Origin of the sequence: Enterococcus sp. AZ062, from assembly GCF_051715065.1 — a bacterium.
In the GTDB taxonomy this organism is placed as follows: Bacteria; Bacillota; Bacilli; order Lactobacillales; family Enterococcaceae; genus Enterococcus_B; species Enterococcus_B mundtii.
Window position 1 is genome coordinate 115,344 of the sequence record NZ_JBIOTB010000001.1, and the last position, 57,671, is coordinate 173,014.

Consider the following 57,671-nt stretch of genomic DNA (forward strand, 5'->3'; position numbering starts at 1 on the left):
TAGAAAACGGACACCAAGTTCTTGCTACTGTTTCAGGTAAAATTCGTATGCACTACATTCGTATTCTACCTGGTGACAAAGTGACGGTTGAATTGTCTCCATATGATTTAAACCGTGGCCGTATTACTTATCGCTTTAAATAATTGTACTCCGTAAAACTACAGGAGGTATTATCATGAAAGTAAGACCATCAGTAAAACCAATGTGTGAACATTGTAAAGTAATTCGTCGTAAAGGACGCGTTATGGTGATTTGCCCAGCAAATCCAAAACATAAACAACGTCAAGGATAAATGGAGGTGCACTAAATATGGCTCGTATTGCAGGAGTAGATATTCCTCGTGATAAACGTGTAGTAGTTTCACTTACTTATATCTATGGTATTGGTAACACTACTGCGAAACAAATCTTAGCTAATGCTGGCGTATCTGAAGATGTTCGCGTTCGTGAATTAACGAATGAACAAACAGATGCTATCCGTGCAGAAGTAGATAAATTAAAAGTTGAAGGGGATCTTCGTCGTGAAGTGAACTTAAACATCAAACGCTTGATGGAAATCGGTTCTTACCGTGGAATCCGTCACCGTCGTGGATTGCCTGTTCGTGGACAAAACACGAAAAACAATGCACGTACTCGTAAAGGCCCAGCTCGCGCTATCGCTGGCAAGAAAAAATAATTCTTAAGTGAAGGAGGTTAAATCTTCATGGTAGCAAAAAAAGTGAATCGTAAACGCCGTGTGAAAAAGAATATAGAAGCTGGGATTGCACATATCCACTCTACATTCAACAACACAATCATCATGATCACTGATACTCACGGAAATGCTTTAGCGTGGTCATCAGCTGGTTCATTAGGTTTCAAAGGAAGCAAAAAATCAACTCCTTTTGCCGCTCAAATGGCAGCAGAAACAGCTACAAAAGCAGCAATGGAACACGGATTAAAAACTGTTGAAGTAACAGTTAAGGGACCTGGTTCTGGACGTGAAGCAGCAATTCGTTCATTACAAGCAACAGGTTTAGAAGTGACTGCAATTCGTGACGTGACTCCAGTTCCTCATAATGGTGCCCGCCCTCCAAAACGCCGTCGTGTTTAATGAGTGCCTCTCATTTTGAGTTCTATTAGTAACGTCATTGAACAAGACACTTTTCGTTTTGAAAGGGGTAAAGATAAGAATGATTGAGTTCGAAAAACCAAGAATCGCAAAAATTGATGAAGAAAAAGATTATGGCAAGTTCATCGTTGAACCTCTTGAAAGAGGGTATGGGACTACTTTAGGGAATTCCCTACGTCGTATTTTATTATCTTCTTTGCCAGGTGCTGCCATCACTAATATTCAAATCGATGGTGTACTGCATGAATTCTCTACCATCAAAGGTGTTAGAGAAGACGTCACTCAAATCATCTTGAACATTAAAGGTTTAGCACTGAAAATGTATGGTCAAGAAGAAAAAACCCTTGAGATCGATATTACCGGACCTGCTACAGTAACTGCTGGCGATATTATCGTTGATAGTGAGGTAGAAATTCTTAACAAAGATATGTACATCTGCAGTGTATCTGAAGGTGCTACGTTCCATGCTCGCCTAACGGTGAAACCAGGACGTGGTTATGTTCAAGCAGATGAAAACAAAAAAGAAGATATGCCAATTGGTGTTCTTCCAGTCGATTCAATCTACACGCCTGTACGTCGTGTCAACTACCAAGTAGAAAACACACGTGTTGGACATCGTGAAGATTTTGATAAATTGACAATGGAGATCTGGACAGATGGTTCAATCGAACCATTGGAAGCAATGAGTTTATCTGCAAAAATCATGACTGAACATTTAGACATCTTTGTCAACCTAACTGATGAAGCGAAAAACGCTGAAATCATGGTCGAAAAAGAAGAAACACAAAAAGAAAAAATGTTAGAAATGACGATTGAAGAATTAGACTTATCTGTTCGCTCTTATAATTGCTTAAAACGTGCAGGAATCAATACTGTACAAGAACTTACGAATAAATCTGAGCCAGAAATGATCAAAGTCCGTAACTTAGGACGTAAATCATTGGAAGAAGTTAAAGCAAAATTGCATGACTTAGGTTTAGGTTTACGTAAAGAAGATTAAACCTTTTACGAAGGAGGGAAACCAACGTGAGTTATCGTAAACTAGGACGCACATCTAGCCAACGTAAAGCGATGTTGCGTGATTTAACAACTGACTTATTAATTAATGAACGTATTGTGACTACAGAAGCTCGTGCGAAAGAAGTTCGCTCAACTGCTGAAAAAATGATCACTTTAGGCAAACGCGGAGACTTACATGCACGTCGTCAAGCTGCGGCTTTCGTACGTAATGAAGTTGCTAGCGTGCGTGAAGAAAATGAGGAAATCGTTATCGAATCAGCTTTACAAAAGTTATTCAACGATATTGCACCTCGTTATGCTGAACGTCAAGGTGGCTACACTCGTATCTTGAAGACAGAACCAAGACGCGGAGACGGAGCACCAATGGTTGTCTTAGAACTTGTCTAAAATCACACTAATAACATCACTTTATGGATGATTCTTTTAGAGTGTTATGATGTTGGAAGTTACTTATTCCGAGTCTAGCTCAGCGCTGCTCCCCAAGCGATTCGTTTGGGGAGTATGCACTCATCATAAAGTGTTTTTTTGTACCTTCAATTAACTGTCAAGACAGCCTTGAAGGTATAAAAAAACATTTTAAAAATCAGAAATGATTGAAAACTAAGCAGTTTTTTGATAGGGTTAATAGGAACTTTAGGATGAAGAGGGAGTACTTATGGAGCCGATTATTGAATTAGGAAAGATTAATTACAAATACCAACCAGAAGATTTACGACCAGCATTGAAAGATGTTTCTTTCACGATCAATAAAGGAGAATGGATCGCGATTATCGGGCACAATGGTTCTGGTAAATCAACGCTTGCAAAAACGATCAATGGCTTACTCCTTCCTGAGTCTGGGACGGTCAAAGTTGGGAATCAACTACTAAATGAAGAGAATATATGGACGATCCGCCAAAAAGTCGGCATGGTCTTTCAAAATCCGGACAATCAATTTGTTGGATCAACAGTAGAGGATGATGTGGCCTTTGGTTTAGAGAATCAAGGCATTCCTCGAGAAGAAATGATCGTTCGAGTGAAAGATGCTCTTGAAAAAGTGCGAATGTCTGATTTTACGACAAGAGAACCAGTTCGTCTTTCCGGTGGACAGAAACAACGTGTGGCGATTGCCGGTGTTGTAGCCCTCCGACCAGAAATCATCATCTTGGATGAAGCAACAAGTATGTTAGATCCTGAAGGTCGTGAAGAAGTCATCACAACGATCAAAGAAATCAAAGAGGAAAGTCAACTGACCGTTATTTCAATCACGCATGATATTGATGAAGCAGCTAATGCAAATCGTATTTTCGTGATGAAAGAAGGCGAACTAGTGAATGAAGGAACACCGAAGGAGATTTTCTCTGCCGGACCTGAACTAATCAATCTAGGGTTAGATTTGCCTTTTCCTGAAAAACTAAAAAGTGCCTTGAAAGAACGTGGCATTGAAGTGCCTAAAGAATACATGACAGAAGAAAGGATGGTGGATTGGTTATGGACATCCGTTTTGAAAAAGTAAACTTTACGTACCAACCGAACACACCATTCGAGCAACGAGCTTTATTTGATATTGACTTGTTGATCAAAGAAAACAGCTACACTGCATTAGTTGGTCATACTGGAAGCGGGAAATCCACCTTGCTTCAGCATTTGAATGCGTTGATCAAACCGACGGAAGGAACCGTCCAAATCGGCGATCGTCAGATCAAACCAGATACAGATAATAAAAATTTGAAACCGATTCGAAAAAAAGTCGGTATTGTTTTTCAATTTCCAGAGGCACAGTTGTTTGAAGAAACGGTCGCAAGAGATATTGCGTTTGGCCCAAAAAACTTTGGTGTAAGTGAGGAAGAGGCGACTCTACTAGCAAAGGAGACCTTAGAACAAGTCGGATTAGATGAGACGTATTTAGAACGCTCACCTTTCGAGCTGTCAGGAGGTCAAATGCGACGTGTAGCGATCGCCGGTGTTCTAGCTATGAAACCCGAAGTTCTCGTCTTAGATGAGCCGACAGCTGGGTTAGATCCACAAGGAAGAAAAGAAATGATGGATATGTTCTGGCGTTTGCATAAAGAACAGCAAATCACGATTGTATTAGTCACCCATTTGATGGATGATGTGGCAAACTATGCGGATTTTGTTTACGTCCTGGAAAAAGGCCGTATCGTCAAATGCGGAGAACCAAAAGAAGTCTTCCAACACCTTGAATGGTTAAAAGAACGGCAGTTAGGCGTACCAACAGCCACTGAGTTTGCAGAGGAACTACGAGTAAAAGGCATCCAGTTTGATGAATTGCCGATCACCGCAGACGCATTAGCGGACCAATTGGTCAAATTGGTGGGAGGTACAGCTCATGATGAATAAATTGATTTTTGGTCGTTATATGCCTGGAGACTCCTTTATCCATCGGTTAGATCCACGTGCAAAGCTATTGGCAAGTTTCTATTTTATTGGCATTATCTTCTTAGCCAATAACTGGCAGACATATGCCTTATTAGCGGCGTTTACTTTATTTGCTGTTTTCTTGTCAAAAGTAGATATCAAATTTTTTATTCGAGGCATCCGTCCGTTGATCTGGTTGATCTTATTCACTGTAGGCTTACAAGTACTGTTTACGAGTGGTGGAGAAACGTATTGGAGTTGGGGGATTTTCAATATCACTCAATTTGGTGTCATGAACGGACTATTTATTTTTTGTCGGTTTGTTTTGATTATCTTTATGTCCACCTTATTGACATTGACAACGCCGCCTTTAGAATTATCCGATGCGATCGAATATTTGTTACGACCATTGAAAGTTGTTCGCTTTCCAGTGCATGAAGTATCGTTGATGCTTTCGATCGCTTTACGTTTTGTGCCGACATTGATGGACGAAACCGAAAAAATCATGAATGCACAGCGCGCACGTGGTGTTGACTTTGGTGAAGGAAGTCTAGTACAAAAAATGAAAGCGGTGATTCCTTTACTGATTCCGCTATTTGTCAGCAGTTTCAATCGTGCGGAAGATCTAGCTACAGCCATGGAAGCAAGAGGCTACCAAGGTGGGGAAGGCCGGACAAAATACCGTATCCTTCACTGGCACTTACAAGACACTGTTGTTATGGTTGCTTTTGGGCTGATGACCATCGTACTAGTGTTTATCCGTAGCTAAACTTATCAAAGATGAATGAGAACAGGGGAAGATGAATGGTACGCTATAAAGCAATCATTGCCTATGATGGTACCCAGTTCAATGGTTTTCAGAAACAACCCAATGGACGAACGGTCCAAGAAGAACTGGAAAAAACCTTAAAGAAGATGGCAAATGGAAAAGAAATCACGATTTTTGGATCTGGACGGACAGATGCGGGGGTTCATGCAATCGGGCAAGTCATCCACTTTGATTATCCAGAAGAGCGACCTTTGGAACGTATGCGTTTTGGGTTAGATACGCAGTCGCCAGAAGATATTGCTGTAAAAAGTGTGGAGATTGTGCCAGAAACTTTTCACGCACGCTATCTAGTGAAAGAAAAAACCTATCAATTTAAAGTAGATATCGGAAAACCACGTAGTCCCTTCCGTAGACATTATGCAAGCTATTTTCCTTATCCAATAGATGTAGCAAAGATTGAACGTGCATTGCCTGATTTACTTGGTACGCATGATTTCACTTCATTTTGTGCTTCTGGAAGTTCCATTGAAGATAAAGTACGGACTATCTATGAAGCCAGCTTACAGGTCAATGAAGCAGGCGATGAGTTGACGTTTACGTTTCGTGGTGATGGCTTCCTTTATAAAATGATCCGCATTTTAGTTGGTACGTTGTTAAAAATAGGCAACGATCGTTTACCAGAAGATTGTCTTCCAGAAATCATTGCAAAAAAAGACCGCAATGCTGCGGGTCCGACTGCTCATCCGGAAGGGTTATATCTATATGAAGTAAAATATGAATAGCATACAAGAAAAAAGCGTTTCGGCAATCACCGAAACGCTTTTTTTATCTTGCGCGACGACGTTCACGTCTTGGACGGTGATCATCGTTTTCGTTTATAGGATCAATGACGCCGTGAAACGGCTGACGTTTACGAAGGTACCATAGATACAAGATAAACAAGGCAATACATCCAATAAAGAGAAGTAAGCCAGGAATGAATCCTTTTGGCATGTAACTAAAAGTAATCGTATGTTCACCTTCAGGAACTTCCACCATCAAAAAGGCATCTTGGAATTTCTTCACAGGTACTTTTTCGCCATCGATTTTAGCAGTCCAACCACCATCATAAGGGATAGTCGTGGCTACCATCGTTTTTTCAGTCGCATGAACTGTTCCTGTAGCTGTTCGACCGGTAGTAGTCATCTCTACGCCGTTATTTCTGATTTGGTTGATTGCGGCTTGATACGCCACGACATCAAGTCCGACCACCTGTGGTTCCATAAAGCTGACTTCTTTGGTCCCATAGAAGCTTGCAGTGAAGGTAACCGTTGTATCTTGTGGGTAATAACCTAAATCATAATATTGACCAGTAATGTTAATTTGAGATTTTCTAGATACACCATTGACGGTAATAGTTGCTGTAGAGCTTTCTAACTGTGCGAAATTTGTTGGAAACAGGCTGAGATACGCTTGGGTATTCGCAGGTACTTGGACTTCCCAAGTCAATTCTTTCGGTTGATTATTCGCTGTTTCACTATAAGTGACCCCATTTGTCGTTGTTGTGATCTTCGTGTTCTGTTGACTTTTTAGGGTTGGTGTATAAAACGTAAAGAATGATTGATTCAATCCAGAAAGACCATTCATCAAATTTGTTTGACTGGTTAGATTATCACCTATCGGTTGTTCGATCTTATTGATCGTCAAAGGTGCTTTGAAAGCTAATGGTACAGCATTACTATTTTCGTACAAAGTATAGTTGTCCGTTTGTTCGACGGATTGGAAGCCGTATTTATTAAAACTACTATCGTTTTTAGCAATATTGTATTTGATTCCCGTAAATCCATCCATCAACAAGGTATTGTTATTGTAGCGAATGTTCAAATTTGTTCCTCTAGAACGGAAGCCTAAAGTATCCAAGTAAGAGGAAGAGTTTCGATTTCTGATCGAAGAGAACATGCTGATCCCACTATAACCATAATTGATCGAATCATTCGGTGAAACAGGATCAAGGTTTTCTAATCGATAAAACGTATCGGAATCCTTTTTCGAGGCATCAACTAACGTTTTGATCTCAGGATAAGGTTCGGTATACAAACTTCTTGAGGCATAATTCCAATCATCGAGAATGCCATGGATCATACTGTTGGTATTGACTGCGGCTTCGGCAGTCATCAATAGTAACAGAAGAATACTCAAACGTTTCAGATCAAATGGGTGTTGTTGGAATAAACCAATCGTCAATGCGTAGAGCGCTAAAAAGACTAACGTCAAAACAAAGGATGTGAGCGTGACATACGTGTAACTGCCATCTGGTTTGATACCCCAAGCTGTAGCAAAAGCAGCCGCTAGTACAATGATGACACCTAGCAAACGCTTCTGATCCTTCTCCTGTAGCTGTTCCCAACTATGAGCCGCTAACAAGAGTACGAGAAACGAAAAGAGATAGGCATAACGAAACAAGAACATATTTGGTGCGTGCATCCCATGCCAGAATAGATTCAAAGGGACTAAATAGAAGCTAGCAATCAAGATCGCGAATAGCCCACCGAACAACAACTTGTTTTTCAAGGGGAATTTGCGACTGACAAAATACAAGAGACATAATGCTAAAGGAAATAATCCAGCATAGATAAAAGGAATCGATCCGTATTTCGTCGTGTCATAAACACCCACCATGTTTTTCATCAATAAATCTAAATAAGAAGTTGCTTCTGTCTTCAATGAAGTGATCTGCGTCAATGCTTCGCCATTGGCACGTAGATCGAGAATGGCAGGCAGGATGATCACCATAGAAGCGCCTCCTGCTAATAAAGAGGTGATCCCATAGGGTAAAATCGTTCCTTTGTACCTCCGCCAATTCGTCAGTAGTCGTGTAATAAAGTATAAAAAGGAGAAGACTCCGACCATGAAGCCCATATAAAAACTGGATAAGAACAACAGCAAGTAACTAACAAACAATAAAATAGGTTTCTTTTGGTCCATCACACGATGGATACCTAAAATGATCAGAGGAAGATAGACAAAGGTGTCTAACCACATGATGATCTCTGAATGGGCAGTGATAAATGAAATCGACGCATAGCTGACACTTAATGCGACTTGCCCCCAATGTGGAATGCGATAGGTACGTGCTAGAAACCAGAAGGATAAACCTGCTGAACCAACCTTTAGTAAGGTGATGAGATACAAGGCATCTGGCATCAATTGATTCGGGAACAATAAAACGAGTGGTGTGAAAAGTCCACCTAAATAATAAGAAATCAATGATAGATAATTTAAACCAAGTGAGGCATTCCACGTGTAAAAAATGCTTTGTTTCCCTAACAACATATTACGGAAGCTTGCATGAAAGTTTGAAAATTGTGAGAAAGCATCACTAGCCAAGATGCTCCGATCACTTCCTGGATAAATACCGATACTTAAATAAACCAATAAAAGAATCAGCAAAGGGATAAAGAAGCTAGCAGCTGCATAGCGGCCGTTTTCTTTTAAGAATTTTTTCAATGTTGTTTTCATTACAATTCAGTCACCAAATTTCTATTTGAAGTTATATTTAGTTTATCACATTCATGATTTTACTTGCTGAAAATACAACCAAATTCATAAAAAAATTACATTTGAAATTAAATAACATTTGTGAGTTTAAATTACATTTACATTAAGAAAATAACGTAAAATAAGAAAACACTTTCTACTTTAAAATAAAGTGTTGACAGGCCTTTGCAAATGCGTTATGTTTTATTTGTAACAATTATAAAAAAACATATACCTATCACTATCTGAGGGGTAGTGGCACATAAAAGAAGACTTAAAACAATTATCTGGGTGATTGATTGTTTTAAGCCTTTTTTATTTTTTCTTCTTAAATTTCATGTGGTTGAGGAAATGTCTCTCATTTGATAATGATTCGCAAAAAATAAAAACCGTTCATTTTGTTGAACGGTTCAAATCATTTCATTCAATTATACGCGTTCAACTTTTCCTGATTTCAACGCACGAGTTGACACCCAAACTTTTTTAGGTTTGCCGTCAATCAATACGCGAACTTTTTGTAAGTTAGGTTTAACTGTACGTTTTGTTGAGTTCATCGCATGTGAACGGTTGTTTCCACTTTTTGTCTTGCGACCTGTAAAGTAACAAACTTTTGCCATGTAAATTTCCTCCTTTGCCTTGATTTGGAGCAATAGTAAATTCAGCTCATACCAGAATAACATATCATATGGCGTAGGAATTTGCAAGCATATTTTCATAGAATTGATTGACATTTTCAGTGATTAATTGTAACGTGAACAAAGTCTTTTCCTAATTTTTTTCAATGGTTTTTGAGTACTTTAAGGGAACAACCTTTTATTTCGGTTGACGCTATGATAAAATGTGATAGTAGAAAAATGGGAATATTTTACCCGTTAAGGAGGCTCATTCATGGCTGTAAAAATTCAAACGTCAGCTGGAACCATTGAAATTACCAATGATGTCATCGCAACAGTTGTTGGTGGTGCCGCAACAGATGTATTTGGTGTTGTAGGAATGGCTAGCAAGAATCAAATCAAAGATAATATCACTGAAATTTTGCGTAAAGAAAATTACTCAAGAGGAGTAGTTGTCCGCCAAGAAGCTAATGGGATCGCAGTAGATGTTTATACAATCATTAGTTATGGCACAAAAATTTCGGAAGTTTCTCGTAATGTCCAAGAAAAAGTGAAATATAACTTGGAGACTTTACTAGGTGTTACAGCCAATTCAGTAAATGTCTTCGTGCAAGGTGTTCGTGTACTGCCAGACTAGGCAGGAGACTTGCTGACTGTTCAGCAGTCGATCTGAAGGAGGATTATCTAGGTGAGTGTAACAGAAATTAGTGCAAGCCAATTCCAGGAAATGGTTCAGTCCGGTGCGAATCGGCTACAAAAAAATGCAGAATACGTCAATTCCCTAAATGTATTCCCGGTTCCCGATGGAGATACCGGTACCAATATGAATTTATCAATGACAAGTGGTGCAAAAGCCGTTGTTGATTCTACCTCTGAAAAGGTAGGAGAATTAGCAGCGCTGTTATCTAAAGGTTTATTGATGGGGGCAAGAGGAAACTCTGGGGTTATTTTATCTCAGTTGTTCCGTGGTTTTTCAAAACAAATCCCTGATGTGACTGTTTTGACAGCAACAGATTTAGCTGCAGCTTTTACTCATGGGGTCGAAACAGCTTATAAAGCAGTAATGAAACCTGTCGAAGGAACGATCCTGACAGTTGCAAGAGAAGCTGCCAAAGCTGGTGAGAAGAAAGCAAAATCAACAGATGATGTGATCGAAGTCATGACTGCGGTCGTTAAAGGTGGGAAACGTGCGTTAGCAAAAACACCTGATTTGTTGCCTGTATTAAAAGAAGTAGGCGTTGTTGATAGTGGCGGTCAAGGACTATTATTCGTATATGAAGGTTTTTTAACTGCGTTGAATGGTGAATACCAAGCAGACGAGGTCTATGAACCATCTCCTGCTCAAATGGACGATATGGTGAATGCAGAGCATCATCGTAGTGTGCAAGGTCAGTTAGCGACTGAGGATATCCACTATGGTTACTGTACAGAAATCATGGTGAAGATCGGTGAAGGTCCAACTGTAGATAGTACATTTGATTATGAAGAGTTTCGTAACTATCTAGATGGCCTTGGGGATTCCCTGTTAGTGGTTAATGACGATGAAATCATCAAAGTACACGTTCATACAGAAAACCCTGGGGAAGTCATGAATTACGGACAGAAATTTGGTTCCCTAGTGAAAGTCAAAGTGGACAACATGCGTTTGCAACACGAAACGATCTTAGAACATGACCAAGCCCCTTCAGCGCCGATTGCACAAACGAAGCCTCGTGTACCTTACGGGATCGTTGCCATCGCAGCCGGAAAAGGTGTGCAAGAGTTATTTGAAAGTCTAGGAGCAAACTACGTGATCAGTGGTGGACAGACGATGAATCCAAGTACGGAAGATATCGTGAAAGCGATCAATGAAGTGAATGCAGATAAAGTCATCATCTTACCGAATAACAAAAATATCTTTATGGCAGCTGATCAAGCTGCTGAAGTGGCTGAACTTCCAGTTGCTGTTGTTCCATCAAAAACAGTTTCTCAAGGATTGACAGCGATGTTGTCCTTCAATGAACAAGCAACGTTAGAAGAAAATAAAGAAACGATGACAGATGTGCTTTCAAGTGTTGTCAGTGGTCAAGTGACACATGCGATCCGCGACACGATGATCGATGGAGTGAAAATCACAGAAGGCGATTTCTTAGGGATGATCGATGGGAAAATCGTGATCTCTAATCCAGATATCTTAGCGACATCACTTGCTACATTAGAGCAAATGATCAACGAGGATACTGAGATCGTCACGATATTAACCGGAGAAGACGGGTCTGCAGAACAAGCACAAGCATTTGCGGATCAACTGAGCGACAAATATCCTGAGTTAGAAATCGAGATCCATCAAGGAGATCAACCTGTCTATCCTTATTTATTTTCTGCTGAATAATACAGCCTGAAGCCGATAGATAAAGCAGAAAATCATTTGAAAGGATCTTCGGTCAACGATTCGCGAATCGTTGACCAAGTTCCTTTTTTTGTTAAAGGAGGGAAATCTTATGCGTTCGTTAGCTGATCCAGTCACAGTGCTGGCAGGTGTTGGTCAAAAAAGAGCGGATAGCTTGGCTAGTCTAGGCATCCATACAATTGAAGACTTGTTAACTTACTATCCTTTTCGCTATGAAGATATCCAAGAAAGAAATCTAAATGAAATCCAAGATCAAGAAAAAGTTACATTAAAAGGGTTGGTTGTCTCTCCGCCAGTAATGAGTCGTTTTGGCTACAAAAAAAGCCGTCTGCAGTTTCGAATGATGCAAGAACATGAAGTATTCAATGTTTCTTTCTTCAATCAGCCCTATTTGAAAGATAAAGTCATTTTATCTGAAGAAATCGCAGTTTATGGGAAATGGGATGCGAAACGTAAAGCACTAAATGGGATGAAGATCCTTGGTTCGCAAAGTCCAGATGATTTCTCTCCGATCTATCATGTCAACAAATCCATTCGCCAAACGACACTGGTCGATCTGATCCGTCGAGGGTTTAGTGAGTATAGTGATTTGATTGAAGAAAACTTACCACTATCTTTAATTGAAAAATACCGTTTGCTTGATCGTCCGACTGCTGTAAGAAGTATGCATTTTCCGCAAAATCATGAGGAAAATCATCAAGCTAAACGACGGATTGTTTTTGAAGAATTCTTTTTTTTCCAGATGCAGTTACAAGGACTGAAAAAAGCCGAAAAGTCTGAAAAGAATGGCTTAGAGATCCTTTATGATGTGGAGCGATTAAAACAATTTACGAAAAAATTGCCGTTTGAATTAACGATGGCACAAAAACGTGTCACTAATGAAATTTGCCGTGATCTCCGTAATCCACACCATATGCAGCGTTTGTTGCAAGGTGATGTGGGAAGTGGGAAGACCGTTGTTGCTGCGATTGCTTTATATGCGACAGTGACTGCTGGCTTTCAAGGAGCGTTGATGGTCCCAACAGAAATATTGGCGCAACAACATATGGAAAGTTTATCCCAATTATTTGATCCAAATGAAGTGACCGTTGCGTTATTGACCGGATCAACGAAAGCAAAAGAACGTCGCGAGCTATTAGAACGGTTAGAAAATGGGGAAATCGATATCGTCGTGGGAACACATGCACTGATTCAAGAAGGTGTAGCATTCCAAAATCTAGGATTAGTGATCACCGATGAGCAACATCGTTTTGGCGTGAATCAACGAAAAGTATTGCGTGAGAAGGGTTGGCGTCCGGATGTGTTATTTATGACTGCCACCCCGATCCCTCGAACCTTAGCAATTACAGCATACGGCGAAATGGATGTATCTGTGATCGACGAGCTTCCCGCTGGACGGATTCCGATCGAAACAAGATGGGTCCGAACACCTCAATTAGATAGCGTGCTAGAATGGACCTATAAAGAATTGCGTAGAGGACATCAAATGTACGTGATTTGTCCATTGATCGAGGAGTCCGAAGCTTTAGATGTGAAAAATGCAGTGGAAATTTACGAAAAACTTCGTGAGTTATTTGCACCAGAATATGAAGTTGGCTTGTTGCATGGTAAAATGAAGAATCAAGAAAAAGATCAGATCATGGAAACATTCAAAGAAAACCAACTCCAGATCTTAGTGTCAACCACAGTGATCGAGGTCGGTGTCAATGTGCCGAATGCAACGGTCATGCTGATCATGGATGCGGATCGTTTTGGATTAGCCCAGCTGCATCAGTTGCGTGGGCGTGTCGGTCGAGGAAGTGAGGCTTCTTATTGTATCCTCGTGGCAAATCCGAAAAATGAACTGGGTGTCGAACGAATGAAAATCATGACAGAAACCACAAATGGCTTTATCTTGAGTGAAAAGGATTTAGAATTACGAGGGCCAGGAGAAGTATTTGGCTTCCGTCAATCCGGCTTGCCAGAATTTGCGATCGCAGATCTAGTAACAGATGGGAATGTCTTAGAGGTTGCCCGTGAAGAAGCTGCGGCAATCTGGCAAATCAAAGACTGGCAGTTATTACCTGAATATCAACCATTAACAGCCAAGTTGCAATTAGGCGAACAAGATAATCGTTATTTTGATTAACAGATTATCAATACTTTCAAAATGATGACAAGGAGTGGAAATAATAATGAGAATTGCAGTAGATGCAATGGGCGGAGATCACGCACCACAAGCCATTGTGGAAGGAATCGCTCTAGCACAAAAAGATTTCCCTGAGTTGGAATTTGTTCTTTACGGTAAAGAATCAGAAATCAAGAAATATTTGACAGACGAAACAAATATCACAATCGTCCATACTGACGAAAAAATCAATAGTGATGACGAGCCAGTTAAGGCGATCCGTCGCAAGAAAACTGCTTCAATGGTTTTAGCTGCCCAAGCAGTTAAAAATGGGGAAGCAGATGCTATTTTTTCAGCAGGAAATACAGGAGCCTTACTAGCAGCTGGCTTGTTTATTGTTGGACGCATCAAAAACATCGAACGCCCTGGACTAATGTCCACATTGCCAGTTATTGGCAAAGAAGGTGAAGGGTTTGATATGCTAGATTTAGGTGCAAATGCAGAAAACAAACCAGAGCATCTTTTACAATATGGTATTTTGGGGTCATTTTATGCGAGAAAAGTTCGTGGGATCGGCAGACCTCGTGTCGCATTGCTCAACAATGGGACGGAAGAAACTAAGGGAAGCGAATTGACAAAACAAGCATTTGAACTCTTGCAAAATGAAACAAGCTTGAACTTCATTGGCAATGTAGAAGCGCGTGACTTACTAAATGGTGTGGCAGACGTCGTAGTAACCGACGGCTTTACTGGAAATGCAGTGTTGAAATCCATTGAAGGCACAGCGATGAATATGATGACCTTATTGAAATCTGCCATCTTGAATGAAGGCATCAAAGGTAAAATGGGTGCATTACTACTAAAAGACGGTTTACGCTCTTTGAAATCTGAAATGGACTATTCAAAACACGGAGGAGCTGTTTTATTTGGATTGAAAGCACCAGTTATCAAAACGCATGGTGCAACTGGACCGGATGCAGTTCGCTACACGATCCGTCAAATCCATACGATGCTTGAAACCAATGTTGTAGGACAACTGGTGGAGCAATTTGAGCAAAAAGAGGACTAAATTTTCTGCGAATTGACAAGCTGATGGAGAAAAAAGGGTGGACATTCCAAAAAATTGTCAGTAAAATTAGCTATGGTGAAGAAAACGTAGTAGTTCTAAGAATTGTGGGGGTGAAAAAATTGACGCGCGAAGAAGTATTTAATAAGGTAGCTAAAATCATTTCAAATCACTTTGAAATGGATACAGACAAAGTGACAGATGAATTGAACATTAAAGATGATCTGAAAGCTGATTCAATTAGTATCATGGAATTTGTTCTTGAACTAGAAGATGAATTCGGTACAGAGATCTCTGATGAAGATGCTGAACAAATCGAAACAGTCGGCGGTGCCGTGGATTATATCAGCAACCACTTGAAATAAATTGAATAAATACACATCAACTGATGAATGAATTGGCGAAAGCCAATTTCAACTCAAAGCCAAGAAGTCAGAAATAGTTTAGCTATTTCAGGATTTCTTGGCTTTTTCAGGCATTATTTTTAAATAAAAGGGTTTTTTTAAAGAGGAGAATTATGTCATAAATACGATTGAAATAGGTGGTTTTATAACATTTACATTTCGTATATACTGTATAATTATGCTTTTGTAAAATGGAATATCTATTCGGTTAAAACTGTTTTTTATATAAAGAGTGATTTTTGCAGATTTTTATAATGATTCTTAGTTTATAAAAATAGTAGGATAAAGAGAAGGCTAGCCACATACCTCATTTTTTTTTAATCTTCTTTAAGAGCTGACATAGCTACGTAAGATTTTTCAGACAATTCTGGCAACAGTGTGAAATAATCTTGCAATATAAAACGGTTTTCTATATAATTATTAATAATTAATTACACACTCCTTAGAATGCTACTTATTTAATTTTTTTTTTGCTAAGTTGTTATTCAGTGTAGGATTATTTTTTTTATTAAAAACTTCCATCGAGGGAGCAGAGAGGGGTATTCGATTGTCAGATAACCAATTATTAGATGTTCAGAACCTACACACAGGCTTCCGTCTAAAAGATGAATACTACGATGCAGTAGACGACGTTTCTTTTACTTTAGATAAAAACGAGATCTTAGCCATCGTTGGTGAGTCTGGTTGCGGGAAAAGTACGTTAGCTACAACGATTATGGGATTATTAGATCCTAACAATACAAAGATCACAGGGGAGATCATGTACAATGATTTAAATTTGATTGAATTAAATGAAACATTGTATAACAAGATCCGCGGAAATGATATTGGGATGATTTTTCAAGATCCATTATCTGCACTAAACCCTTTGATGAGAATTGAAGACCAAATCAAAGAAGGTTTGTCTTACCATACAAAAATGACGGCTGACCAAAGACAAGCACGTGCACTAGAATTACTAGAACAAGTAGGGATTCCGAATCCTGCACGAGTTGGACGTCAGTATCCTCATGAGTTGTCAGGTGGGATGAGACAGCGGGTGATCATCGCGATTGCGATTGCATGTAAGCCACCGATCATTATCGCGGATGAACCAACGACTGCCTTGGACGTAACGATTCAAGCACAGATTCTTGACTTACTGAAAGATTTACAAGAAGAAACTAAAACTGGGATCATCTTGATCACACATGATTTAGGTGTCGTAGCTGAAATGGCGGATCGTGTTGCTGTGATGTATGGTGGACAATTTGTTGAAGTTGCAGGAGTCAAAGAGTTATTTGAAAATCCAAAACACCCATATACACAATCATTGCTAAATTCGATTCCACAAGAAGGAAATCACGAGGCAGAGTTACACGTGATTGAAGGCGTAGTCCCTTCCTTAAAAAATATGCCACGAACAGGTTGCCGATTTGCGCCACGGATTCCTTGGATCCCAGCAAGCGCTCACGAAGAAAATCCAGTCTTGCATGAAATCGCACCGAATCATATGGTACGTTGCTCATGTTATAAACATTTCCACTTTAGAGACGAAAAAGGAGAGGTGTAGATGTCAGAATTAATTACAATCAAAGATTTGAAAGTTCACTATCCTATTCGCAGTGGGTTTTTCAACCGAGTAACAGACCATGTCTATGCAGTAGACGGTGTCGATTTTATTATTGAAAAAGGAAAAACATACGGACTAGTTGGAGAATCAGGTTCTGGGAAGTCCACAACCGGAAAAGCGGTTGTCGGCCTAGAAAAAGTGACTTCTGGCCAAATCATGTATGAAGGAAAAGACGTCACGAAAAGAAGTAACCGCAAAAAAATCGGCTACAACAAAGACGTCCAAATGATCTTTCAAGATTCAATGTCTAGTTTAAATCCTAAAAAACGAGTACTGGACATTATCGCTGAGCCGATCCGTAACTTTGAACGCTTAAGTGATCAGGAAGAAAAGAAAAAAGTCAAAGGCTTATTGGACATCGTTGGGATGCCAGAAGATGCGTTATACAAATATCCTCATGAATTTTCTGGTGGACAAAGACAGCGTTTAGGAGTTGCCCGAGCAGTAGCAACGAATCCTAAATTGATTGTTGCTGATGAACCTGTATCTGCCCTAGACTTATCTGTTCAGGCACAAGTATTGAACTTTATGAAACGCATCCAACAAGAATTTGGCTTGAGCTATTTATTCATCTCTCATGACTTGGGTGTCGTAAAACACATGTGTGACAACATCGCGATCATGTACAAAGGTCGCTTTGTTGAAATCGGTACACGAGAAGATATCTATAATGATCCGCGCCACATCTACACAAAACGCTTACTATCTGCGATTCCACGAATTGATGTAGACAATCGGGAAATACAAAAACAAAACCGACGAAATGTTGAACGTGAGTATATCGAACATCAAAAAGATTACTACGATACAGCAGGGCGAGTGTATGATTTACGTACACTAACCACTACACACAAAGTAGCGTTGAAAGATGGAGGTGCTAGCTAATGTGGAAAACGATTCTACGAAGAGTTCTTTTGATGATCCCACAAGTGATCATTCTTAGTGTGTTGATCTTTATGCTAGCGCAAGCCATGCCTGGAGATCCGTTTACAGGATTGATCAACCCAAACCAAGATCCAGCTGTAATCGAGCAGATGCGTCAAGCAGCGGGCTTGAATGATCCTTGGTATGAACAATATTTCCGTTGGGTCGGAAATGCCTTACAAGGTGATTTTGGACAAAGTTTCTTGTATAAGCGTTCGGTTTCCTCTTTGATTGGAGAACGAATCGTCAATACTTTATATTTATCTATTTTAACTGTTATTATTACGTACTTGATTGCTGTACCACTAGGTATGTTAGCTGGTCGATACCAAAATTCGATTTTGGACAAAGCTGTTGTTATTTATAACTTCTTCAGTTTTGCTGTTCCATTATTCATTTTCGGATTGATCATGTTGTTTGTTTTTGGCTATCGTTTAGGTTGGTTCCCAACAAGTGGTTCTCAGACTTTAGGTTTCCAGGGAGGATTTTTCGCTCAATGGATGGATCGATTGCAATACATTCTATTACCATCGATCACACAGGCCTTTTTAGCCACAGCAGTAACGATCCAGTATTTACGAAGTGAAGTCATTGATTCGAAATCCTTAGACTTTGTACGTACAGCTCGTTCCAAAGGGGTGCCGACAAACAAAGTATTCAGTCGTCACATTTTCCGTAATGCAGCATTGCCGATGGCATCTCAAATGGGGTATGAAATTACTTCATTGATTGCTGGTTCTGTCGTTATCGAAAAAATCTTTGGGTATCCTGGTGTCGGAAAATTGTTTATTGACTCAATCGGTCAACGTGATTATACCGTAATCACAGCCTTAGTCTTGATTTTAGGAATCGCAACGCTCGTCGGAACACTGCTGTCAGATATTATCATGAGCATTGTTGATCCGCGTATACGAATCCAATAAAAAAATCAAACAGAAGGGAGAATCGATCATGAGTGATAAAAACAAAGAAGTTGCGCAAGAAAGTATCCCACCAATGGGTATACGAATGATTGCACGAGAATTCAAAAAAGATAAAGTAGCCATTTTTTCACTGGCTTTGTTAGTTGTTTTACTATTAGTTATTTTTATCGGGGCGATCTTTATTGACCAAGATAAAGTAATGTTTGTTAGTATTTTTGATAAGTATGCTGAACCTGGCGCCATCTCTTCTCAAGGATCAAAATTCCTTTTAGGAGCAGATGAAGGTGGACGTGATGTCTTCGGTCAATTGATCATCGGAGCAAGAAACTCTGTGATGATCGGTTTTGCTATCACGATCATTACGTCGATCATCGGAGTAGGGCTTGGAATCCTTTCAGGTTTTTATGGTGGGATCATTGACAACGTATTGATGCGTATTGTTGATTTTATTATGATTTTACCGATCATGTTGATCATTATCGTGTTTGTTTCGATCATTTCGCGTTATAACGTTTGGTCATTTATTTTTATCATGAGTGCATTTTATTGGGTAGCTAAAGCCCGATTATTCAGAAGTAAGACGTTATCAGAAGCTAGACGTGATTATGTCAGTGCTTCAAAAACGATGGGAACAAGTGATTTCAAAATCATGTTCCGTGAAATCATGCCAAACCTTAGTTCATTGATCATCACCAACTTAACAATGAACTTTGCGGCAAATATTGGGATCGAGACCACTTTGACTTTCTTAGGCTTTGGATTGCCAGCTAATGTACCTAGTTTAGGAACATTGATCGGTTATGCAAGTAACGGTGAAGTTTTAGTGAATCGACAATGGATTTGGTTACCCGCGTCAATTCTAATTTTAGTGTTGATGTTGAGTATAAACTACGTTGGACAAGCATTTAAGCGTTCTGCAGATGCGCGTCAACGTTTAGGATAAGAGAAGTGAAGGGGGAAAATAGGATATGAAGAAAACGATTTTTGGATTTGTCACACTGCTATCTGTGGGAGCATTAGCAGCGTGTGGAAATGGCGGCGGAACTAGCTCGTCAGGTAATAATTCAGCAGATAATGGGGATAACAGTGAATTGACTTTCCCATTAGCAACAACGAATAATGATGAAGCAATCGAAGACGGTGAGTTAAATGTTGCAGTCGCAACAGACAGTCAATTCAAAGGATTATTCCAATGGGAATTTTATCAAGATGCCTTTGATGCAGCGTTTATGGCGCCTTCACATGAACCATTATTTACAAATGATGACAACTTCACGATCACAAACGATGGTGCAGCCTCATTAGAATTAGACGAAGATGCGAAAACAGCGACAATCACTCTTAAAGACAACGTAAAATGGTCTGATGGTGTCGATGTCACAGCAGATGATGTTATTTTCCCTTATGAAATCATCGGTAACTCTGAATACACTGGTATCCGTTACGATGATACATTCCGTAATATCGTTGGTATGGAAGAATATAACAGCGGTAGTGCAGATACGATTTCTGGAATTACAAAAGTAGATGACAAAACTGTTAAAATCGAATATAAAGAAATGAACCCAAGCATGCTTCAAGCAGGTGGTGGTATTTGGACATATGCAGCGCCAAAACACACACTTGAAGGAATTGCTATCAAAGACATGGAATCAAGTGATCAAGTCCGTAAGAACCCTGTGACATTTGGTCCTTACTATATGAGTAACATCGTTGCTGGTGAATCAGTAGAGTTCTTACCAAATGAATACTACTGGAATGGTACACCACAATTGAAGAAAATCACAATGAAATCATTACCAACAGCAAGTGCAACAGAAGCATTGAATTCAAAATTGTATGATATGATTTTCCAAATGCCAACAGATACTTACGAAACATACCAAGATATCGCTGGCTATACGAATCTAGGACGTCAGCAAACTTCATACACTTACTTAGGTTTCAAACTAGGTAAATGGGATGCTGAAAGTGGAAGTGTTGAATATGATCCAAACTCAAAAATGGCTGACAAATCATTACGTCAAGCAATGGGTTACGCTTTAGACAACACTGCAGTAGGTGAACGTTTCTATGCTGGTTTAAGAAGCAATGCGACTTCATTGATTCCACCAGTATTTGAAAGTTTCCACGATGCAGATCTAAAAGGCTTCACACAAGATATTGATAAAGCCAACAAATTATTGGATGATGCAGGATATAAAGATGTTGATGGCGATGGTATCCGTGAAGACAAAGATGGTAACAAGTTGACAATCAACTTTGCGTCAATGTCAGGTGGCGAAACAGCGCAACCATTAGCAGATTACTACGTACAACAATGGAAAGAAATCGGTTTAGATGTTCAATATACAACAGGCCGTCTGATCGAATTCAACTCATTCTATGATCGTTTAGAAAATGATGATCCAGAAATCGACATCTACCAAGCAGCTTGGAACACAGGAACAGATCCAAACCCAAGTGGACTATGGGGGGCAAATGCAGCGTTCAACTACACTCGTTATGAGTCAGAAGAAAACACAAAATTGATCAATGATATCAATTCAAGTGCAGCATTTGATGCAGATTACCAAAAAGAAGCTTACAAAAAATGGCAAGAATACGCATTTGAAGAAGCTTTTGCTATTCCAACATTGTTCCGTAACGAAGTATTACCAGTAAACGACCGCGTTAAAGATTGGAATTGGGCATATGATGCTGTCAATCCATGGGCTGTTGTATCTGTAACTTCAGATTCACGTTCATAATCATTAAATGATAAAACCGAATCAGTTCGAGATAGGATTCTCCTATTCTCGGCTGGCTCGGTTTTTTTGATTAGGAAAAAAAGGAATTATCTGTTTTTAGAACATGTGAAAGTATATAATATATATGAAAGGAGGTGAATAATTAGGAAATTTTATTTTTGTTGTTACTTTATATAGTTCAGAAGACACTATCAATCTTCAGAGGAGAATATATGTGGAGGCTCCTCGCTTTGTACTAAAAATAGATCTGGAGGGTGGTGGATATAGAAATCATAAGTAGCTAAGATATAAATGTAGTTACAATATTTCATAACTTCTCAAATATTGTTCAAAGTGTTTTCAAATTCCTTATATTTTAGGTGCTTTTTTCTTTCATTATGAAAAAAATCTATCGAGGGTTATTTATAGTTACAGTGTTAAGTTTCCTTTATGCCATTTCTTTTATCGGAAATGAAGGAATCAAGAGTGCTATCCCAAATGCTCATTCGGGCATTGTAATTGAAGAAGCGAGTGGAACGATTGAGGAAATCAATCAAAAAATTTCTGCTTATGCAAAAAAACATCAAATTGCTATACATAAACTGGTTTTTAGAATTGGCGCTTCTGGTGAGACGACAAAGGAAATTTATACCTTTGACAAGTTGGAACGTTCGGAATACTCTTTTCCACCTATAAAATCGGATGTTGCCACCTATTTTTATGATTACACAGAGATGCAGCATCAAGATGTGTTGGGGACTTATATTGTAACAGAAGCCCCTCCATCTGGAATGATCGCTGATTTTCATGATCAAGGAATCAAATTGGAGATTGAAGAGATAAAATGGTTTCAGTTATTGACGGCGGGTTTATTAATGAGTATTGGACAACTCTTCTTTATTCTATTTTTCTTTGTGATTTTAGCTTTACTGTTTTATAAAGCTTCCCTTCGCAAGAAAATTGGTGTGATTGAGATGTTAGGACATCGTTGGCTGATAGTGTCCGTCAAGGATAGTTTCATTGATAGTGTGATTTTTACTCTCTTGATGGTTGCTTTTTCTTGGTGGTTTCCACAATTACAGTTTCTTTATCGACCGATTTTTTTCTGGGGTCATTTAATGATTTGGGTTCTTCAATTATTTACGAGTGGGATTATTTTTTCGTTCGGTACGATTTCAGATAAGATAAAAGGAAGGAAACCTTACCGATTATTATTTAGTTTGAACCTTTTATTAAAGATCATCATCTTCACGTTTGTTACGGTGCAAGCCAGTACATTATCAAATAAAGTAATGGAGACGCGTGAACTTGAACAACAGCTCTCCCAATGGACAAGAGTCCCTGACTATTATCAGTTAGCATTTAGTAGAGATACAAGTCTACTTGTAGACCCGACAAAAAGTAAAGACGTGCGAAGGAAAGCACAAGCGCGAATCAATGCACGGTTACTTCCCTTGTTGGAAATATCAGAACAGTCAGGTGGGATTTTTCTAAGGGACAATGAACTTGGTCATAGTAGTCCGACACTAAATTATATTGAAAATGACGCTTTTTGGTTAAGTAATCATCAGGCCGTACAAGAATTGGCTATCAAGGATGCTAAAGGTCAATCAATACACTCATTAGATGATTCTTTTTTCTATCTTCTTATTCCTGAAAATAAGCGAATGTATACAGAAATGATCATTCAAGAAGCAGAGGATGAACTTGATTTTTATCAAAATTCTTTCGAGTATGAGACGAAAGCATACGAAGGCGAGTTAAAAATTCTTTATACTCAAGCAAACCAAGTCCTTTTTAACTATAACTTCCAACCCTATGAAAAAACTTTTTCTTCCAATCCAATTATCGTTTCCATGTCATTGCCATTGATCCAACCAAATATCGAAATATGGATACAGGATATTTCAAATGGGACTTACTTGTTTCGAGACCCTCAACTTGTCCAAGAATTTATTAAAGAAAATCATATGGAACATGATTTTTATGGCTTGATTGCTGTAAAAGATAGCATCAATCAATCTCTTATGGAGGTGAAACGTGAATATTATACAACCCTTAGTATTTTGTTCTTGATCCTTATTGGCTTTGTTTTTATTCAAGTCTATTTGAGTTTACTGTATGTGGAAATGAATAAGAAAAAACTGTTTCTCAAATATATTGCTGGTTGGACTCTGCTACAGAGGCATCACAGATATTATGAAATAATATTGGGCGTTTCTACCTTTGTTGCGTTGATCTTGCTACTCATCAACCATGCTTGGTGGCAGATTTTGATTCTATTACTATTATTTGAATTATGTATCCTTTTATTCACTACGTATTTATCAGAAAAAAGAAAACGTCTGGAGGTGATCAAATATGATTGAAGCCAAAGAAATCACTAAAAAGTATAAAGGAAAAGTGATTTTCGAGAACGTATCTTTACATGTAGAGACTGGTTCAATAACTGTGATCACGGGAAGTAGTGGTGTAGGGAAAACGACGTTACTGAACTGCTTAGGACAACTGGAGCCAATTGATTCTGGTGAAATATGGATAGACAATCAAATTCTTCACCGTAAAAGTAAAAAACGTTTCTTTCGTGAGTATGCAGGATTTTTATTTCAGAACTTTGCATTGATCGATAATGAAACGGTCAAGCAAAATTTACAGTTAGTAGTAAAAAAAGAGGAAAAAATGATTGCTGCGCTCCGCAAGTTCCAAATGGAAGACTCATTGCACCAAAAAGTATTTCGTTTAAGCGGTGGTGAGCAACAACGAGTAGCTTTAGCTCACTTGTTTTTGCAAACCCCTAAAATTGTTTTTGCAGATGAGCCCACTGCCTCTTTGGATAAAGGGAATCGACAACTTGTGATCGAAGCATTGAAAGAATTGAATGAGCAAGGAGTGACGATTGTCTTAGTCACCCATGATTTAGATTTGGCAGAACAACTAGGTGGGCAAGTTGATATGAATGAACTGATAAATAGAAGTAAGTTAGTGTAGGTATAAGCATATAATGAATTGCGATACATCCAATACAAATCAAGGGGAAATATTAATGAACGTCTTTTTTACACTTTTTTTAGTGAGGAAGGATTTTCTGAGTTTTACTCGATTTCCATCACTCATTGCAAAGTTAACTTAGAAAACTCCTTCTCAGAGATTAACCAGCGAATGATTTAATGGCATAAGCTGAATTGTAAAAAAATAGGATTAAAAATTTGGGGAAGAGAGTCCAATTAAGTATCGATTACCGGATAAATTTTACAAGTATTCATAATAAAATACGACGATCTCACTCTGATAGAAAAGAGATGAGATCGTCGCTCAAGCGTTGATTGATCTGTTGAGAGGGAGTGGTTTAGTATTGTACTATATTAAACATTTTGTTTCATACTTTATCTGTTCTCTAAGGTTGTGCTACTTTAGCTAAGATAAATAGTAGCTAAAAATGATTCTTTTCTTTTATTGTTTTTATTGCTTCAACCAACTCAGTCTCGATTTTACCTTTTGAGCGTAGCAAGCCAATTATTTCATTTAACTGTGCAACGATTTTTATTATACCGACAAAAACAACAACAAAAATAAAACTAGTTACTGAAAAAATTTTAATCACCAACTTACATTATATTTTGACGATATCCTTTGTCAGTTAACGTCACTCAAATGGTTTCTGTATTTTCGTGACTAGACAAAAAATCGTGGATGTTGATTATTCTAACTAATAAATCATAATCATCGATGCGTCAATGCTTATGATCTCGTATGTAACAGCAAAAGCAACTAATCTGATATTTTATAGTGTATTACCTCCAGCTCCCACGGCAAGTGTATCATAGAAGTTATGGATAGACTACTTCGCCCCTATTTATTATTAAGTGTTGGCGAACAACTAAAGGAAGAGACTTCTCAATAGGAAAAATATACTACGATCAGAAAACAAAGAGAGCATCCAACGGATTTTGTATCTGCTAGTCTTAGTTTATTTTTTTTATAGGAGGTTTATTCATATCATTCATAAAGCTTTTCATACCTTTTGTCTCAACCATTTCATATTTTATAAAAAACCAGTATAATAAGGAAGTATTGAAAAAATAGCCATAAAGGAATGTGGGAAATGGACAATCAGCTAACAAAAGAATTGAAAGAAAAGTATAGCATCGTTTTTCACGATTTAAACTTACTTGAACAAGCTTTTACCCATTCATCCTATGTGAATGAGCATCGCAATTTGCAACTATCCGACAACGAACGTCTTGAGTTTTTAGGAGATGCTGTATTAGAGTTAATGGTTTCTGAATATCTGTATCGTTTGTATCCAGATATCCCAGAAGGAAAATTGACCAAAACTCGTGCAGCTATCGTGCGTGAAGATAGTTTGTCCAAATTTGCCAAGGAATGTCGTTTTGACCAGTACATCCTGTTAGGAAAAGGTGAGGAGAACTCAGGCGGACGAACCCGTCCAGCGCTTCTTTGTGATCTGTTTGAAGCCTTTTTAGGAGCGTTATACCTTGATCAAGGATTTGACGCAGCACATGCGTTTATTGAAACGGTGATTTTTCCGAAGGTACGTGCCGGTGCTTTTTCCCATGAGATGGATCATAAAACAAGATTACAAGAAGTATTGCAAAAAGCAGGAGACGTGTTGATCGAATATCGTTTGATCAATGAAGAAGGTCCAGCACACGAACGTATTTTTTGGATCGAAGTATACGTTGACGATCGGTTGATTGGAACTGGACAAGGAAAATCGAAAAAACTAGCAGAACAAGCTGCTGCTGAGAATGCTTTAGCAGCACTAAGTAAGTGAGGGAAAGACTTCGTGTATTTAAAACGCATTGAAATAGCCGGCTTTAAATCATTTGCAGATAAAACAATCATTGAGTTTGAAAATAGTGTCACAGCGGTCGTTGGACCAAACGGTAGTGGGAAAAGCAATATTACCGAGGCCATCCGTTGGGTACTAGGCGAACAGTCTGCGAAAAGCCTTCGTGGCGGGAAAATGCCGGATATTATTTTTGCCGGTTCTGATTCCCGTAAACAATTGAATGTCGCTGAAGTAACCGTCGTATTAGACAACTCTGATCATTACTTGCCACTAGAGTATAGTGAGATCAGTGTGACACGGCGTTACCGTCGAACAGGTGAAAGCGACTTTTTCATCAATAAACAACCTTGTCGTTTGAAAGACATCCAAGAATTATTTATGGATTCTGGCTTAGGGAAAGAATCATTTTCGATCATCTCTCAAGGAAAAGTCGAAGCGATTTTTAGCAGTAAGCCTGAAGACCGTCGAGGGATTTTTGAAGAAGCAGCTGGAGTCTTGAAATACAAACAGCGCAAGAAAAAGGCGGAGCAAAAGCTTTTTGAAACAGAGGATAATCTAAGCCGTGTCCAAGATATCATCTATGAACTTGAAGAGCAATTAACTCCTTTGGCCGCCCAGAGTGAGGCTGCGAAGGAGTTTTTACGATTAAAAGAAACATTGACCGAAACTGATATTTCTTTGATGATTGCTGAAATCAAAGCGGCAAAAAAAGAGTGGGATGAACGACAACTACAATTAGATCAGTTCAACCAATCACTAACATCCTTAACGACACAGATCCAAACAAAGGAACAGTTATTAGCCGACAAACGTAAACAAAATAACCAGGCCGACCGTATGATCGAAAAAAATCAACAAAGGTTATTAGCGTTGTCAGAAAAATTAAAGCAAACAGAAGGACAAAAAGAAGTATTACTTGAGCGAACGAAGCATACCCAAAAGAGCTCAAAAGAATACCAAGCTTCTTTAACTGAAGTGCAAGAAAAAGTGGCTCATTTTGAAGAATTACAAGCGACTTTGACACAAGAAGTTAGTCAAAAAGAAGCAGAGATCCAACAGGCTGAAAAAGCACTGATGAGTACGCAACAAGAATTGGAGAAATACCAAAAATCAACAAAAGAATTGTTGGCAGAATTGCGCGATCAGTATGTCGATTTAATGCAAGAACAAGCAACTGTCGGCAATGAATTGAAGTACTTGGAGCGTCAATATGTCCAAGAGACATCTAAAAGTCAGCAAACACTAGCCAAACAATCGGAAGTGGAAGCGAATGTTGCGGAAATGTCCGCTAAGCAAATCGAGTTGACAGAGCGACATGAAAAGCTACAACAAGCTTTGAATGAGGTCAAAGCGTCACTTGAACTTGTGCAAACAAAAGGAAAACAAGCACAAGAGCGCTTGGCAAAAGAACAGCCTAAAATGTATCAACTGATGAACCAAGTCCAACAATTGCGGGCACGTCAGAAAAGTTTACAAGAAATCCAAGAAAATTACTTTGGCTTCTATCAAGGTGTACGTTTGATCTTGCAACAAAAACAACGTCTTTCAGGTATCGTTGGAGCGGTTGCTGAATTGATCGATGTTCCAGCTGATTATACATTGGCAATCGAAACAGCTTTGGGTGGTTCAGCGCAACATGTCATTGTTGAAAATGAAGGCGATGCACGTCAAGCGATCACTTATCTGAAACAACAAAAAGGCGGACGAGCAACGTTTCTACCATTAACGACAATCAAACCTCGCCAATTACCTGCACATATTTTTGCACAAGCGCAAACAGTTGACGGGTTTATCGGAATCGCTAGCGAACAAGTGACTTATCCCGAACAGATCCAGACAATCGTTCACAATCTATTAGGGACGATTCTATTAGCAAAAGACTTAGCAAGTGCCAATGCCATTGCCCAGCAGATTCGTTACCAGTATCGTGTGGTCTCACTAGAAGGTGATGTCATGAATGCCGGTGGTTCAATGACTGGTGGGGCGACGAAGCGAGGCAATCAAGGAAGTTTGTTTGCACAAAATCAAGAATTAAAACAATTGACTAGTGAGTTTCAACAAGCCGATCAGGAATTGCAAAGTCAAGAAAAGAAAGTCCAAGCATTGCAACAAGAAGTCACGGTTTTGGCAGAAGAACAAGAACTTCTGCGGACACAAGGAGAACAGTTACGCTTTGAAGAACAAGAAGTAGCAAATCAACGACAAAATGTGGCCAACGAACTCACTCGTTTTGAAAAAGAACAGCAAATCTCAAGTTATGAAACGCGTGAACTGCAACAATTCATGGAGAATTACCAAAAACAACAGGCAGAGCTTTTGGCAAAACAGCAAGAACTAGAAGTACAACGCCAAGAGATCGATGCGGAAATCAGTTCATTGAGTCAAGAAAGTGACAAGATGGAAGAACGTCGCGCGCAGATCCAGGAAAAACAAGCACGGGAGCAAGCCTCATTAGCCGTATTGAAAGAGCAATACAATCACTTACAGATCCAACTACGTGGCGCACGCGTACAAAAAAATGAGGCATTAGCCAAACAAGAAGGACTAGAACAACAACTGCATGCATTGACTGCGGACTTCTCTGATCACGAACTGACAGAAGAAAGCTTAGATCAACGAATCGCTGATTTAGCGACAGAAAGAGATCGCTTAAAAGCTTCTCTAGAAGACGCCAAACAGTCACGTGAAGAAATGCAAACGACCATCGATGCGTTGGATGCCGACCTATTAGCTGAAAACCGTAAACAAAAAGAACTTTTGACAGAGCAGTCACAGTTAGAGGTCCAAAAGAATCGTGCGGAAATGATTTTGGATAATCATTTGAATTATCTTCAAACGGAGTATCAGATGAATTATGAAAAAGCCTGTGAATCTTATGAAGAAACAACGGATGTAGCGAACAGCCGGGTAGAAGTTGCTTCGTTGAAACAACAAATCGATCGTTTAGGCCCAGTAAATCTGAACGCCATTGAGCAGTATGAGCAAGTGAATGAACGTCATACCTTTTTGGCTGCGCAACGGGATGACTTATTATCGGCTAAGGATCAATTATTTGAAACAATGGATGAAATGGACGATGAGGTACGGACTCGTTTCAAAGAAGTTTTTGAAGCAATCCGCCAAGAATTCAAAATCGTTTTCCCAAACATGTTTGGTGGCGGTCGCGCAGAGCTTGTGTTGACTGATCCGACTGATTTGTTGCAGACAGGGATTGAAATCGAAGTTCAGCCTCCAGGTAAAAAACTACAAAGTTTAAGTTTACTTTCAGGAGGAGAACGTGCATTGACTGCGATTGCGTTGCTCTTTTCGATTATTCGTGTCTGCCCTGTACCGTTTTGTATCCTTGATGAGGTCGAAGCTGCGCTAGATGAAGCTAATGTCAAACGCTTTGGTCGCTATCTCAGCGAGTTCCAAGACGATATACAGTTTATTGTAGTGACGCATCGTAAAGGGACGATGGTTGCTGCGAATGTCTTATACGGTGTGACCATGCAAGAGTCTGGGGTTTCAAAAATCGTCTCTGTCCGTATGGAAGACATCAATGAAGAAGGAAGAATGAGTGAAACGAAAGTGTAGGGGACGAAATGATCAAATTAATCGCTATCGATTTAGACGGAACACTATTGAACGAAGAAAAGAAAATCTCATCTGAGAATAAACAAGCTTTGGCTCAAGCAAAAGCACAAGGGGTAAAAATCGTTTTATGCACGGGGCGTCCGTTAGCAGCGATGGCTCACTATTTACAAGAATTAGGTTTAGTCGAAGAAGGCGATTATAGCATTACCTTCAACGGTGGCTTAGTCCAAAAGAACGATACAGGTGAAATCATCGAGAAAAAAGCGATGTCTGTGTCTGATATCCATCGTCTTTATGCGTTGGCACAAGAACTAGACTTGCCGTTAGACGTCTTATCAGATAATGTCGTCTTGCAATTACCTAGTGCGCCTCAAAAGCAATCGTTGTACAATGTATTAAACAACTTATTGCAATTCCAACCAGCAGTACTAGCTGATATTACAGATGAGTTTGTGTTGAACAAAGCAGTCATTGCCTATGAGCAAGAAGAACTAGATGCAAAAATCAAGGAGATTCCAAGCGCTTATTATGAGTCGTATGAGATTATCAAAACGCGCAATGTTTTATTAGAATTTATGCCAAAAGGTGTCACTAAGGCATATGGTATTTCTTTATTAGCAAAAGATTTAGGACTTGAACGTAGTGAGATCATGGCAATCGGAGATGAGGAAAATGATCTACCGATGATCGAATACGCAGGACTTGGTGTAGCCATGGAAAATGCGGTACCTTTTGTCAAAGAAGCCGCTGATCATGTCACGGCAAGTAACATCGAACATGGGGTAGCAAAAGCGATCCAACAATTTGTTTTAGTGTAAAGGAGGTATACTATGGGATTTTTTGATAAGATCAAACGAGCCTTTACTGGTGAAGAAGCACCAGAAGAAGTAGAAGTACAAGAGAAATATGATAAGGGTCTAGAAAAGACCCGTAAAACGTTCGGTGAACGAATGAATGAACTGTTTGCGAATTTCCGTACGGTCGATGAAGATTTCTTCGAAGAATTGGAAGAAACATTGATCGGTGCAGATGTCGGCTTTGAAACAGCCATCAAGATCACTGAAGCGTTACGCCAAGAAGTGAAGCTAAGAAACGCCAAGAAACCAGCTGAGATCCAAAATGCGATTATCGAAAAATTAGTTGAGCTTTATGAGCAAGAAGGCATCGATGAAGTCAATACATTGAACCTCCAAGAAGAAGGATTGACAGTGATCCTCTTTGTTGGTGTCAATGGTGTAGGAAAGACGACGAGTATCGGTAAATTAGCACATCAATACAAAACGGAAGGCAAAAAGGTATTGTTAGCCGCAGCAGATACCTTCCGTGCGGGTGCGATCGATCAGTTAGTTGTTTGGGGAGAACGTGCAGAAGTTGAAGTGGTTCGAGGCAAAGCTGGTGGTGATCCTGCGGCAGTCGTTTACGATGCCATCGAAAAAGCCAAAGAAAAACAAGCAGATATTTTACTTGTTGATACAGCTGGACGTCTGCAAAACAAAGTCAATTTGATGAACGAATTAGAGAAGATCAAACGTGTGATCCAACGAGAATTACCAGAAGCACCACATGAGATCTTACTTGTGTTAGATGCGACGACAGGGCAAAATGCCATGGTCCAAGCGAAACAGTTCAAAGAAACCTCTGATGTAACAGGGCTAGTTTTAACAAAATTAGACGGTACAGCTAAAGGTGGAATCGTCTTAGCCATTCGTAATGAATTGCACCTGCCGGTCAAACTTGTTGGTTTGGGTGAGGGAATCGATGATTTAGAAGCTTTTGATCCAAATGACTTTGTCATCGGTCTATTTAAAGGCTTATTGAAAGAAGAATAAACAGTATATGAGCATAAGTTCATCTAAAGAGCTTGTAACAAAGGTGTTCAACTTCAAGAAATAAAAAAGAAGCCACGGAAATCGTTCTTTAAATTTCCGTGGTTTTCCCTTTATTTTTGAAGAGGTTCCGTTTGTTTCAGGCTCTTTTTTCTCTTTCCAATGGACTAGCGATATTTAAGGAACAATATTTTGAGTATAAATCAAAAATGAACCAGCGATTTTTTTGACTGTCCTGTCTGGCTATGTGCTATCTTATTGTTCAGTTTGGAGTCATTTTCCTACAATATCAGCTGTTTTTTTAAAAAAACACCCCTTTTTTCTCATTTTCAAACAATTTCATTCTTTTTCTTGGCGGTTTTTACTATAATGAAACATATGAATTGGAGGACATTTAACCATGAACTATAAAGAATTATTACTGCATCCTCGTTCACTACCGTTCATTAGTCAAGCTCGTTTTGGGGTTGAACGTGAAGGGCAACGTGTGAACTTCTCTGGAAAGTTGGCAACAACCGATCATCCTGAGATTTTTGGGGATCGTACGTATCATCCATACATCCAGACAGATTTCAGTGAAACTCAAGTCGAATTGATTACTCCGGTCACGGATTCTATCAACGAACTTTTTAAATACTTGGAAGCAATCTACGACGTTGCTTCACGCTCAATGGCAGATGATGAAATGATCTGGCCTTTGAGCATGCCTCCGGCTTTACCTGAAAAAGACGAAGAGATTATGATCGCGAAGCTTTCTAATTTTGAAGATGTCTTGTATCGTCGTTATTTAGCAAAGGAATATGGCAAACGCAAGCAAATGGTCAGTGGCATCCATTTCAACTTTGAGTTTGGTGATGATCTTTTACAATCCTTGTTTGTACAACAAACAGAGTTTACCGACTTTGCAGCATTTAAAACAGAATTATATTTTAAAACAGCACAGAACTTCTTGCGTTATCGTTGGTTGATCACTTATTTGTTTGGGGCGTCACCTCTAAGTGAAGACCACTATTTTGTCGGCAAGCCAGCACCAGCAGAACCGGTACGCAGTATTCGTAATAGTTCCTATGGTTATACGAACCATCCGAATGTCAAAGTATCCTATGCGTCAATGCAACAATATTTAACCGATATTGAAAAAATGGTGGAAGAAGGCAAGTTATCCGAAGAAAAGGAATTCTATGCACCAATCCGTTTTCGTGGTGGAAAACGTGTAGCTGATTTAGCAAAATCAGGTATTCGCTATATTGAACTGAGAAATATTGATTTAAATCCTTACGCACGTGTAGGGATCAGTCAAGCACAAGTTCAGTTTTTACAATCGTTCTTAATGTATATGCTATGGATGGAACATGACGTAGCAGTCGATGCATGGGTCGAAGAAGGCGAGCAGCGAAATGAACACGTGTCGTTAGAAAACCCTATGGATCAAACTGCTTTTTATGATGAAGGAATGCTACTTCTTCAAGGAATGAAAGAGATGCTTGTAGCTTTAGGACAATCCGAACGCCTACCATTGATCGATGACATGATCGCACAATTGGATGAACCACGTGAAACATTGGCAGGCAAGATTTATCAGCAAGCACAACAAACAAGCCAACATGACTTTGCTTATACTTTAGGAAAACAGTATGAAGAAGAAAGTCATGAACGTTCGTATCAATTAGCGGGATTTCGTGACATGGAACTGTCGACACAGATTCTGATGTTTGATGCGATCCAAAAGGGCATCGAAGTAAAGGTCATAGATGAATCAGATCAATTTTTACGTCTACAGCATCAAGAGCATATCGAATATGTGAAAAATGCCAATATGACAAGTAAAGACAGCTACATTGTGCCATTGATCATGGAAAATAAAACAGTCACTAAAAAAGTGCTAAAAGAGGCCGGATTCCGTGTACCTGAAGGAGCCGAATTTACTTCAATCGAAGAGGCTTTGAACGCGTATCCACGATTTGCAGAACAAGCCTTTGTTATTAAACCTAAATCGACAAATTATGGGTTAGGGATCACGATCTTCAAAGAAGGAGCATCTTTAGAAGATTACCAGGCGGGTTTAGCAATCGCTTTTCGTGAAGATACTTCTGTACTAGTTGAAGCATTCATGCCTGGAACAGAATATCGCTTCTTTGTGATCGATGGGCAAGTAAAAGCGATCTTACTTCGTATTCCTGCCAATGTTGTGGGTGACGGAAAACGGACGGTGGAAGAACTTGTCGCTGAAAAAAACCTAGATCCATTAAGAGGCAGTCACCATCGTGCACCATTGGAATTGATTCAGTTAGGTGAACTTGAGCAGTTGATGTTAAAAGAGCAAGGACTAACCATCCATTCTGTACCTGAAAAAGATCAAATCGTGTATTTACGCGAAAATTCCAATATCAGTACAGGTGGCGATTCAATCGACGTAACAGATGAATTTTCCGAAGCATATAAACAAATTGCCCAACAAGCGGTAGAAGCCTTAGGCGCAAAAATCAGTGGGATCGATTTGATCATTCCTGATAAAGATATTGATCCTCAAACAGATGACCAAGCCTATGGCATCATCGAAGCGAACTTCAATCCAGCAATGCACATGCACGTCTATCCATTTGCTGGCCAAGGCAGAAGACTGACAATGAATGTCTTAGAGCTGTTGTATCCTGAAGTGATCAGCACACCAAAAAAGAACTAAAATAAGTCGTGAATAAGGGCTGTATCAAAAGTATTCAGCCACATTTAGCAACTTGATCCAAAAACAGCTTATCTGTTTGGATCAAGTTGCTTATTTTTTGAAATAATTACTACTGAGCACTGCTTATAGTCTAGGAGTGAAGGTATGACGAGTCGTCCAATCTCTACGATTAAAAAAGACAAAGGAGTACGACAAACTTGATAAAATTAGGTAACAACACCTATCTAATCGAACTTTCATCTTATAGATAGCAATGGTTTGTTATAATGTTTTGTGAAAGCGTTTTAAAAATGTAAGGAGGAATTTTTAGAGAAAGTAGTAAATAGACCAATATATATAAGGAGAACAACATATGAGTATTGAGATGTACCTGTCCGATTCTTTAGCCCAAGCTACGAGTGCCAGCCACTTCTGCCAAAAACAAGTCACTGATTACCAAAATCTCCAACAAGCCATCACTCAATTCACTTTACAAACGCCCAATCTCCAAGGGAAAACCTACGACGCTGCGAAAGCCTATTTTTCCCAAGTACTTTACCCACTCGTGCAAGGAGGAATCTTACTCTCCGAAGCGGTCGAAAAAGCAGCAAAACGATTTCCACAGGAATACATAAATCAAGTTGATTCCATCAGCTTGAAACAATCCGAATTAGAAGCACAGATTCGCCAAATGAATCAGTATATCACTCAAGCCGAGGGAATAAGACAATTGCTTCTTTCACCTTATATGCCAGAAGAACATCAAAGCTTTCAACTCAGTCAGAATACGTTGTTACTCACGATGTATCATGATTTGAAACACAAACTGGAAGAAAAACTCCAAAAACTCTTAGCTTACAACCAAAGCTCCGCGCAATTTTTTACAGAAATCAAAAGTCTCGAACAAGCAGTCAATCAAGGACTTGCTCAAACGAAAACTGCTTGGAATAGCCAAACGAAAACATTCTCTATGCCAAAAGATTTGTCCTGGACAACTACGATCCAAGACAAATGGCAACAAGCAGACAACGAGAAAAAAGGCATCGATCCAACTAAAAACAAAGAACTAGAAAAGTACAACGTCTATGCTCTCATTATTCACGATAACGAGGGCAACCCACGTGTCTTTTGGAAAATCGAAGACAAGCAATCAGGCTACGGCATCGTGAATCCCGAGCTGTATCAATATGTCACGAAAGTAGGTCACTACTTAGACCCTGAACTGATCCAATTCATGACGTACGATACCTACCAAGAGAAAGTCAATGCAGCATGGCGTCAAGGTGTCAATTACGAAACCGGCGAAAAACTAGACCCACTCTTAGGCAGTATCGTCTCTACCTCGCAATACGTTAAAGACGGCTACACATGGATCAACGAATCCGAACTCGGTCAAGCCTTAATGGTCTTAGGCTTTACTTACGCCTCATACAAAGTATTGACGACTACTGGTGTGAAGCAGGTGGAGAATGGTAAGATTGAGGAGGCGAGTGGGTGGGATATTGATAAGTCATCTTGGAGTTTAAATAGAGAAGGTGCAAATATAAATGGCCGTAAATACTCTAGCCATGCTCTAGAAAGAATGGCACCTGATATACCAGAAGTTAGAGCACAATTGAATATTAGAGCACAAAAAATCGCAAAAAATATGGGATATATTCCTGGAACAAATGAGTATAGTGATTTCATAAAAAAATATGTACAGCCAAGGAATATTCCGCCATCAGTAATCGAAAATGCTATATCCAAGGGTGTGAAAACCCGTGGAAATCAAATAAATACATGGAAGTTAGAAACTAGTGATGTTACAGTAATAATTAATGATTTGGGATTAGTAATTACAGTGATTCCTAAGTAAGGGAGATAAGAAAATGAAATATGATGAGTTAGAATTGATGGAGCTTTTCCTATCAGAAGGTGAGAGTATAACTGATAATATAGGTGATGGTAATATCATGTATAAAATTTCCCGAGGTGATTTTAAGCTGAAAATCTTTATAAGGACTTATGAAAACCAAATCAGTGTATTTTTGACTTATAAAGAAGCAGATGTTTTTTATGGAGATTTTTACAATATTACAGAACTAAAAAAGAAAGACATGTATCTAAAGATTTTTAAAGAAAATCAGGAAATTGTAGAACTTTGTTTTGGGATGATGCTTTCAGTGAGTGTTAGCAATCAATAATTGTATGACAAAGGCACATATTTTAAATAGTTCATGATAAATCAAAATATGTGGAAACTACCTAGGAATGGAGCAAAAAATTGAAACTATTGAACCAATGAAACTACAAATCGTAAAAAATTAAAAACTTAATAACTTAATAACGATTGTAATAAACAAAAAAATCATCCACATTACTAGATTTATCTAGTTTGTGAATGATTTTTGTTTTGCTAGAGGAGCATCCGAACGCTGACAAGTTTTGATTAGAAACTCAAAAATTTAGTTTGCCTTTTGAAATCACTTGAATAATCGGTCCCAAAAGCTTTTTTTCTTGGGTACTTCTTCCTCTTGCTTCGTTGGATATTTTTCTTCTACATCGATCACAGGTTCATTCACTGCTTCTTTGCTTGCGATCAGTAGACCAATACTTTCCGGATCTTCGGAAACATGATCATTTACAACAGTGAATTTCGTTTGGTTTTTCGTTGCCAATTGGATGTATTGATTCTGGATATCCAGGGGTAAGGTCCCGTTTATCAGAATAAATGCTTCTGGTCGTTTCTCTAGTTCTTGTAGGAACTTTTCTTTATTTGTCGGCTCATTCATTTCAGCAACGGTCATACTGAGGTAGCAACGTTCACGAAAGGTACCTAGGTATTTATGCTGTTCTTCTGGGTTGACCAAGGGCGTGCCATACATTCCTTTGTCCAAATGATTTTTCAATTCATCTGATGCCATCCAATTTCCTCCTTTGTTGTTTTAAGTCATTATAACATAGAGGTTGTGACAGAAGCATTTTGACCTGATCAGTAAGCTAGAAAATTGAAAAATAGTTTTTCATATTTTGTCATTTTCTAGCTTAGTGTTGAAGGTTAGCTTTTGGATCACCGTGTAGCCAGGTGGTGAGAAAGTCGTTTAGCTCCAAGCATTAAGGCAGAAATTGAGAAATAGCTTCCCACATTTTTAAGGTCAGAAACAAAAATGAATTTTATTTTTGTATCGTACACGTATTCTAAAATTTATAGGGATTGCTCTTATTTCATTAAAAAACGGTTGCTTTTGTTCAATGCTTCACTTAGAATAAGAATGAGAATCATTCTCAGTTAGCGAGGTAAAGGGAAATGCGCGTGGGTCGCTTGATGGTTTTTTTAGTTATTTTAAGTATATGTTCGCTATTTATTGGCGTGTCTCGAGTGGAATTCATGGAGATTATCCGATTTGAAGGACAGAGTATGCAATTGTTGTTGGCGACACGTTTTCCGCGAACGATTTGTTTAGTACTGGTAGGGGCAACGAGTAGTATTTGTGGGTTGATCATGCAACATCTGACTCAAAATAAATTTGTTTCACCAACGACAGCTGGCACGATGGATAGTGCGAGATTGGGTATCTTAGTGGTGATGCTCTTTTTACCGAATGCTTCTTTGTGGATTCGTTCAGCAACTGCATTTTTATTTGCGTTTGTAGGTACGCTCTTATTTTTATCTTTTGCACGATTTTTTCCACAAAAAAATCAGCTGATGTTACCATTGATCGGCGTGATGCTAGGAAATATTATCGGCTCTGCTGCAACATTTTTCGCCTATCAGTTTCAGTTAGTACAAAACATGTCTTCATGGCTACAAGGAAATTTTGCAACAGTCATGCGGGGAAATTATGAATTATTGTATGTAACGATTCCTTTATTACTTATCTTATCTTTTTTTGCCTATCAATTTACGATCGTAGGCTTAGGTGAATCGTTCGCAGTGAATTTAGGGATGAATTATCGCAACATGCAACTACTAGGGATTGGTCTTGTTTCTTTAGCCAGTGCGATCACTTTGATCATGGTTGGGACGATTCCTTTCTTGGGAGTGATCATTCCAAATATCACAGCAAAGCTCTATGGGGATCAGGTACATAAAACGTTAGGAATTACCGCCATTTTTGGTAGTATCTTTTTGCTTATCTGTGACATGATCGCTCGTCTTGTGATTTTTCCTTATGAAATCCCAGTCAGCGTCATCGTAGGGATCATCGGTGGTTTGATTTTCCTTTACTTGTTAGTAAGGGGGCGCAAACATGGGTAAAAAGATCACTGGTCTATTTTTTATTTTGTCTCTACTCGTGATTGGTGTGACGATTGGTTATTTGACCATCAATACGTATGGTAATTGGGCATTTGCATGGGCCTTACGAAGCAAAAAAATCATGGCGTTCATTTTAGTGGCACTCGCGACGAGCAGTGCGACCGTTAGTTTCCAAACGATTACCCAAAATCAATTTTTGACACCTTCTGTGTTAGGGCTCGATTCCCTCTATGTACTTGTTCAAACCCTCCTCTTTTTCTTGATTGGTGGGGTGACGATGCTTCAGCAAACAGGCACAGGCTTTTTCTTAGTCAACGTGGCATTGATGGTTGGCTTAAGCCAGTTATTATTTTTCTTTTTATTACGAAAAGAAGCTCCTAACTTATTCTTATTATTGATGACTGGGATGATTTTAGGGACACTTTTCAATAGTATCAGTACGTTTTTACAAGTGGTGATGGACCCGAATGAATATGATTTGTTGCAAGGGAAGTTGTTTGCTAGCTTCGGTAATGTCCAGACTGCCTACCTCCTACCTGCTGCATTGTTGATTGGCTGTTGTTGGGTGTTCCTTTTTTATAAAAGACATTTTCTGGATGTCTTTCATCTAGGGAAGGATCAAGCAACGAACCTTGGGATTGAGACAGAGCGTTTTCAATTTTCTATTCTTTGTTGTGTCAGCTTGTTGACAGGAACAGCCACTGCTTTGGTGGGACCAATCACCTTTCTTGGATTTATTGTCGCAAACGTCAGCTATCGTTTGTTTGCAACGTATCGTCATGGTGTTTTACTATTAGGAAGTTTTTTGATTGCTTTCTTGTTTTTGACTGGGGGACAATTGATCGTTGAGCAAGTGTTTGGGTGGAACACGACGGTCAGTGTAGTTGTAGAGTTCACAGGGGGTATTTACTTTATTACAAAATTGATTCGAGAAAGGAAGGAACTGGGATGATTAATTTGAATAGTGTCGAGAAGTCTTACCAAGGAAAAACGGTCGTCGAGGCCTTGCAATTGGAAATCTCGGATCAACAATTGACAGCCTTCATCGGTCCAAACGGCGCAGGAAAGTCAACCGTTCTTTCTATGATCAGTCGCTTGATTCCTAAAGATGCAGGTGAGATCTACTTGGATCACAATGAAGTAAAAGCTTGGAAGTCCAAAGAGATGGCAAAAAAACTAGCTATTTTGAAACAATCCAATGAGATCAGTATGAAAATCACAGTCGAGGAGCTTGTATCGTTCGGGCGTTTTCCTTATTCGAAAGGAAAGCTGACAACGAAAGACCATCAGATCATCGAAGAATCACTCCAGCATCTAGGGTTGGAAGAACTGAAGGACCAAACGATCGACACGCTTTCTGGGGGTCAGTTGCAGCGAGCGTATATTGCGATGGTTCTTGCGCAAGATACTGATTACATTTTGCTGGATGAACCACTCAATAATCTCGATATGAATTTTGCGGTACAAATCATGCAAATTTTAAAGCGCCTTGTACAAGAATTAGGAAAAACGATCATCATTGTGTTACACGATATCAACTTTGCAGCGAGTTACGCAGATGAGATCGTCGCAATGAAACAAGGGAAGTTATTTAGACAAGGCAAAACGAACGATATTATTAAAAAAGAAGTACTAGATCAATTATACGAAATGGACATTCGAATCTGTGAAATCGAAGGACGCAGATTTTGTCTTTATTTCTAAAAACTACGAAGGAGCGTCAAAATGAAGAAAATAGTTTTAGGATTTTTAGTCATAGCATCATTAGGATTAGCAGCATGTGGAAATAACGAAGCACAAACGAGTGAAACAACAGCATCAAGTACTGTCGCAACGGATACAATGTTGACAGTCAAAGATAGCAATGGTGAGTCTGTAGAAGTGCAACAAAACCCTGAGAAAGTTGTAGTGTTCGACAATGGATCATTAGATACGCTTGATGCATTAGGTGTTGGAGACAAAGTCATAGGAGCGGCAACTAAAAATCTACCTGCTTACTTAGAAAAATATCAAGAAGTTGAATCTGCTGGGGGAATCAAAGAACCTGATTTGGAAAAAATCAATGAGATGCAACCAGATTTGATTATTATTTCCGGTCGTCAAAGTGATTATCAGGAACAGTTGAGCCAAATTGCCCCAACACTATATTTAGCAATGGATGCAGAAAAGCCATGGGAATCGATGCAAGAAAATGTGACAACATTGGCAAAGATTTTTGATAAAGAAAAAGAGGCAGAAGAAAAATTAACAGATTTAACGAAACAAATTGATGAAGTAAAAGAGAAAGCCAGTGCGCTTGATCAAACAGCTTTAGTTACTTTAGTGAATGAAGGGCAACTTTCAGCATATGGTTCAGGTTCACGTTTCGGACTCGTTCATGATTTATTTGGCTTTAAACAAGCCGATGATCAAATCGAGGCGTCTACACATGGTCAAAGTGTTTCTTATGAATATGTTTTAGAGAAGAACCCAGGGATTTTATTTGTCATTGATCGTACCAAAGCAATTGGTGGAGATACAAGCAACGATAACGTAGCTGCCAATGAATTAGTGGCACAAACAGATGCCGGTAAAAATGATCAAGTAATTTCATTGCAACCAGATGTATGGTATTTGAGTGGTGGTGGACTTGAATCAATGAACTTGATGATTGAAGATGTCAATCAAGCGCTAAAATAATTTTTCAATGAATACACAAGAAATGAACGAGTGCCTATCAACTAGATAAGTACTCGTTCATTTCTGATTCAATGGGTGATTGTTTGATCGTTAGGAAAATCTAGTGTAAGGGTAAATTCATTATCGACTTCATAAGGATCGATTCGTGGGGTTGGATCATGGAAAAAGTGAGCAAGCCATTGTCGGAACATAAGATCGCCTCCTTTGATTTGATTAAAGGATACAAGGCGAACCTTAGAGAAAGCTTAAAGCATAGAATCAAGCATGTGTTTCGGCTAATGCTTGATAATTGACGATCTTGACTTGACGATAAAAGTCAGCTGGCAGTTTTGACCAACGTTTCAAAAGTTGATAAAAATAACTATCCTCCGCTTTGATTTTGTACTCACTTAAAATCAATCCGAAGTAGTTTGGTTTTTTCTTTGCTAATTTGTGATAGATCGATAATGCTTTTTCTTTGTCTTCATCAACAAATAGTGTTTTAACTTCAATATAAGATCCTTCAATGTTCTGTGTTTCTTCAATAAAGTAAATGCTTTTTATATATTCTGTCATAAGTAAGACCTCCAGCGCTTGTTTAGTTGTTAAGATAACAATAGCTAAAATTTGTTAATAAATCGTGAACAAATAATTATTCTTTTTCAGCAATTGTTTAAGTTTTTTCGTTTATCAATATTTAATCTGTTATTTTAAGGAGATATTAAGTTTTGTCTTGCTTCTTTCCGTGAATTTCGATACAGTAATTTAAACTAAAGGAAAAGGTAGGGGATGCACATGGAATTATTGATCAATCGAAACTTAGTGTTTGCAGAAAATCGTGTCATAGAAACGGAACGTCTGATTTTAAGACCAATCACATTGGAAGACGTAGAAGATATATTTGAATATGCCCATGATGTAGAAACGACCCGCTTTGTTTTCCCTCGACATCAGTCGATCGAAGATACAAAAATCAGTGTTGCGAATTTTTTTATGGCATCACCGCTTGGAAAATATGCTATTGAATGGAAAGAAAACCGCAAGATGATTGGTACGATCGATTTGCGGATACAAGAAGGCGATGATACGGCTGAATTAGGTTACGCTTTAAATAAAAAGTATTGGGGAAAAGGAATCATGCCGGAAGCTGGAAAAGCGCTTCTGAAATTGGGCTTTGAAAAAATGGATCTCGTAAGGATCTTTGCTTATCATAATACGAAAAATAGTAAATCGGGACGAGTGATGGACAAGTTAGGAATGAGAGAAGAAGCTGTGATTCCTGATGCAAAACGAGAAAAAGGAGAAATCATTTCAATCGTTCTTAAAGGAATTACCAAAAAAGCTTGGTTGGAAGGTCACCCAAAAACAAGTTAGTTGCAACTTCGTACAAAAATCATTAAGCTAAAATTGAGGTGATTAAGATGGAATTTATCGTATCAAAAGAAGCGGAAGAACTGCTTCGTGGAAAAGTGAATGACAATGAACAATTATTGCTAGATGTAGAAGACGGAGATGGACCATTTGCGAATAGCCGGATCACTTGCCAAATCGATACTTCTTTTCGTCTGATTATTGTAGAAAAAGAAACATCGGCAGATCTAAGCTTATATTCTGAAGTAGTCGATACCCAAATGGGACCAATCAAAATCAAGAAAAGCGCACTCGTTTATTTGGATAATCCGACGACGTTAGCAGTAGAACCAACTTACAAGAGTCTGCAACTGAAAGGACCAGGAGGAATCATCAAAAATAACCTCCAAATCGTCACATCAACTATCTAAGATTTAGAAGGAAAAAGAATGGGAAATTTAGCGATCATCAGTGACTTACATGTGGACATCAATCAATTTGGCGAAGCTGAATTAATGCTCTTATGGGAAGTCTTACAACAAAAAAAGATTACTCGGCTTCATTTGGCTGGGGATACCGCCAATAAAGTCGATCGTTGTGTCGCAGTCGCTGAATTTTTTGCAGAGCGGCTACCAACGACTTTCCATTTTGGCAATCATGAGTTAGCCGATGTTACTGGCGAAGCAATGATCAGTCATTTTCCAGACGTCCATTTTTTGAATGAGCGCTATATTCCATTAAATGAGAAAACCGTGTTATTAGGCATCAACGGTTGGTATGATTACCAATTCTCAGAAGAAAAAGACGTGAAGAAAATCGTGCGGATGAAGCGTTTGTACTGGTATGACCGCTTGATTGAGCGAGATGGAACGGATCTAGAAGTGAATGATCGAGTAGTAGAAGCAACACGATCATTATTGGATACGCTACACAAAAAGAAAATGAATGTGATCTTATCAACACATTTTGTCCCAAAACAAGAATTCATTGTTTACCAAAACGCGCCTTATGAACGTTGGAACCAACTCAATGCGTTCTTAGGTTCAGCTTCATTTGGAAAACTACTCGATCAATACGATAATCTTCAACAAGTCGTCTTTGGGCATACGCATCGACGGTTTGAGGATAAAGTACTCCAAGGAACGACGTATAGTTGTCGGCCGTTTGGCTATTATTACGAATGGCAATTGACACGAGATTTTATCGATGAATATCAATTGATTGATCGTTACAATCCAATGAAATTACGCGTATTATTACGAACGCATCGTCCAGAATTTAAAGAATACCAGTTACAACATTTAAAAAAAGAGTTTGAACAAGCAGTAACAGTGATTGCTTACTGAAAATTTGAAGACCACCAAGTATCGATTTAGATGACACTTGGTGGTTTTTTATGTATTTTTTAGTTTTACTTCATCGATCATTCCCATTCATTCTTGATCTCCGCTACTTTATTCCACCAATCCTGTCCGGCAACTTCATCGATCGTGTAATCTAGCGATGTATCAGACAATAAGCTGCCAACTTCTTTTTTCAATTCACTTGTCTAAATGGACACTTAATCGTTCGTTTGTCTTATTTGTGTCCATAATGAGTTGAATTCTCTCTTTGATGTACAAGCTACGACCCTATTCTACACTTATTTAGGGGGATAGACGATAAGAATATTCTTTGTTTCTCTATGGATGAGTAGATGAAAAATCATCTCGATAAGTGAACACAATTGTGTTCTTTCGTTCGAGGGTATGTTATAATTAAAGTGCCTATGAATTAAATCAGAGGAGGGGAATATTATGGCAACAATTACAGTTCGTGTGACAGAAGATGAGAAAAAATTTTTGGATGAAATGGCTAAGTTTGAAGGAAAGAGTCTCTCTGAATTACTTAAAACAAAAACATTAGATGCTTTAGAAGATGCGTATGATGCAAAGATAGGAGATTTAGCCTATGAAGAGTATTTGAAAGATAAAAAATCAAATGATTTATCTGTTCTTTTAGAGGAGTATGATATAGGTGAAAAAAAATGAGCTACTCGGTAAGAACAACTCCTACCTTCGATAGGCAAATAAGAAAACTAGACAAATTCGAAGCAACAACTATATTAAGATGGTTACATAAACAGATCGAAGGCACAAAAAATCCTAGATATACAGGTAAGCCACTTGTGGGGAACTACGCAGGTAAATGGCGATACAGAATAGGAAATTATCGCGTCATTACAAAGATTGATGATGAAAAGTTGATTGTTTTAGCATTAGAAGTAGGACATAGAAAAAATATATATCTATAGTAGAATCTACTCCAAAGTGAATAGTTATACACTTCGGTTTTTTGTATTCAAATATTTTTCACCAAGTCAAACCAAAAAGCACTTTATTCAAAAAGGAATGAGATGCCTTTGTATTGAGTTATCTAACCGAGATTTTATTCTTATTTTTGATAAAGATAAAACTTATCACGCCGAACACGAAGAGTACCAAGCCAAAAAGTAAAGTATGAGTGATGCCGATTGGCTAAGGTGCCACCTGTCCTTGATTAAAAACAAGTATTGAAGATATCCGATAAACAAAGAAACTGGCATAAAGATGATTCAAAGGATAATAAGCCAATCAGAGGATGATTTTAGACTTGAAATCAATAAAAAACGGAAATCTAAGGAATTGCTTCCAAAGATTTCCGTTTTTATAGTACTCATTAATTTTATGCCATAAATAATGCTTTGTAGACAAATACTGCTACAATACCGGCACAAATCGGTGCCACAACTGGAACCCAAGCGTAATCCCATTGTGAAGAACCTTTATGTTTCAATGGTAACAACGCATGAACCAAACGAGGTGCAAAGTCACGTGCTGGGTTCAATCCAGGACCTGTAGGACCTCCTAGTGAAGCGACCAATGTCCAAACTAAGAAACCAAGAGCTAAGTGAGCTGTTCCTAAGTTATCTTGGAAGAAAGGTGCTTTTGTGATACCTAATGCGCCAAAGAATAAGACGAATGAACCGAAGAATTCGTTGACGAAACCATTGAATTTAGAACCAACACTGTTGATAGTTGAGAAAGTTCCTAAGACATGGTTTACATCTTCAGTTTGATCGTAATAAGGTTTGTAACAAGCGACCACGATCAATTGTCCAAGAGCTGCTCCAAGTAATTGTGCAACGATATAAGGTACGACTTCTGCCCAAGGGAATAAACCATTAGAGGCTAAAGCAATCGTAAATGCCGGATTGATATGATTTCCGCTAATGCCACCAAAAATCATTGCTGGCATCATCACACCAAAACCATAACCAACAGCAATCAGCATCCAGTCACTGCCATATCCTTTTGTTCCTTTTAAATCTACGTTTGCGACAGCACCATTACCTAAAACGATCAATAATGCTGTACCAAGTAGTTCCGCCGCTAGACGGGTCATAAGTGAATAATCCATAATACCCTCCATTAATTTATTGAAAATATAAAAAAGAAACAACAACACAGCGGGTGAAGTGTTTCGTAAGAGGTGTACTTCTGTTGTCGTGATAAGTGCAAAATAAAAAACGACTTCTTTATAGAAAGAAATCCGAGCAACAGTCGACACATTGATAAAACCCTATGACACAAAACACCAACCCTAACTATAAATATATCAAAAATAAATAGTGAATTTTATCAAATATTGTTGCTATCAACAAACATTTTTTGAAAATTTCAGAAAAAAATGAAACTGAAATGGAACGAATAATCGCACGATGCACGATGAGTGAATCGTCTACAAAAAGAAGGGAATTACTTTAATTGAATGCCTCCTTAGCTTGTCTGTTTTGGTGTTTCAATAAGGATTATATGCTACAATGAGGAAAATAGTCGATAAGGGGTGAAGTCGTTGTATTTGTCTTCTGAGTACTTAAAACGTTTTGACAAAGACTTATATTATAAAGTGCTCTTACTCGAAAGCTTTGAGGATCAGGTAGGGCACACAGCGGCACAACTTGCACAAAAGGTTCAACTAGACGCACGAAGTGTAACCAGATATTTAGTTGAATTGATCAAAAATTATCAATTATTCAGTGGAAAAGAGCAATCTTTATTTACGAAGAATCATCGATCGGGTTATCATTTTTATGATTCTCTGGATCCTATTGAACGTGAACGCTTTTTGATTTACCTCGTGCAAAGTACGCTTAAATACCAGCTATTGCACGACATTTTTTTTGAAGAATTTCATACGCTCTATCAATTCTCACAAAAGCATTATATCAGTGAGTCAACTGCTCATCGGAAAATCAATGATTGGAAAGAACAATTTTCGAGGTATGGTATCCAACTCAAAAGAGGAAGCTATATCGCGTGTGGAGAAGAAGAAATCATTCGATTATACCTACATATGACTTTTTGGCAGTTATTTCGTGGTAAAGTTTGGCCCTTCGAAACTATTCCACAACAGGACGTCAAACAAATTGCTGACCAGATTTTACAGTTTTTTGATGTTCGGTTGAATGAGATCAAGAAACGGCGATTAGAGTACATGTTAGGTGCATTTTTCTTACGTAAATCCCAAAAACATTTTGTGGTTTTAAATAATAAAAAACGACAGTTGATTGAAAAAAATCCACTCTTTGAAGCATTCAGTCAGTGGATGGCGCCTTTTTTTCCAAACTATTTCCAAGGGAAAGAAGAATTAGGTGCACTATTTCTAGTGCTGATGACCAGAGAAGAATATTATCAATCGTCAGGAATCCGTCAGCAGATTTTTGCTTTTCACCGAAAACAACAAACCGCTCCTTTTATAGCTCTATTAGAAATGAAGAATGCGTTAGCAGCATACTGTGAAGAAAAGCAGTTGACCGAGGAATCATTCACCAAAGAAGCAGAGAACTATTTGCTTAGTAGTCACCTGTTCGCGTACTTGTTTCCTCATGCGAAGGAAATGGTTGATGGGGAAGGTAGCAATTTTTCTAGACACTTCATTAGTGAAAATGAGTCATTAAAACAATGGTTGCTGAATTTTTTCAATCGAGCAACACAACGTGCAGACGAGTGGGTCTATGAGAATGCGACATTCTTGATGCGAAGGTATCTAACCGTGTTAAAAACGATGCGTGTTTTTGATCGACAATTACCACAAGTCACTATTTTACTGATGACGGACTTTCCTCTTTTTGAAGAAGAATTACTAAAAGAAAACCTAAGGCACTTTTTCAGAGAGGAGTATCAGTTGTACTTTTTACCAGCGGATTATCGAGGAAGAGAGGTCGATCTATTACTATCCACAAGCAAGATCCATCGCAAACCTTGGGCGGATCTAGACTATTTCATCGTCACAGATGAACTTGAACTCTCGGATTATATCCGTTTATTTGATAAAATCAAAGAAATCAAAACAAAGAAAGAGAGAAAAAATCATGACATTTGAAGAAGTATTGCCACAGTTAAAAACAGGTGCAAAGGTTATTAGAAAAGGTTGGAGTGGATTTGAATTATATGTTGTTCTGGTATCCGATGATGAATTTGATGGTTGTCCAGTAACGCCTTATTTTCTGATCAAAACGAGCGACGAAGGATTTTCTAGCTTTGCGCCAACCGTTTGCGATATTCTAGCAGAAGATTGGATGATCGTTGAATGACGAATCATTATCCGGACTTAGCGAATCAAGTCGTCTTTGTGACAGGCGCCGCTCAAGGAATCGGTGCTGCACAAGCAGAAGCTTTTTTAAATCAAGGAGCGAAAGTATTTGGCGTAGATCTGAAAGTGGGTAAGATGGAAGAACTAGCAAAAAAATACCCTACGCATTTTATCTCATTTCTCGGTGATATTTCACAAAAAGAAGTGATTGAACAAGCGGTCACTACGTGTCATGAAAAAGTCGGCGATATTTCAATCTTATTGAATACCGCGGGGATTCTTGATGGCTACAAGCCTTTATTAGAAACAGACGAAACACTTTGGGATCGGATCTATGAGGTCAATGTGAAAAGCCTCTTTCGATTAACAAAACAAGTGTTGCCTGATATGCTCGAAAAGCAAACGGGAACGATCATCAATATGGCCTCCATTGCAGGTATGGTGGCTGGCGGTGGTGGAATCGCGTATACGAGCGCCAAACATGCAATCATCGGCTTCATGAAACAGTTAGCCCTTGATTATGCTGCGCAAGGGATACGTGTAAAAGCCATCGCACCAGGCGCCATCCAAACACCGATGAATGCAGCTGATTTTGCAGGTGACGGAGAGATGGCCAAATGGGTCGCAGAAGAAACGCCTGTTAAGCGTTGGGCACAGCCGGAAGAAGTAGCAGAATTGACGTTATTTCTTGCGACGCCTCAAGCGAGTTATATCCATGGAGCAATCGTTCCAATCGATGGTGGATGGTTGCTTAAATAGCTGAAAGAAGAATAAGTGGGGGAAACGTATGAAAGTGATCGTTTGGTTGATGCCTCTTGGAATGGTTAGTGTAGTTGCTTATTTTGTACATGTGTTTCTTGGGCAATACCTTTGGGAATCATATGATCCAATCACGACAGACATCAGTTCTTTAACCGCCATTGGTGCGCCAAATGCGAATTTATTGAATATGATCCTGCTTATCTATGGTATAGGCTTTTTACTATTTGTCATTGGAATGGTCGTGAAAGCCTTTGAAAAGTATCATGGGATGACTCGGATCGGTTATCTGATTTTTCTTGTGATGGCAAGCACTACAGTGGTAGGCTATAAACTATTTCCATTGACAGGCGATAAGGCGGATATGAATTTCCAAAATACGATGCATATTGTTGTGACGATCCTTGTCGTATTTACTACTATATCTTCTTTATTCCTTATTGGGTTTGGTTATCTTAAACAAGAAAAACTACGTACGTTAGGAAAAATATGTATTGCTACCGCAATATTGATCACTTTCTTTGGCGCATTGAATCCAATTGGAATGGCACAAGGATGGAATATTTTAGGGTTGACGGAGCGAATGGTGATCTTCCCACTGCAAGCCTTTGTTTTCTTTCTGTCCTTCATCTATACGACGAATAATAAGTTGATAGTGAAAAATGAAATGGTATAACTAGATGATTATAGAAGTGTCTGGCTATGAGAATAAGCGATATCCGCCAAAAAATAGTTGCTCTATTTGGCGGATATCGCTTATTTTTAAAGTTTTTCTTTTTTATCCTATTAATTTTTTAAACTAATTTTTGAATGTTGAACCGTAATCTTTTTCTTAAAGTAGTGCCAACATAAGCTGCTCCTGTACTTTTGAGCAACTCTGGCAACAAGAATGGGACGAATCCGCTCAATAGCGCAGTTTGAACTGGCAAATGACTACTAAATGATAACCAAAGCGTACCTACAACTAAAGCAAGAAGAGAGCCGAATAGATTGGCACACCAAGCGTGGAAAAAGCGAGAATTGGTCTTCTCAATCCACCAACCAATGACGAAAGACTGAAGAATAAAACCAAAAAGGTAGCCGCCTGATGGTCCGAATAAGATGCCCATTCCCCCAGTCATGCCAGAAAAGACGGGTAGTCCGATCAATCCTAATAAGAGATACATACAAACAGCGAGAGTACCAGCACGTTTCCCAAGAAATGTGGCGGTCAAGCCAATCGCAAAAGTCTGGCCAGTAAGAGGAACCAAACCTAATGGGATAGTAAATTGTGAGAGGACTGCAATAATTGCTGTAAATTCGGCAACGAGTATAAGTTCTTTTAATGATTTTGTCATCCGTTCTCCTTTCGTTAACATTTTTTATTTTTGTGGTTAACGAAATTATAGAGGAAGAGAAAATAAATGTAAAGTCTCTTTATGATATATTTTGAAAACGCACATAAGAAGTAAGAGTACAAAAATATTTCCAAATGTGAGAAAAAGTATGAATAGCAAGTGTTTTGATACGTGATATAATTTTTATATAACATAATCAACTATATTTTGGCACATAGAAAAATGAGGATGATCATTCATGATCTTTCTACAGATAGGTGCCCAACCTAGTCAATGAACTGGTTTGTTGGTTGAAACGGCCAGTGAACATTCATCGATTTGCCATGGGTAACTAAAAGCTGTTTGACGAATGAATGTGCCAATAATCAGCAACTGTGAAAGTGACAAGTTAACATGTCTATCCACCATTGATAAAGGGAGAAACTAAGCAGTTGCTTGCTTAAAGGACACATTTCATTGGAAAAGCAATGATGCGAGACAGTTTATGAAATTTGAAGCATCACACTGTAGAGGACATGTTCTTTTCCTCGTCTAAACCAAGTGGGAAGTGGCAGTTAAAAGCTGTATCTTCAGAGAACGATTGAGAACATCAAAAACTTAGCTGTTTTATCACCCAAGTAGCGAATACAAATTGATTTCTCTTGCTATTGTTCGAGTCATGGATACAACTGAACCTGCTAAAGCCAACATAAAAAGATAGCACTCGACTCAACGGAATACGTACGTTGTTTTGAGGTCTATCTTTTTATGTGTGTCCGAGCGAAGAAAAGACACGGGGACATTATTTCTTATTACTTGGAGCTAATCAGCTTTTTCACAACCTCGATAAACAGTGTTCAAAAAGCTGACCTTCAACATTAAGCTAAAAAATCAAAAAATATGAACAGTTATTTTCTGATTTTCTATCTTACTGCTCAAGTCAAAACGCTTCTTTCACAACCTTGATAAACGGTGTTCAAAAGCCAACTCCTACGATAATAAGGCAAGACTTGGAAAAATATGGAGAACTATTTTCCCAGGCCTTGCCTTATTACTTGGAGCTAATCAGCTTTTTCACAACCTCGATAAACGGTGTTCAAAAAGCAACACTTCGGACATAAGCCAAAAAAATCAAAAATGAAACAGCCATTTTCGATTTTTCTGGCTTATGCCTTAGTGCTAAGCGCTTTTTTCACAACCTAAAAAAACCAGCTATCCAAAGGATAGCCGGTTTTTTTTGTACCAAAGTTTTTTGAATTATAGGCTTTGGTTGTAGTATTCAACGACAAGTGCTTCGTCAATTTCTGGGTACAATTCGTCACGTTCTGGTAAACGAGTCAATGAACCTTCTAATTTTTCAGCGTCAAAGCTTACGAATGCTGGACGTCCAACAGTTGCTTCAACTGCTTCTTTTACAGTTGAGATGTTTTGTGATTTTTCACGAACTGAAATCACTTGACCAACTGCAACGTGGTATGAAGGGATATCAACACGTTTGCCATCAACCATGATATGACCATGGTTAACTAATTGACGTGCTTGACGACGAGTAGTTGCAAGACCTAAACGATAAACAACATTGTCTAAACGTTGTTCTAGTAAGATCATGAAGTTAACCCCGTGTTTACCTTCTTTGATTTTGCTTGCTTTAACGAACAAGTTACGGAATTGACGTTCGTTCATACCGTACATATGACGTAATTTTTGTTTTTCAGTTAATTGCATACCGTATTCTGATTGTTTGCCACGGCTGTTTGGTCCATGTTGACCTGGAGCGTAAGGGCGACGTGCTAATTCTTTTCCTGTGCCAGATAATGAAATACCTAGGCGACGAGAAATTTTCCATGATGGTCCTGTATAACGAGACATTAAAATTTCCTCCAATAGATAACTATATTTTTTGGAGTAAAATAATCCGTTAAAAAATTCATAATCGTATAGTTTGTTCTTCAATCTTCACCTTTGCAGCCGCGGTTACGCAATTGAACCCGAAGCGGGGCAACAAACTAGGGACGAGTTATTATTTTTCTGCTGCATTATTTTACACGAACTACAGTATAAGCGATATGACCTATCAATGTCAAGAGAATAAGTAGCAAAAAAGCTTTACAAACCCCAGTTCTGTCTATAGAATAAGAGGGTATATGCCAAAAGCATGAAAATAATTGAACAAATCTTAAAGGAGAAAAGAGATGAACCCAGTATCACCGTTGTTTGAAAAGATTGAGGCATCAATCGAAAAGAAAGTTGATTTGATCGGAAATAGTTACGCCCGTTATGCCGTGCGTGCTTTATTAGCCAGTTTGTTCTTGACACTTGGAACTGCTGTTGCTTTTTCGATTGCAATCAAAGGTGAGCATATTGCTCATGGATTTGGAAAGATACTTTATGCGTTTATGTTTAGTTGGTCGTTAGTCATGATTTTATACATGAATGCTGAACTTGGTACCTCAAATATGCTTTATATGTCGGTCGGGGTCCAACGTAAGCGGTTAAAATTAGGTCTAGCTGCAAAAATTCTGTTTACTTGTATTTTATTTAACTTGATTGGTGGGGTATTATTTGGCTTTTTAATTTCTTTGACGACACCATTCCAAGATCTGCCGATGGATAATTATATGTTAGAGTCGATTGCAGTCAAATTGACGAAACCGACAACAACCATTTTGGTGGAAGCAATGTTTGCCAACATTGTAGTAAATACAGCGGTATTGATTAGTATGCGAATGAAAGATGATGCAGGGAAAGTCTTAGCGATTGTTTTCATTATTTTCATTTTTGCTTTTTTAGGCTATGAACACGTTATTGCCAACTTCCCGGCATTCACATTAGCTTATTTTGTTTCAGGTGGGCAGATGGATGCCATGACTGTTGGTAATGTGATCCACAATCTTTCCTTTGCGTTGATTGGGAATTACGTTGGTGGTGGTTTAGTCATTGGTTTAGGTTATGCATGGTTGAATCAATCAAAATCATCCTATGTTGACTAGTTCGTTCCTTTAAAAATCGAAGGAGGCCATCCCTTGGAGACAATTGTTTTTCCGAATAATAAAGAAAAAGCTCAGCAGATGGAAGCTTACATGAAGCATCATTTCCGATTTGCAGGAGTTCCTAAGCCAGAAAGAGCGTTACTACAAAAGGCTCTTTTAAAAGAAAGCCAGAAGATACCTATTTCAGACTTACTTTTATTAGTAAAAGATTATTATATGCAGGAAGAACGGGAGTATCAGTATTTAGCGATCGATTTAGTCCAAAAGAACGTCAAGCGTCTTTCTTTTGATAACTTAGTATGGTTACTTGAGCTTGTCTCACAGAAGGAATGGTGGGACAGTATTGATTCTTGGCAAAAAGTCTACAGCACGTGGGGAAAACTTCACCAAGAAGTTGAGGCGGTTTTCAAATTATTTGAAGGTCAAGAAGACTTTTGGTTAAGGCGAATTGCGATCACCCTGCAACTAGGGTTCAAAGAAGAGACAGATGTCGCTCTACTCGAACGAGCGATTGACGCAGATCGTTCAACAAAGGAATTTTTTATTCAAAAGGCTATTGGTTGGGCGTTGCGGGACTATAGCAAAACAAATCCACTTTGGGTAAAAGAACAATTGACAAAAGAATTAAGCAAGCTTGCAACGAGAGAAGCAAGTAAGTATTTATAGAGAGGCGAGATAGAATGACACGCAAATTAATTGCTTTTGATATCGACGGCACGTTGTTAGATTCCAACAAACAGGCATTGGACAGTACAAGGGAAGCCTTGGAAAAACTGCGTAAAGATGGACATTTAGTGACGATTGCTACAGGGCGTAGTCGCTTTCACGCACAAGAAGTTATCCGTGATCTAGCATTTAGCAATTATATTCTATGTAACGGTGCAGCCGGATTTTTGGATCATGAACAAGTCTATAAAAATTTGCTGGATCAAGAACAATTACACCAATTTATTCAAGAAGCGCAAGAAAAGGATATTGATACAGCATTTGTTAGTTTAGATTCAATCAAACGCTTTTCATCTAATCGTATCGATATGATGGAAGATGCGATGCATTCATTTGGTGCACATTTACCAGAATTGGACGAATACTTTGTTGAAAAACAGGATGTCTATCAAGCATTAGCTTTCTTTGACCATTCCTATGATCAACAATTCAGCGCTTATGATCGTATTCGGTTTGTGCGTTGGCACGAAAATAGTGTCGATGTGGTGCCACACGATGGTTCCAAAGCGGTAACGATCATGAACCTAGCCAATCGAGTAGGGATTGCGCCAGAAGACGTCATCAGTTTTGGTGACGGACAAAATGATCGCGAAATGCTTCGCATGTCTGGTATTGGGGTGGCAATGGGGAATGCCGTACCAGAAGTTCAAGCGGAAGCAAAAATGGTCACAGATACGAATGATCAAGATGGTATTTGGAAGGCTTTGAAAGAATTAGCTTTGATTTAAATTGCAAAGTTCATACAACAATAATTTTAGTTAAAAAGAGGGCACGCAACAGGATTTTTCTGATTGAATGTCCTCTCTTTTTTTACCTCATTATGATACATAAACGATATGCTATCATATTATCAGATAGGTACTATCTGACTTCTTTAAAATAGGAGGTGATATCATGGGAGACATCATCGTACACGTCGTTTTGGTTTTGAAATTGCTGTTTTTGTTCATGCTCTTCACAGGTTTAGCCCTGTCTATTGTTTACTTAGTAAAAAAATTAAAAAATAAATTTTGATCAATTTACATAGTTAGAGAATAAAGTTATAAAAAGCTGTTGCTAGTTAGTTCAAAATACCCTTTCTTGATATTCTAGAAAACAGCTTCTATTACAACCTCTTTCCTTTCTTTACTAAAACACTTATAATATAAGATACGTTAGAAGAGAAGAGGAAATCGTGTGCGGGTATTGTTTATTGGTGATGTAGTAGGTGCGATGGGTAGAGAAATGATCACAGAATATCTCCCTCGCTTGAAGAAAAAATATCGTCCACAAATGACGATCGTGAATGGTGAGAATGCGGCTTCAGGTCGTGGGATCACAGAGAAAATTTATAAGAAGTTTCTGCAAGATGGCGTAGATGTCGTGACGATGGGGAATCATACGTGGGACAATCGTGATATTTTTGAATTTATCGATGATGCGAAAAAAATGGTTCGTCCAGCAAATTTTCCAGAAGGAACGCCTGGGCAAGGAATCGTTTTTGTCAAAGTCAATCAATTGGAACTGGCGGTCATCAATATGCAAGCTCGTTCATTTATGGTTGATTTAGATGATCCATTTCGTAAAATGACCGAGTTAGTCGAAGAAGCTCGGAAAAGAACACCGATCATTTTTGTTGATTTTCATGGAGAAACGACGAGTGAAAAACAAGCAATGGGCTGGTTTTTAGATGGAAAAGTATCTGCTGTAGTCGGTACACACACGCACGTTCAAACGAACGATGCACGAATCTTACCACAAGGAACGGCGTATTTGACGGATGTCGGTATGACGGGTCCATATGATGGGATTTTAGGGATGCGCCGTGAACCAGTCATTGAAAAATTTTTAACGGCTTTACCAAAGCGTTTTGAAGTGGTGGAACAAGGTCGAGGGCTTTTAAGTGGTTGTATCTTGGACATCGACGACCAGACGGGACAGGCAAAAGATATCCAATTGATCCAAATCAACGATGACCGCCCTTACAGAGAATAGAAAGCGAGAGGGAATGTGCAGGACAAAACGACGATCCAATTAGAAGTCGACCAATTGGCGACTCTTTTAAAGAAGAATGAAACGATCACACGTTATCAAGAATTGGAACATAAAGTGAAACATAGTCGTTACTTGAATCAACAAACAGAAGCATTGAAGCAAGCGCAAAAAGATGCAGTACAATATGCGCATTATGGGCAAAAAGAAGCAGAAAAAGAAGCGATCAAACGGATCGAAGTCTTGACGCAATCTATCGACGAATATCCTTTAGTGATCGCTTACCGCCGTCAATTGATGGAAGCAAATGAGTTATTGCAACACTTGACTCAAATGATCCAAAATGAAATCAATGAGTATATAGAGGAGGAGCATAATGCCTCAAAAAACTAAGAACACTCCAATGATGGAACAATATCTAAGCATCAAGGCACAATACCAAGATGCTTTTTTGTTCTATCGTCTCGGAGATTTTTATGAATTATTTTATGAAGATGCTGTCAAAGCAGCACAAATCTTAGAACTGACATTAACTAGTCGAAATCGTAATGCGGATGATCCAATTCCGATGTGTGGGGTACCGCATCATTCTGCACAAGGATATATCGACAGTTTGATCGAAAAAGGCTACAAAGTAGCGATTTGTGAACAAGTCGAAGATCCAAAGACGACCAAAGGCATGGTCAAACGAGAAGTCGTGCAATTAGTGACTCCTGGAACAGTGATGGATAGTAAAGGATTATCAGCCAAAGACAACAACTTTCTGACGGCGGTGGTCAATCAAGGTTCCGCTTTTGGGTTTGCTTATGCCGATTTGAGTACAGGCGAATTAAAAACAGCCCGCTTACTTGACGAAGAAGCTGTCTTGAACGAAACTTCCGCGTTACAAACAAAAGAATTGATTCTAGGAACAGAGATCAGTGAAACGTTATATGAACAACTAAGCACAAGACTTGGCTTAGTCTTCTCAAAACAAGAAAGTGTAGAAGAAAATGCAGAATTCAATTTTCTAACGAGTGAGTTGACGGATGAATTAGAAAAGGAAGCGACTGGGAAGTTACTTACTTATTTAGCAGTCACCCAAAAAAGAAGTTTGGCACATATCCAAAAAGCGGTCGAATACCAACCAGATCATTTCTTGAAGATGGATTATTATTCTAAATTCAATTTAGAATTAAGCCAGTCGATCCGTACTGGAAAAAAACACGGCACGCTTCTGTGGTTATTAGATGAAACCAAAACTGCGATGGGGGGACGTCTGCTAAAACAATGGCTTGATCGTCCGCTGATCCAATCCCATCAAATCAATGCTCGGCAAGAAATGGTGGCATCGCTGATCAATAGTTATTTTGAACGTCTTGATTTACAGAGTGCGTTGACGAAAGTCTATGATTTAGAACGTTTAGCTGGACGCGTCGCTTTTGGTAATGTCAACGGCCGAGATTTGATCCAGTTAAAAACATCATTGCAGCAAGTACCGATGATTCGCGGGTTGATTGAAGGCATCGATCAAGGACAATGGTCAGAGTTATTAACAGATATGCAGCCAATGGATTCATTAGTTGAGTTGATCGAACAAGCGATCCAAGAGGATGCACCTTTACAAATCACTGAAGGAAACGTCATCAAA

At 38.7% G+C, this 57,671-nt stretch carries 56 protein-coding genes (2 of these 56 cut by a window edge); 48 read left to right on the forward strand and 8 right to left on the reverse strand.

Annotated features, from left to right (window positions below):
* The 10 genes from infA to truA form a co-directional block, all read left to right on the forward strand.
* Nucleotides 1-143, forward strand: the 3' portion of a protein-coding gene (infA, locus tag IGJ00_RS00570; RefSeq protein WP_002288695.1) for a translation initiation factor IF-1. The gene continues 76 nt to the left of window position 1, outside the view; only the last 143 of its 219 coding nucleotides appear in the window; the start codon falls outside the window, past its left edge; it ends in the stop codon at nucleotides 141-143.
* A 32-nt stretch (nucleotides 144-175) separates the two neighbouring features.
* Nucleotides 176-292 (forward strand): 50S ribosomal protein L36, encoded by a 117-nt coding sequence (gene rpmJ / locus IGJ00_RS00575; RefSeq protein ID WP_002288710.1) that lies wholly within the window; start codon nucleotides 176-178, stop codon nucleotides 290-292.
* 17 nt (nucleotides 293-309) lie between these two features.
* Nucleotides 310-675: a 30S ribosomal protein S13 gene (gene rpsM, locus IGJ00_RS00580; RefSeq protein WP_010734451.1), complete on the forward strand. Its 366-nt coding sequence runs from the start codon at nucleotides 310-312 to the stop codon at nucleotides 673-675.
* A gap of 27 nt (nucleotides 676-702) precedes the next feature.
* Nucleotides 703-1,092, forward strand: a complete 390-nt coding sequence (gene rpsK / locus IGJ00_RS00585; RefSeq protein ID WP_010734450.1) for a 30S ribosomal protein S11 — start codon at nucleotides 703-705, stop codon at nucleotides 1,090-1,092.
* A gap of 79 nt (nucleotides 1,093-1,171) precedes the next feature.
* Nucleotides 1,172-2,110: a DNA-directed RNA polymerase subunit alpha gene (locus IGJ00_RS00590; protein ID WP_005880735.1), complete on the forward strand. Its 939-nt coding sequence runs from the start codon at nucleotides 1,172-1,174 to the stop codon at nucleotides 2,108-2,110.
* A 26-nt stretch (nucleotides 2,111-2,136) separates the two neighbouring features.
* Nucleotides 2,137-2,517 (forward strand): 50S ribosomal protein L17, encoded by a 381-nt coding sequence (rplQ, locus tag IGJ00_RS00595; protein ID WP_010734449.1) that lies wholly within the window; start codon nucleotides 2,137-2,139, stop codon nucleotides 2,515-2,517.
* A 268-nt stretch (nucleotides 2,518-2,785) separates the two neighbouring features.
* On the forward strand, nucleotides 2,786-3,625 hold the full coding sequence (locus tag IGJ00_RS00600; protein ID WP_438844010.1) for an energy-coupling factor ABC transporter ATP-binding protein: 840 nt from the start codon (nucleotides 2,786-2,788) through the stop codon (nucleotides 3,623-3,625).
* A complete protein-coding gene (locus IGJ00_RS00605; protein WP_071867779.1) occupies nucleotides 3,601-4,470 on the forward strand; it encodes an energy-coupling factor ABC transporter ATP-binding protein in 870 nt (289 codons plus the stop codon). The genes IGJ00_RS00600 and IGJ00_RS00605 overlap by 25 nt, the downstream gene beginning before the upstream one ends.
* On the forward strand, nucleotides 4,460-5,257 hold the full coding sequence (locus tag IGJ00_RS00610; RefSeq protein ID WP_071867778.1) for an energy-coupling factor transporter transmembrane component T family protein: 798 nt from the start codon (nucleotides 4,460-4,462) through the stop codon (nucleotides 5,255-5,257). The genes IGJ00_RS00605 and IGJ00_RS00610 overlap by 11 nt, the downstream gene beginning before the upstream one ends.
* Before the next feature lie 35 nt (nucleotides 5,258-5,292).
* On the forward strand, nucleotides 5,293-6,039 hold the full coding sequence (truA, locus tag IGJ00_RS00615; RefSeq protein WP_010734445.1) for a tRNA pseudouridine(38-40) synthase TruA: 747 nt from the start codon (nucleotides 5,293-5,295) through the stop codon (nucleotides 6,037-6,039).
* A 43-nt stretch (nucleotides 6,040-6,082) separates the two neighbouring features.
* Here truA and IGJ00_RS00620 read toward each other — a convergent pair whose 3' ends face one another.
* Both IGJ00_RS00620 and rpmB read right to left on the reverse strand, forming a co-directional pair.
* Nucleotides 6,083-8,755, reverse strand: coding sequence for a YfhO family protein (locus IGJ00_RS00620; RefSeq protein WP_438844011.1), 2,673 nt, complete (start codon nucleotides 8,753-8,755; stop codon nucleotides 6,083-6,085).
* A gap of 446 nt (nucleotides 8,756-9,201) precedes the next feature.
* Nucleotides 9,202-9,390, reverse strand: coding sequence for a 50S ribosomal protein L28 (gene rpmB / locus IGJ00_RS00625; RefSeq protein ID WP_010734442.1), 189 nt, complete (start codon nucleotides 9,388-9,390; stop codon nucleotides 9,202-9,204).
* A 271-nt stretch (nucleotides 9,391-9,661) separates the two neighbouring features.
* Here rpmB and IGJ00_RS00630 point away from each other — a divergent pair, with 271 nt between their 5' ends.
* The 19 genes from IGJ00_RS00630 (at nucleotide 9,662) to IGJ00_RS00720 (ending at nucleotide 36,604) form a co-directional block, all read left to right on the forward strand.
* Nucleotides 9,662-10,024 carry an Asp23/Gls24 family envelope stress response protein gene (locus IGJ00_RS00630; RefSeq protein WP_010720424.1) on the forward strand — a complete coding sequence of 121 codons (363 nt, stop codon included), beginning with the start codon at nucleotides 9,662-9,664 and terminating at the stop codon, nucleotides 10,022-10,024.
* A gap of 51 nt (nucleotides 10,025-10,075) precedes the next feature.
* On the forward strand, nucleotides 10,076-11,758 hold the full coding sequence (locus tag IGJ00_RS00635) for a DAK2 domain-containing protein (RefSeq protein ID WP_142433302.1): 1,683 nt from the start codon (nucleotides 10,076-10,078) through the stop codon (nucleotides 11,756-11,758).
* A 109-nt stretch (nucleotides 11,759-11,867) separates the two neighbouring features.
* The gene (gene recG / locus IGJ00_RS00640; RefSeq protein ID WP_115357093.1) at nucleotides 11,868-13,904 is read left to right on the forward strand and encodes an ATP-dependent DNA helicase RecG; all 2,037 of its coding nucleotides are present in this window, start codon (nucleotides 11,868-11,870) and stop codon (nucleotides 13,902-13,904) included.
* Between the two features lie 46 nt (nucleotides 13,905-13,950).
* Nucleotides 13,951-14,952 (forward strand): phosphate acyltransferase PlsX, encoded by a 1,002-nt coding sequence (gene plsX, locus IGJ00_RS00645; RefSeq protein WP_071867773.1) that lies wholly within the window; start codon nucleotides 13,951-13,953, stop codon nucleotides 14,950-14,952.
* Nucleotides 14,953-15,071: 119 nt separating this feature from the next.
* Nucleotides 15,072-15,314 (forward strand): acyl carrier protein, encoded by a 243-nt coding sequence (acpP, locus tag IGJ00_RS00650; RefSeq protein ID WP_071867781.1) that lies wholly within the window; start codon nucleotides 15,072-15,074, stop codon nucleotides 15,312-15,314.
* A 586-nt stretch (nucleotides 15,315-15,900) separates the two neighbouring features.
* Nucleotides 15,901-16,905 (forward strand): ABC transporter ATP-binding protein, encoded by a 1,005-nt coding sequence (locus IGJ00_RS00655; protein WP_071867772.1) that lies wholly within the window; start codon nucleotides 15,901-15,903, stop codon nucleotides 16,903-16,905.
* Nucleotides 16,906-17,850 (forward strand): ABC transporter ATP-binding protein, encoded by a 945-nt coding sequence (locus IGJ00_RS00660; RefSeq protein WP_010734436.1) that lies wholly within the window; start codon nucleotides 16,906-16,908, stop codon nucleotides 17,848-17,850.
* Nucleotides 17,850-18,812: an oligopeptide ABC transporter permease gene (opp4B, locus tag IGJ00_RS00665; RefSeq protein ID WP_010734435.1), complete on the forward strand. Its 963-nt coding sequence runs from the start codon at nucleotides 17,850-17,852 to the stop codon at nucleotides 18,810-18,812. The genes IGJ00_RS00660 and opp4B overlap by 1 nt, the downstream gene beginning before the upstream one ends.
* 28 nt (nucleotides 18,813-18,840) lie before the next feature.
* Entirely contained in the window at nucleotides 18,841-19,755 is a 915-nt protein-coding gene (locus IGJ00_RS00670) for an ABC transporter permease (protein ID WP_010734434.1), read from the forward strand.
* A 25-nt stretch (nucleotides 19,756-19,780) separates the two neighbouring features.
* Entirely contained in the window at nucleotides 19,781-21,562 is a 1,782-nt protein-coding gene (locus tag IGJ00_RS00675) for an oligopeptide ABC transporter substrate-binding protein (protein WP_071867771.1), read from the forward strand.
* 377 nt (nucleotides 21,563-21,939) lie between these two features.
* On the forward strand, nucleotides 21,940-23,910 hold the full coding sequence (locus IGJ00_RS00680; protein WP_142433301.1) for a DUF1430 domain-containing protein: 1,971 nt from the start codon (nucleotides 21,940-21,942) through the stop codon (nucleotides 23,908-23,910).
* Entirely contained in the window at nucleotides 23,903-24,529 is a 627-nt protein-coding gene (locus IGJ00_RS00685) for an ATP-binding cassette domain-containing protein (RefSeq protein ID WP_438844012.1), read from the forward strand. Before IGJ00_RS00680 ends, IGJ00_RS00685 begins: the two co-directional genes overlap by 8 nt.
* 1,114 nt (nucleotides 24,530-25,643) lie before the next feature.
* Nucleotides 25,644-26,336, forward strand: coding sequence for a ribonuclease III (gene rnc, locus IGJ00_RS00690; RefSeq protein WP_010734427.1), 693 nt, complete (start codon nucleotides 25,644-25,646; stop codon nucleotides 26,334-26,336).
* Nucleotides 26,337-26,348: 12 nt separating this feature from the next.
* The gene (gene smc, locus IGJ00_RS00695) at nucleotides 26,349-29,930 is read left to right on the forward strand and encodes a chromosome segregation protein SMC (protein ID WP_142433299.1); all 3,582 of its coding nucleotides are present in this window, start codon (nucleotides 26,349-26,351) and stop codon (nucleotides 29,928-29,930) included.
* An 8-nt stretch (nucleotides 29,931-29,938) separates the two neighbouring features.
* On the forward strand, nucleotides 29,939-30,748 hold the full coding sequence (locus tag IGJ00_RS00700) for a Cof-type HAD-IIB family hydrolase (RefSeq protein WP_142433298.1): 810 nt from the start codon (nucleotides 29,939-29,941) through the stop codon (nucleotides 30,746-30,748).
* A 12-nt stretch (nucleotides 30,749-30,760) separates the two neighbouring features.
* The gene (ftsY, locus tag IGJ00_RS00705) at nucleotides 30,761-31,759 is read left to right on the forward strand and encodes a signal recognition particle-docking protein FtsY (RefSeq protein WP_071867765.1); all 999 of its coding nucleotides are present in this window, start codon (nucleotides 30,761-30,763) and stop codon (nucleotides 31,757-31,759) included.
* A gap of 397 nt (nucleotides 31,760-32,156) precedes the next feature.
* Complete coding sequence (gene gshAB, locus IGJ00_RS00710) at nucleotides 32,157-34,439, forward strand: bifunctional glutamate--cysteine ligase GshA/glutathione synthetase GshB (RefSeq protein ID WP_071867764.1); 2,283 nt, start codon at nucleotides 32,157-32,159, stop codon at nucleotides 34,437-34,439.
* 352 nt (nucleotides 34,440-34,791) lie between these two features.
* Nucleotides 34,792-36,276: an LXG domain-containing protein gene (locus tag IGJ00_RS00715; RefSeq protein WP_233433745.1), complete on the forward strand. Its 1,485-nt coding sequence runs from the start codon at nucleotides 34,792-34,794 to the stop codon at nucleotides 36,274-36,276.
* 13 nt (nucleotides 36,277-36,289) lie between these two features.
* Nucleotides 36,290-36,604: a hypothetical protein gene (locus IGJ00_RS00720; protein WP_071868051.1), complete on the forward strand. Its 315-nt coding sequence runs from the start codon at nucleotides 36,290-36,292 to the stop codon at nucleotides 36,602-36,604.
* A 279-nt stretch (nucleotides 36,605-36,883) separates the two neighbouring features.
* Here IGJ00_RS00720 and IGJ00_RS00725 read toward each other — a convergent pair whose 3' ends face one another.
* On the reverse strand, nucleotides 36,884-37,324 hold the full coding sequence (locus IGJ00_RS00725; RefSeq protein WP_071868050.1) for a YueI family protein: 441 nt from the start codon (nucleotides 37,322-37,324) through the stop codon (nucleotides 36,884-36,886).
* A 383-nt stretch (nucleotides 37,325-37,707) separates the two neighbouring features.
* Here IGJ00_RS00725 and IGJ00_RS00730 point away from each other — a divergent pair, with 383 nt between their 5' ends.
* From IGJ00_RS00730 to IGJ00_RS00745, 4 genes are read left to right on the forward strand one after another with little or no spacing between them, the layout of a single operon-like run.
* Entirely contained in the window at nucleotides 37,708-38,658 is a 951-nt protein-coding gene (locus IGJ00_RS00730) for an ABC transporter permease (protein WP_161641700.1), read from the forward strand.
* Nucleotides 38,651-39,610: an iron chelate uptake ABC transporter family permease subunit gene (locus tag IGJ00_RS00735; protein WP_071868048.1), complete on the forward strand. Its 960-nt coding sequence runs from the start codon at nucleotides 38,651-38,653 to the stop codon at nucleotides 39,608-39,610. Before IGJ00_RS00730 ends, IGJ00_RS00735 begins: the two co-directional genes overlap by 8 nt.
* Nucleotides 39,607-40,362 (forward strand): iron ABC transporter ATP-binding protein, encoded by a 756-nt coding sequence (locus IGJ00_RS00740; RefSeq protein ID WP_023518917.1) that lies wholly within the window; start codon nucleotides 39,607-39,609, stop codon nucleotides 40,360-40,362. The genes IGJ00_RS00735 and IGJ00_RS00740 overlap by 4 nt, the downstream gene beginning before the upstream one ends.
* A 21-nt stretch (nucleotides 40,363-40,383) precedes the next feature.
* Nucleotides 40,384-41,337 (forward strand): siderophore ABC transporter substrate-binding protein, encoded by a 954-nt coding sequence (locus IGJ00_RS00745; RefSeq protein WP_019723617.1) that lies wholly within the window; start codon nucleotides 40,384-40,386, stop codon nucleotides 41,335-41,337.
* 68 nt (nucleotides 41,338-41,405) lie between these two features.
* On the opposite strand, the gene IGJ00_RS00750 is transcribed toward IGJ00_RS00745, so the two are convergent.
* Nucleotides 41,406-41,528 (reverse strand): hypothetical protein, encoded by a 123-nt coding sequence (locus IGJ00_RS00750; protein ID WP_254905451.1) that lies wholly within the window; start codon nucleotides 41,526-41,528, stop codon nucleotides 41,406-41,408.
* A 67-nt stretch (nucleotides 41,529-41,595) separates the two neighbouring features.
* Nucleotides 41,596-41,892: a hypothetical protein gene (locus IGJ00_RS00755; protein ID WP_010734416.1), complete on the reverse strand. Its 297-nt coding sequence runs from the start codon at nucleotides 41,890-41,892 to the stop codon at nucleotides 41,596-41,598.
* 219 nt (nucleotides 41,893-42,111) lie between these two features.
* Here IGJ00_RS00755 and IGJ00_RS00760 point away from each other — a divergent pair, with 219 nt between their 5' ends.
* The 5 genes from IGJ00_RS00760 to IGJ00_RS00780 all read left to right on the forward strand — a co-directional run bounded on the left by IGJ00_RS00760 (nucleotide 42,112) and on the right by IGJ00_RS00780 (nucleotide 44,959).
* The gene (locus IGJ00_RS00760; RefSeq protein WP_010734415.1) at nucleotides 42,112-42,690 is read left to right on the forward strand and encodes a GNAT family N-acetyltransferase; all 579 of its coding nucleotides are present in this window, start codon (nucleotides 42,112-42,114) and stop codon (nucleotides 42,688-42,690) included.
* A gap of 47 nt (nucleotides 42,691-42,737) precedes the next feature.
* Entirely contained in the window at nucleotides 42,738-43,097 is a 360-nt protein-coding gene (locus tag IGJ00_RS00765; RefSeq protein ID WP_010734414.1) for an iron-sulfur cluster biosynthesis family protein, read from the forward strand.
* Between the two features lie 18 nt (nucleotides 43,098-43,115).
* Nucleotides 43,116-44,012, forward strand: a complete 897-nt coding sequence (locus IGJ00_RS00770) for a metallophosphoesterase (RefSeq protein ID WP_023518919.1) — start codon at nucleotides 43,116-43,118, stop codon at nucleotides 44,010-44,012.
* Between the two features lie 450 nt (nucleotides 44,013-44,462).
* Nucleotides 44,463-44,696, forward strand: a complete 234-nt coding sequence (relB, locus tag IGJ00_RS00775; protein ID WP_071868045.1) for a type II toxin-antitoxin system RelB family antitoxin — start codon at nucleotides 44,463-44,465, stop codon at nucleotides 44,694-44,696.
* Nucleotides 44,693-44,959, forward strand: coding sequence for a type II toxin-antitoxin system RelE family toxin (locus IGJ00_RS00780; protein WP_071868044.1), 267 nt, complete (start codon nucleotides 44,693-44,695; stop codon nucleotides 44,957-44,959). Before relB ends, IGJ00_RS00780 begins: the two co-directional genes overlap by 4 nt.
* Before the next feature lie 410 nt (nucleotides 44,960-45,369).
* On the opposite strand, the gene IGJ00_RS00785 is transcribed toward IGJ00_RS00780, so the two are convergent.
* Nucleotides 45,370-46,104, reverse strand: a complete 735-nt coding sequence (locus IGJ00_RS00785; protein ID WP_071868043.1) for an MIP/aquaporin family protein — start codon at nucleotides 46,102-46,104, stop codon at nucleotides 45,370-45,372.
* Between the two features lie 435 nt (nucleotides 46,105-46,539).
* Between IGJ00_RS00785 and IGJ00_RS00790 the strand changes: the two genes are divergently transcribed.
* The 4 genes from IGJ00_RS00790 to IGJ00_RS00805 are packed head-to-tail and all read left to right on the forward strand — an operon-like array spanning nucleotide 46,540 to nucleotide 49,714.
* Nucleotides 46,540-48,069 carry a helix-turn-helix domain-containing protein gene (locus tag IGJ00_RS00790; protein ID WP_195514500.1) on the forward strand — a complete coding sequence of 510 codons (1,530 nt, stop codon included), beginning with the start codon at nucleotides 46,540-46,542 and terminating at the stop codon, nucleotides 48,067-48,069.
* Nucleotides 48,059-48,280, forward strand: coding sequence for a DUF2829 domain-containing protein (locus IGJ00_RS00795; RefSeq protein WP_010734410.1), 222 nt, complete (start codon nucleotides 48,059-48,061; stop codon nucleotides 48,278-48,280). The genes IGJ00_RS00790 and IGJ00_RS00795 overlap by 11 nt, the downstream gene beginning before the upstream one ends.
* Nucleotides 48,277-49,038, forward strand: a complete 762-nt coding sequence (locus IGJ00_RS00800; protein ID WP_438844013.1) for a 3-oxoacyl-ACP reductase — start codon at nucleotides 48,277-48,279, stop codon at nucleotides 49,036-49,038. The genes IGJ00_RS00795 and IGJ00_RS00800 overlap by 4 nt, the downstream gene beginning before the upstream one ends.
* Nucleotides 49,039-49,066: 28 nt before the next feature.
* Nucleotides 49,067-49,714: a DUF998 domain-containing protein gene (locus IGJ00_RS00805; protein ID WP_086335314.1), complete on the forward strand. Its 648-nt coding sequence runs from the start codon at nucleotides 49,067-49,069 to the stop codon at nucleotides 49,712-49,714.
* Between the two features lie 118 nt (nucleotides 49,715-49,832).
* On the opposite strand, the gene IGJ00_RS00810 is transcribed toward IGJ00_RS00805, so the two are convergent.
* Nucleotides 49,833-50,375, reverse strand: coding sequence for a biotin transporter BioY (locus IGJ00_RS00810; protein ID WP_071868039.1), 543 nt, complete (start codon nucleotides 50,373-50,375; stop codon nucleotides 49,833-49,835).
* A 1,236-nt stretch (nucleotides 50,376-51,611) separates the two neighbouring features.
* Nucleotides 51,612-52,223, reverse strand: a complete 612-nt coding sequence (rpsD, locus tag IGJ00_RS00815; RefSeq protein WP_010734406.1) for a 30S ribosomal protein S4 — start codon at nucleotides 52,221-52,223, stop codon at nucleotides 51,612-51,614.
* Between the two features lie 323 nt (nucleotides 52,224-52,546).
* Here rpsD and IGJ00_RS00820 point away from each other — a divergent pair, with 323 nt between their 5' ends.
* From IGJ00_RS00820 to mutS, 6 genes are all read left to right on the forward strand, one after another.
* Nucleotides 52,547-53,344 (forward strand): formate/nitrite transporter family protein, encoded by a 798-nt coding sequence (locus IGJ00_RS00820; RefSeq protein WP_010734405.1) that lies wholly within the window; start codon nucleotides 52,547-52,549, stop codon nucleotides 53,342-53,344.
* A gap of 33 nt (nucleotides 53,345-53,377) precedes the next feature.
* Nucleotides 53,378-54,010 carry a DNA alkylation repair protein gene (locus IGJ00_RS00825; protein ID WP_066026303.1) on the forward strand — a complete coding sequence of 211 codons (633 nt, stop codon included), beginning with the start codon at nucleotides 53,378-53,380 and terminating at the stop codon, nucleotides 54,008-54,010.
* 14 nt (nucleotides 54,011-54,024) lie between these two features.
* Nucleotides 54,025-54,798 carry an HAD family hydrolase gene (locus tag IGJ00_RS00830; RefSeq protein ID WP_071866085.1) on the forward strand — a complete coding sequence of 258 codons (774 nt, stop codon included), beginning with the start codon at nucleotides 54,025-54,027 and terminating at the stop codon, nucleotides 54,796-54,798.
* 448 nt (nucleotides 54,799-55,246) lie between these two features.
* Nucleotides 55,247-56,044: a TIGR00282 family metallophosphoesterase gene (locus IGJ00_RS00835; protein WP_023518925.1), complete on the forward strand. Its 798-nt coding sequence runs from the start codon at nucleotides 55,247-55,249 to the stop codon at nucleotides 56,042-56,044.
* Nucleotides 56,045-56,059: 15 nt separating this feature from the next.
* The gene (locus tag IGJ00_RS00840) at nucleotides 56,060-56,434 is read left to right on the forward strand and encodes a YlbF family regulator (RefSeq protein ID WP_065095881.1); all 375 of its coding nucleotides are present in this window, start codon (nucleotides 56,060-56,062) and stop codon (nucleotides 56,432-56,434) included.
* Between the two features lie 13 nt (nucleotides 56,435-56,447).
* Nucleotides 56,448-57,671: the start of a DNA mismatch repair protein MutS gene (gene mutS / locus IGJ00_RS00845; RefSeq protein ID WP_373865789.1), read on the forward strand. 1,365 nt of this gene lie beyond the right edge of the window; the window shows 1,224 of its 2,589 coding nt (coding positions 1-1,224); it begins with the start codon at nucleotides 56,448-56,450; its stop codon lies beyond the right edge, outside the window.

What these genes read in the sequence shown, in the direction of transcription:
- IGJ00_RS00630 (WP_010720424.1), top strand. Translation starts at nt 9,662, where the DNA reads ATGGCTGTAAAAATTCAAACGTCAGCTGGAACCATTGAAATTACCAAT.
- IGJ00_RS00720 (WP_071868051.1), top strand. Translation starts at nt 36,290, where the DNA reads ATGAAATATGATGAGTTAGAATTGATGGAGCTTTTCCTATCAGAAGGT.
- rpsM (WP_010734451.1), top strand. Translation starts at nt 310, where the DNA reads ATGGCTCGTATTGCAGGAGTAGATATTCCTCGTGATAAACGTGTAGTA.
- IGJ00_RS00765 (WP_010734414.1), top strand. Translation starts at nt 42,738, where the DNA reads ATGGAATTTATCGTATCAAAAGAAGCGGAAGAACTGCTTCGTGGAAAA.
- IGJ00_RS00605 (WP_071867779.1), top strand. Translation starts at nt 3,601, where the DNA reads ATGGACATCCGTTTTGAAAAAGTAAACTTTACGTACCAACCGAACACA.
- IGJ00_RS00590 (WP_005880735.1), top strand. Translation starts at nt 1,172, where the DNA reads ATGATTGAGTTCGAAAAACCAAGAATCGCAAAAATTGATGAAGAAAAA.
- truA (WP_010734445.1), top strand. Translation starts at nt 5,293, where the DNA reads ATGGTACGCTATAAAGCAATCATTGCCTATGATGGTACCCAGTTCAAT.
- rpsD (WP_010734406.1), bottom strand. Translation starts at nt 52,223, where the DNA reads ATGTCTCGTTATACAGGACCATCATGGAAAATTTCTCGTCGCCTAGGT.
- IGJ00_RS00755 (WP_010734416.1), bottom strand. Translation starts at nt 41,892, where the DNA reads ATGACAGAATATATAAAAAGCATTTACTTTATTGAAGAAACACAGAAC.
- rpsK (WP_010734450.1), top strand. Translation starts at nt 703, where the DNA reads ATGGTAGCAAAAAAAGTGAATCGTAAACGCCGTGTGAAAAAGAATATA.
- relB (WP_071868045.1), top strand. Translation starts at nt 44,463, where the DNA reads ATGGCAACAATTACAGTTCGTGTGACAGAAGATGAGAAAAAATTTTTG.
- IGJ00_RS00700 (WP_142433298.1), top strand. Translation starts at nt 29,939, where the DNA reads ATGATCAAATTAATCGCTATCGATTTAGACGGAACACTATTGAACGAA.
- IGJ00_RS00715 (WP_233433745.1), top strand. Translation starts at nt 34,792, where the DNA reads ATGAGTATTGAGATGTACCTGTCCGATTCTTTAGCCCAAGCTACGAGT.
- gshAB (WP_071867764.1), top strand. Translation starts at nt 32,157, where the DNA reads ATGAACTATAAAGAATTATTACTGCATCCTCGTTCACTACCGTTCATT.
- IGJ00_RS00770 (WP_023518919.1), top strand. Translation starts at nt 43,116, where the DNA reads ATGGGAAATTTAGCGATCATCAGTGACTTACATGTGGACATCAATCAA.
- IGJ00_RS00675 (WP_071867771.1), top strand. Translation starts at nt 19,781, where the DNA reads ATGAAGAAAACGATTTTTGGATTTGTCACACTGCTATCTGTGGGAGCA.
- ftsY (WP_071867765.1), top strand. Translation starts at nt 30,761, where the DNA reads ATGGGATTTTTTGATAAGATCAAACGAGCCTTTACTGGTGAAGAAGCA.
- IGJ00_RS00620 (WP_438844011.1), bottom strand. Translation starts at nt 8,755, where the DNA reads ATGAAAACAACATTGAAAAAATTCTTAAAAGAAAACGGCCGCTATGCA.
- rnc (WP_010734427.1), top strand. Translation starts at nt 25,644, where the DNA reads ATGGACAATCAGCTAACAAAAGAATTGAAAGAAAAGTATAGCATCGTT.
- IGJ00_RS00830 (WP_071866085.1), top strand. Translation starts at nt 54,025, where the DNA reads ATGACACGCAAATTAATTGCTTTTGATATCGACGGCACGTTGTTAGAT.
- IGJ00_RS00735 (WP_071868048.1), top strand. Translation starts at nt 38,651, where the DNA reads ATGGGTAAAAAGATCACTGGTCTATTTTTTATTTTGTCTCTACTCGTG.
- IGJ00_RS00730 (WP_161641700.1), top strand. Translation starts at nt 37,708, where the DNA reads ATGCGCGTGGGTCGCTTGATGGTTTTTTTAGTTATTTTAAGTATATGT.
- IGJ00_RS00785 (WP_071868043.1), bottom strand. Translation starts at nt 46,104, where the DNA reads ATGGATTATTCACTTATGACCCGTCTAGCGGCGGAACTACTTGGTACA.
- IGJ00_RS00660 (WP_010734436.1), top strand. Translation starts at nt 16,906, where the DNA reads ATGTCAGAATTAATTACAATCAAAGATTTGAAAGTTCACTATCCTATT.
- opp4B (WP_010734435.1), top strand. Translation starts at nt 17,850, where the DNA reads ATGTGGAAAACGATTCTACGAAGAGTTCTTTTGATGATCCCACAAGTG.
- IGJ00_RS00600 (WP_438844010.1), top strand. Translation starts at nt 2,786, where the DNA reads ATGGAGCCGATTATTGAATTAGGAAAGATTAATTACAAATACCAACCA.
- IGJ00_RS00800 (WP_438844013.1), top strand. Translation starts at nt 48,277, where the DNA reads ATGACGAATCATTATCCGGACTTAGCGAATCAAGTCGTCTTTGTGACA.
- IGJ00_RS00760 (WP_010734415.1), top strand. Translation starts at nt 42,112, where the DNA reads ATGGAATTATTGATCAATCGAAACTTAGTGTTTGCAGAAAATCGTGTC.
- recG (WP_115357093.1), top strand. Translation starts at nt 11,868, where the DNA reads ATGCGTTCGTTAGCTGATCCAGTCACAGTGCTGGCAGGTGTTGGTCAA.
- IGJ00_RS00820 (WP_010734405.1), top strand. Translation starts at nt 52,547, where the DNA reads ATGAACCCAGTATCACCGTTGTTTGAAAAGATTGAGGCATCAATCGAA.
- rpmJ (WP_002288710.1), top strand. Translation starts at nt 176, where the DNA reads ATGAAAGTAAGACCATCAGTAAAACCAATGTGTGAACATTGTAAAGTA.
- IGJ00_RS00610 (WP_071867778.1), top strand. Translation starts at nt 4,460, where the DNA reads ATGATGAATAAATTGATTTTTGGTCGTTATATGCCTGGAGACTCCTTT.
- IGJ00_RS00670 (WP_010734434.1), top strand. Translation starts at nt 18,841, where the DNA reads ATGAGTGATAAAAACAAAGAAGTTGCGCAAGAAAGTATCCCACCAATG.
- IGJ00_RS00795 (WP_010734410.1), top strand. Translation starts at nt 48,059, where the DNA reads ATGACATTTGAAGAAGTATTGCCACAGTTAAAAACAGGTGCAAAGGTT.
- IGJ00_RS00750 (WP_254905451.1), bottom strand. Translation starts at nt 41,528, where the DNA reads ATGTTCCGACAATGGCTTGCTCACTTTTTCCATGATCCAACCCCACGA.
- plsX (WP_071867773.1), top strand. Translation starts at nt 13,951, where the DNA reads ATGAGAATTGCAGTAGATGCAATGGGCGGAGATCACGCACCACAAGCC.
- IGJ00_RS00680 (WP_142433301.1), top strand. Translation starts at nt 21,940, where the DNA reads ATGAAAAAAATCTATCGAGGGTTATTTATAGTTACAGTGTTAAGTTTC.
- IGJ00_RS00685 (WP_438844012.1), top strand. Translation starts at nt 23,903, where the DNA reads ATGATTGAAGCCAAAGAAATCACTAAAAAGTATAAAGGAAAAGTGATT.
- IGJ00_RS00810 (WP_071868039.1), bottom strand. Translation starts at nt 50,375, where the DNA reads ATGACAAAATCATTAAAAGAACTTATACTCGTTGCCGAATTTACAGCA.
- rpmB (WP_010734442.1), bottom strand. Translation starts at nt 9,390, where the DNA reads ATGGCAAAAGTTTGTTACTTTACAGGTCGCAAGACAAAAAGTGGAAAC.
- IGJ00_RS00805 (WP_086335314.1), top strand. Translation starts at nt 49,067, where the DNA reads ATGAAAGTGATCGTTTGGTTGATGCCTCTTGGAATGGTTAGTGTAGTT.
- IGJ00_RS00740 (WP_023518917.1), top strand. Translation starts at nt 39,607, where the DNA reads ATGATTAATTTGAATAGTGTCGAGAAGTCTTACCAAGGAAAAACGGTC.
- IGJ00_RS00780 (WP_071868044.1), top strand. Translation starts at nt 44,693, where the DNA reads ATGAGCTACTCGGTAAGAACAACTCCTACCTTCGATAGGCAAATAAGA.
- IGJ00_RS00745 (WP_019723617.1), top strand. Translation starts at nt 40,384, where the DNA reads ATGAAGAAAATAGTTTTAGGATTTTTAGTCATAGCATCATTAGGATTA.
- IGJ00_RS00725 (WP_071868050.1), bottom strand. Translation starts at nt 37,324, where the DNA reads ATGGCATCAGATGAATTGAAAAATCATTTGGACAAAGGAATGTATGGC.